Annotated in this window: 54 protein-coding genes (2 of these 54 only partly in view); 22 read left to right on the top strand and 32 right to left on the bottom strand. The window is 63.8% G+C overall.

What is annotated here, in order from left to right; all coding sequences use genetic code 11:
- The 4 genes in view from BM222_RS01950 to BM222_RS01935 are tightly spaced (at most 26 nt apart) and all read right to left on the bottom strand, a layout consistent with a single transcriptional unit that may run on beyond the window.
- Window positions 1-558, bottom strand: the 5' portion of a protein-coding gene (locus BM222_RS01950) for a cytochrome c oxidase subunit 3 (protein WP_092226580.1). 87 nt of this gene lie to the left of the window's left edge; 558 of the gene's 645 nt are visible here — the first part of the coding sequence; the start codon lies at window positions 556-558; its stop codon lies off the left edge, out of view.
- On the bottom strand, window positions 551-2,161 hold the full coding sequence (ctaD, locus tag BM222_RS01945; RefSeq protein ID WP_092226579.1) for a cytochrome c oxidase subunit I: 1,611 nt from the start codon (window positions 2,159-2,161) through the stop codon (window positions 551-553). The genes BM222_RS01950 and ctaD overlap by 8 nt, the downstream gene beginning before the upstream one ends.
- Entirely contained in the window at window positions 2,158-3,096 is a 939-nt protein-coding gene (locus BM222_RS01940; RefSeq protein WP_092226578.1) for a cytochrome c oxidase subunit II, read from the bottom strand. The genes ctaD and BM222_RS01940 overlap by 4 nt, the downstream gene beginning before the upstream one ends.
- A 26-nt stretch (window positions 3,097-3,122) precedes the next feature.
- Window positions 3,123-3,476: a hypothetical protein gene (locus tag BM222_RS01935; RefSeq protein ID WP_092226577.1), complete on the bottom strand. Its 354-nt coding sequence runs from the start codon at window positions 3,474-3,476 to the stop codon at window positions 3,123-3,125.
- 119 nt (window positions 3,477-3,595) lie between these two features.
- Here BM222_RS01935 and BM222_RS01930 point away from each other — a divergent pair, with 119 nt between their 5' ends.
- The 6 genes from BM222_RS01930 to BM222_RS01905 are packed head-to-tail and all read left to right on the top strand — an operon-like array spanning window position 3,596 to window position 10,642.
- On the top strand, window positions 3,596-4,252 hold the full coding sequence (locus BM222_RS01930; RefSeq protein WP_092226818.1) for a cytochrome c3 family protein: 657 nt from the start codon (window positions 3,596-3,598) through the stop codon (window positions 4,250-4,252).
- Window positions 4,249-7,134, top strand: a complete 2,886-nt coding sequence (locus BM222_RS01925; RefSeq protein WP_092226576.1) for a TAT-variant-translocated molybdopterin oxidoreductase — start codon at window positions 4,249-4,251, stop codon at window positions 7,132-7,134. Before BM222_RS01930 ends, BM222_RS01925 begins: the two co-directional genes overlap by 4 nt.
- Window positions 7,131-8,486, top strand: coding sequence for an NrfD/PsrC family molybdoenzyme membrane anchor subunit (gene nrfD, locus BM222_RS01920; RefSeq protein ID WP_092226575.1), 1,356 nt, complete (start codon window positions 7,131-7,133; stop codon window positions 8,484-8,486). Before BM222_RS01925 ends, nrfD begins: the two co-directional genes overlap by 4 nt.
- A complete protein-coding gene (locus tag BM222_RS01915) occupies window positions 8,479-9,009 on the top strand; it encodes a DUF3341 domain-containing protein (protein ID WP_092226574.1) in 531 nt (176 codons plus the stop codon). Before nrfD ends, BM222_RS01915 begins: the two co-directional genes overlap by 8 nt.
- Entirely contained in the window at window positions 9,006-9,536 is a 531-nt protein-coding gene (locus BM222_RS01910; RefSeq protein WP_092226573.1) for a c-type cytochrome, read from the top strand. The genes BM222_RS01915 and BM222_RS01910 overlap by 4 nt, the downstream gene beginning before the upstream one ends.
- Window positions 9,533-10,642 carry a hypothetical protein gene (locus tag BM222_RS01905; protein ID WP_143105889.1) on the top strand — a complete coding sequence of 370 codons (1,110 nt, stop codon included), beginning with the start codon at window positions 9,533-9,535 and terminating at the stop codon, window positions 10,640-10,642. The genes BM222_RS01910 and BM222_RS01905 overlap by 4 nt, the downstream gene beginning before the upstream one ends.
- Here the strand turns inward: BM222_RS01905 and BM222_RS01900 are convergent.
- Together BM222_RS01900 and BM222_RS01895 are read right to left on the bottom strand one after the other, a co-directional pair.
- Complete coding sequence (locus BM222_RS01900) at window positions 10,584-11,423, bottom strand: thioredoxin domain-containing protein (RefSeq protein WP_092226571.1); 840 nt, start codon at window positions 11,421-11,423, stop codon at window positions 10,584-10,586. The two genes, BM222_RS01905 and BM222_RS01900, sit on opposite strands and share 59 nt — an antisense overlap.
- A gap of 421 nt (window positions 11,424-11,844) precedes the next feature.
- Window positions 11,845-12,246, bottom strand: a complete 402-nt coding sequence (locus BM222_RS01895) for a response regulator (RefSeq protein ID WP_092226570.1) — start codon at window positions 12,244-12,246, stop codon at window positions 11,845-11,847.
- A gap of 90 nt (window positions 12,247-12,336) precedes the next feature.
- Between BM222_RS01895 and BM222_RS01890 the strand changes: the two genes are divergently transcribed.
- The 6 genes from BM222_RS01890 to BM222_RS40815 all read left to right on the top strand — a co-directional run bounded on the left by BM222_RS01890 (window position 12,337) and on the right by BM222_RS40815 (window position 19,025).
- Window positions 12,337-13,344, top strand: a complete 1,008-nt coding sequence (locus tag BM222_RS01890; RefSeq protein WP_092226817.1) for a chemotaxis protein CheB — start codon at window positions 12,337-12,339, stop codon at window positions 13,342-13,344.
- A gap of 9 nt (window positions 13,345-13,353) precedes the next feature.
- Window positions 13,354-13,635, top strand: a complete 282-nt coding sequence (locus BM222_RS01885) for a hypothetical protein (protein ID WP_092226569.1) — start codon at window positions 13,354-13,356, stop codon at window positions 13,633-13,635.
- A 129-nt stretch (window positions 13,636-13,764) separates the two neighbouring features.
- Window positions 13,765-16,932: a CheR family methyltransferase gene (locus BM222_RS01880; protein ID WP_092226568.1), complete on the top strand. Its 3,168-nt coding sequence runs from the start codon at window positions 13,765-13,767 to the stop codon at window positions 16,930-16,932.
- Complete coding sequence (locus tag BM222_RS01875) at window positions 16,932-17,672, top strand: Crp/Fnr family transcriptional regulator (protein WP_092226567.1); 741 nt, start codon at window positions 16,932-16,934, stop codon at window positions 17,670-17,672. The genes BM222_RS01880 and BM222_RS01875 overlap by 1 nt, the downstream gene beginning before the upstream one ends.
- A gap of 83 nt (window positions 17,673-17,755) precedes the next feature.
- A complete protein-coding gene (locus BM222_RS01870; RefSeq protein ID WP_092226566.1) occupies window positions 17,756-18,832 on the top strand; it encodes a flavodoxin family protein in 1,077 nt (358 codons plus the stop codon).
- Window positions 18,833-18,851: 19 nt separating this feature from the next.
- Window positions 18,852-19,025 (top strand): hypothetical protein, encoded by a 174-nt coding sequence (locus tag BM222_RS40815; RefSeq protein ID WP_092226565.1) that lies wholly within the window; start codon window positions 18,852-18,854, stop codon window positions 19,023-19,025.
- A gap of 2 nt (window positions 19,026-19,027) precedes the next feature.
- Here the strand turns inward: BM222_RS40815 and BM222_RS01860 are convergent, their stop codons facing one another.
- The 8 genes from BM222_RS01860 to BM222_RS01825 all read right to left on the bottom strand — a co-directional run bounded on the left by BM222_RS01860 (window position 19,028) and on the right by BM222_RS01825 (window position 27,192).
- On the bottom strand, window positions 19,028-19,750 hold the full coding sequence (locus BM222_RS01860; RefSeq protein WP_092226564.1) for a DUF72 domain-containing protein: 723 nt from the start codon (window positions 19,748-19,750) through the stop codon (window positions 19,028-19,030).
- 65 nt (window positions 19,751-19,815) lie between these two features.
- Complete coding sequence (locus BM222_RS01855; RefSeq protein WP_092226563.1) at window positions 19,816-20,112, bottom strand: hypothetical protein; 297 nt, start codon at window positions 20,110-20,112, stop codon at window positions 19,816-19,818.
- Between the two features lie 82 nt (window positions 20,113-20,194).
- On the bottom strand, window positions 20,195-22,114 hold the full coding sequence (locus tag BM222_RS01850) for a potassium transporter Kup (protein WP_092226562.1): 1,920 nt from the start codon (window positions 22,112-22,114) through the stop codon (window positions 20,195-20,197).
- 144 nt (window positions 22,115-22,258) lie between these two features.
- Entirely contained in the window at window positions 22,259-23,356 is a 1,098-nt protein-coding gene (locus BM222_RS01845; protein WP_092226561.1) for a Gfo/Idh/MocA family protein, read from the bottom strand.
- 44 nt (window positions 23,357-23,400) lie between these two features.
- Window positions 23,401-24,540: an N-acetylglucosamine-6-phosphate deacetylase gene (gene nagA, locus BM222_RS01840; RefSeq protein WP_210188484.1), complete on the bottom strand. Its 1,140-nt coding sequence runs from the start codon at window positions 24,538-24,540 to the stop codon at window positions 23,401-23,403.
- On the bottom strand, window positions 24,540-25,565 hold the full coding sequence (locus BM222_RS01835; protein ID WP_092226559.1) for an SIS domain-containing protein: 1,026 nt from the start codon (window positions 25,563-25,565) through the stop codon (window positions 24,540-24,542). The genes nagA and BM222_RS01835 overlap by 1 nt, the downstream gene beginning before the upstream one ends.
- Window positions 25,562-26,317 (bottom strand): GntR family transcriptional regulator, encoded by a 756-nt coding sequence (locus BM222_RS01830; RefSeq protein WP_244546985.1) that lies wholly within the window; start codon window positions 26,315-26,317, stop codon window positions 25,562-25,564. Before BM222_RS01830 ends, BM222_RS01835 begins: the two co-directional genes overlap by 4 nt.
- A complete protein-coding gene (locus tag BM222_RS01825) occupies window positions 26,308-27,192 on the bottom strand; it encodes a glucosamine kinase nucleotide-binding domain-containing protein (protein WP_177242945.1) in 885 nt (294 codons plus the stop codon). Before BM222_RS01825 ends, BM222_RS01830 begins: the two co-directional genes overlap by 10 nt.
- A 93-nt stretch (window positions 27,193-27,285) precedes the next feature.
- On the opposite strand from BM222_RS01825, the gene BM222_RS01820 reads away from it, so the two are divergent.
- The 6 genes from BM222_RS01820 to BM222_RS01795 all read left to right on the top strand — a co-directional run bounded on the left by BM222_RS01820 (window position 27,286) and on the right by BM222_RS01795 (window position 33,151).
- On the top strand, window positions 27,286-28,212 hold the full coding sequence (locus BM222_RS01820) for an N-acetylmuramic acid 6-phosphate etherase (protein ID WP_092226557.1): 927 nt from the start codon (window positions 27,286-27,288) through the stop codon (window positions 28,210-28,212).
- Complete coding sequence (locus BM222_RS01815) at window positions 28,209-29,471, top strand: ABC transporter substrate-binding protein (protein ID WP_092226556.1); 1,263 nt, start codon at window positions 28,209-28,211, stop codon at window positions 29,469-29,471. The genes BM222_RS01820 and BM222_RS01815 overlap by 4 nt, the downstream gene beginning before the upstream one ends.
- A 143-nt stretch (window positions 29,472-29,614) precedes the next feature.
- On the top strand, window positions 29,615-30,565 hold the full coding sequence (locus BM222_RS01810) for a carbohydrate ABC transporter permease (protein ID WP_092226555.1): 951 nt from the start codon (window positions 29,615-29,617) through the stop codon (window positions 30,563-30,565).
- A gap of 10 nt (window positions 30,566-30,575) precedes the next feature.
- The gene (locus BM222_RS01805; RefSeq protein WP_092226554.1) at window positions 30,576-31,409 is read left to right on the top strand and encodes a carbohydrate ABC transporter permease; all 834 of its coding nucleotides are present in this window, start codon (window positions 30,576-30,578) and stop codon (window positions 31,407-31,409) included.
- Between the two features lie 9 nt (window positions 31,410-31,418).
- Complete coding sequence (locus tag BM222_RS01800; RefSeq protein WP_092226553.1) at window positions 31,419-32,510, top strand: ABC transporter ATP-binding protein; 1,092 nt, start codon at window positions 31,419-31,421, stop codon at window positions 32,508-32,510.
- 62 nt (window positions 32,511-32,572) lie between these two features.
- Window positions 32,573-33,151, top strand: coding sequence for a histidine phosphatase family protein (locus BM222_RS01795; protein WP_092226552.1), 579 nt, complete (start codon window positions 32,573-32,575; stop codon window positions 33,149-33,151).
- A 73-nt stretch (window positions 33,152-33,224) separates the two neighbouring features.
- Here BM222_RS01795 and BM222_RS01790 read toward each other — a convergent pair whose 3' ends face one another.
- From BM222_RS01790 to BM222_RS01715, 16 genes are all read right to left on the bottom strand, one after another.
- Window positions 33,225-34,508 carry an NRAMP family divalent metal transporter gene (locus tag BM222_RS01790; RefSeq protein WP_092226551.1) on the bottom strand — a complete coding sequence of 428 codons (1,284 nt, stop codon included), beginning with the start codon at window positions 34,506-34,508 and terminating at the stop codon, window positions 33,225-33,227.
- Between the two features lie 24 nt (window positions 34,509-34,532).
- Window positions 34,533-35,600 carry a UDP-glucuronic acid decarboxylase family protein gene (locus BM222_RS01785; protein ID WP_092226550.1) on the bottom strand — a complete coding sequence of 356 codons (1,068 nt, stop codon included), beginning with the start codon at window positions 35,598-35,600 and terminating at the stop codon, window positions 34,533-34,535.
- A 12-nt stretch (window positions 35,601-35,612) separates the two neighbouring features.
- Window positions 35,613-36,737, bottom strand: a complete 1,125-nt coding sequence (locus BM222_RS01780) for a CgeB family protein (RefSeq protein ID WP_092226549.1) — start codon at window positions 36,735-36,737, stop codon at window positions 35,613-35,615.
- Window positions 36,734-37,822, bottom strand: a complete 1,089-nt coding sequence (locus tag BM222_RS01775; protein WP_092226548.1) for a CgeB family protein — start codon at window positions 37,820-37,822, stop codon at window positions 36,734-36,736. Before BM222_RS01775 ends, BM222_RS01780 begins: the two co-directional genes overlap by 4 nt.
- Complete coding sequence (locus BM222_RS01770; protein WP_092226547.1) at window positions 37,819-38,949, bottom strand: CgeB family protein; 1,131 nt, start codon at window positions 38,947-38,949, stop codon at window positions 37,819-37,821. Before BM222_RS01770 ends, BM222_RS01775 begins: the two co-directional genes overlap by 4 nt.
- Window positions 38,946-40,058 (bottom strand): glycosyltransferase family 4 protein, encoded by a 1,113-nt coding sequence (locus tag BM222_RS01765; protein WP_092226546.1) that lies wholly within the window; start codon window positions 40,056-40,058, stop codon window positions 38,946-38,948. Before BM222_RS01765 ends, BM222_RS01770 begins: the two co-directional genes overlap by 4 nt.
- Window positions 40,055-41,341, bottom strand: a complete 1,287-nt coding sequence (locus BM222_RS01760) for a TIGR04295 family B12-binding domain-containing radical SAM protein (RefSeq protein ID WP_092226545.1) — start codon at window positions 41,339-41,341, stop codon at window positions 40,055-40,057. The genes BM222_RS01765 and BM222_RS01760 overlap by 4 nt, the downstream gene beginning before the upstream one ends.
- Window positions 41,338-42,405 (bottom strand): NAD-dependent epimerase/dehydratase family protein, encoded by a 1,068-nt coding sequence (locus BM222_RS01755; RefSeq protein WP_177242944.1) that lies wholly within the window; start codon window positions 42,403-42,405, stop codon window positions 41,338-41,340. The genes BM222_RS01760 and BM222_RS01755 overlap by 4 nt, the downstream gene beginning before the upstream one ends.
- Entirely contained in the window at window positions 42,402-43,514 is a 1,113-nt protein-coding gene (locus tag BM222_RS01750; RefSeq protein WP_092226544.1) for an NAD-dependent epimerase/dehydratase family protein, read from the bottom strand. Before BM222_RS01750 ends, BM222_RS01755 begins: the two co-directional genes overlap by 4 nt.
- 209 nt (window positions 43,515-43,723) lie before the next feature.
- On the bottom strand, window positions 43,724-44,929 hold the full coding sequence (locus tag BM222_RS01745) for a phosphopentomutase (RefSeq protein WP_092226543.1): 1,206 nt from the start codon (window positions 44,927-44,929) through the stop codon (window positions 43,724-43,726).
- Window positions 44,917-45,870 (bottom strand): glycoside hydrolase 5 family protein, encoded by a 954-nt coding sequence (locus tag BM222_RS01740; RefSeq protein WP_092226542.1) that lies wholly within the window; start codon window positions 45,868-45,870, stop codon window positions 44,917-44,919. The genes BM222_RS01745 and BM222_RS01740 overlap by 13 nt, the downstream gene beginning before the upstream one ends.
- The gene (locus BM222_RS01735) at window positions 45,867-46,634 is read right to left on the bottom strand and encodes a TIGR04290 family methyltransferase (RefSeq protein ID WP_092226541.1); all 768 of its coding nucleotides are present in this window, start codon (window positions 46,632-46,634) and stop codon (window positions 45,867-45,869) included. Before BM222_RS01735 ends, BM222_RS01740 begins: the two co-directional genes overlap by 4 nt.
- On the bottom strand, window positions 46,631-47,440 hold the full coding sequence (locus BM222_RS01730) for a sugar phosphate nucleotidyltransferase (RefSeq protein WP_092226540.1): 810 nt from the start codon (window positions 47,438-47,440) through the stop codon (window positions 46,631-46,633). The genes BM222_RS01735 and BM222_RS01730 overlap by 4 nt, the downstream gene beginning before the upstream one ends.
- 2 nt (window positions 47,441-47,442) lie before the next feature.
- Complete coding sequence (locus tag BM222_RS01725; RefSeq protein ID WP_092226539.1) at window positions 47,443-48,546, bottom strand: CgeB family protein; 1,104 nt, start codon at window positions 48,544-48,546, stop codon at window positions 47,443-47,445.
- Window positions 48,543-49,139, bottom strand: a complete 597-nt coding sequence (locus BM222_RS01720) for a histidine phosphatase family protein (protein WP_092226538.1) — start codon at window positions 49,137-49,139, stop codon at window positions 48,543-48,545. The genes BM222_RS01725 and BM222_RS01720 overlap by 4 nt, the downstream gene beginning before the upstream one ends.
- Complete coding sequence (locus BM222_RS01715; RefSeq protein ID WP_092226537.1) at window positions 49,139-50,239, bottom strand: inositol-3-phosphate synthase; 1,101 nt, start codon at window positions 50,237-50,239, stop codon at window positions 49,139-49,141. The genes BM222_RS01720 and BM222_RS01715 overlap by 1 nt, the downstream gene beginning before the upstream one ends.
- Window positions 50,240-50,570: 331 nt before the next feature.
- On the opposite strand from BM222_RS01715, the gene BM222_RS01710 reads away from it, so the two are divergent.
- Both BM222_RS01710 and BM222_RS01705 read left to right on the top strand, forming a co-directional pair.
- Complete coding sequence (locus BM222_RS01710; RefSeq protein ID WP_092226536.1) at window positions 50,571-50,855, top strand: hypothetical protein; 285 nt, start codon at window positions 50,571-50,573, stop codon at window positions 50,853-50,855.
- Between the two features lie 12 nt (window positions 50,856-50,867).
- Window positions 50,868-51,782 (top strand): hypothetical protein, encoded by a 915-nt coding sequence (locus BM222_RS01705; protein ID WP_244546984.1) that lies wholly within the window; start codon window positions 50,868-50,870, stop codon window positions 51,780-51,782.
- 5 nt (window positions 51,783-51,787) lie between these two features.
- Here BM222_RS01705 and BM222_RS01700 read toward each other — a convergent pair whose 3' ends face one another.
- Window positions 51,788-52,570, bottom strand: a complete 783-nt coding sequence (locus BM222_RS01700) for a Crp/Fnr family transcriptional regulator (protein WP_092226535.1) — start codon at window positions 52,568-52,570, stop codon at window positions 51,788-51,790.
- 187 nt (window positions 52,571-52,757) lie between these two features.
- Entirely contained in the window at window positions 52,758-54,359 is a 1,602-nt protein-coding gene (locus BM222_RS01695) for an alpha-amylase family glycosyl hydrolase (RefSeq protein ID WP_092226534.1), read from the bottom strand.
- Window positions 54,360-54,709: 350 nt separating this feature from the next.
- Here BM222_RS01695 and BM222_RS01690 point away from each other — a divergent pair, with 350 nt between their 5' ends.
- Together BM222_RS01690 and BM222_RS01685 are read left to right on the top strand one after the other, a co-directional pair.
- Window positions 54,710-54,916, top strand: coding sequence for a hypothetical protein (locus tag BM222_RS01690; protein ID WP_092226533.1), 207 nt, complete (start codon window positions 54,710-54,712; stop codon window positions 54,914-54,916).
- 27 nt (window positions 54,917-54,943) lie between these two features.
- Window positions 54,944-55,888: the 5' portion of a cation diffusion facilitator family transporter gene (locus BM222_RS01685; protein ID WP_092226532.1), read on the top strand. 27 nt of this gene lie beyond the right edge of the window; the window shows 945 of its 972 coding nt (coding positions 1-945); it begins with the start codon at window positions 54,944-54,946; its stop codon lies off the right edge, out of view.

Here is a 55,888-nt window from a genome sequence, read left to right as displayed (position 1 = left end):
GTGCAGGGCGGCGTGATGGCGTGTCGTCGGCGCCTTCCGGCAAAGGGTTGCAAGCGTGATCAAGAGGCAGATCCCGATCAGCATATGCAGGGCGTGGATCGCGGTCGCGATGAAGTAGAAGATGAAGAACAGCTGCACGCCATTGGCCAGTGGTCCGGCGAAGAGGAAATCGATTCCGGGGACGAGATGCTCGTCATATTCCTTGCTGTACTCGATCCCCTTGAGCACGATGAAGAGCAGGCCAAGGCAGGCCGCGCCAATGAGCAGCCACGTGACGATCCTGATCGTGGCAGGCGAGAAGATCTCAATGGCCCATGCCACGAGAAAGCTCGATGTCAGCAGGACGGCCGTGTTGGCTGTTCCGATCACGATCTCGGTGTGCCGGCTGCCCTCGGCGAAACCTTGCGGAAATGCATGCCGGTAGACGAAATAGGCGAGGATCAGCCCGCCAAACAGAAGAACTTCGGTCGCGATGAACACCCACATGCCGAGTTCGGCCGTGTGATCGCGGTGAGGTATCGAAGCGTATTGCGGAGCAACGGCGGAGCTATCAGGCATTCTGCGGCTCCGCCTGGAAGGCCTCGTTGTACTGATACGGGTCGCGCGTGACCACGGGCTGCGTCGTAAAGTTGTGTTCGGGCGGCGGCGAAGAGGTTTGCCATTCCAATCCGGGCGCGTCCCAGGGGTTTGCCGGCGCGCGTTTGCCAAAGAAGGCGGAATAGCCGAGGTAGAACAGCGGCATCAGGTAGGCGACGGCCAGGATTGTGGCGCCTCCGGAGGACAGCACGTTCCAGACCTGGAACTCCGGTGGATAGACGTGGTAGCGCCGCGGCATGCCCTCCGCGCCGAGGATGAACTGCGGGAAGAACGTCAGATTGAAGCCGAAGAAGATCAGGACCGCGGCGGTGCGCGCCCAATATTCCGAATAGAGCCGGCCGGTAATCTTCGGCCACCAATAGTGCAAGCCGCCGAAATAGGCCGTCACCATGCCGCCGACCATGATGTAGTGGAAATGCGCGACCACAAAGTAGGTGTCGGTCGCGTGCACGTCGTAGGCGAGGCAAGCCAGGAACAGGCCGGTGAGACCACCGACCGTGAACAGGCCGATAAACCCCAGCGCATAGAGCATGGGCGCGTCGAAATGGATCGAACCTTTGTGCAGGGTCGCGGTCCAGTTGAAGACCTTGATGGCCGAGGGCACCGCGACGATGAAGCTCATGAAGGAGAACACGAGGCTTGCAACCAGCGACTGGCCGCTGACGAACATGTGGTGGCCCCAGACCAGGAAGCCGACCGCGGCGATGGCGAGGCTGCACCAGGCCACAAACTTGTAGCCGAACACCTGCTTGCGGGAGAAGCACGAGATCAGCTCGTTGATCACCCCCATGCCCGGCAGGATCATGATGTAGACAGCGGGATGCGAGTAGAACCAGAACAGATGCTGGAACAGCAGCGGGTCACCGCCGATCCTGGGATCGAAGATGCCGACGCCGAAAAAGCGTTCCGTCGCCATCAGCAGCAGTGTGATCGCGAGTACCGGCGTGGCCAGCACCAGGATGACCGACGTCGCATAGAGCGACCACAGGAACAGCGGCAACCGGTACCAGGTCAGTCCCGGTGCGCGCAGGCGATGGATGGTGACGATGAAATTGAGGCCGGTCAGGATCGACGAGAAGCCCGCGATGAAGACGCCCGCAGCCGCGACAATCACGTAGCTGTTGGAATAGAGCGTCGAGAACGGCGTGTAGAAGGTCCAGCCGGTATCGACGCCGCCGGCGAAGATCGCGAACAGCGTGGTGCAGCCGCCGAGCATGAAGATGTACCAGCTCATCAGATTGAGCCGGGGAAAGGCGAGATCGCGCGCGCCGATCATCAACGGGACGATGAAATTGCCGAGCGTGTTGGGAATCGACGGGATCAGGAAGAACCACACCATGATGATGCCATGCATGGTGAAGAGGCGATTGTAGACGTCGGAGCTGACGAGATCGGCCTGGGGCGTCGCGAGCTCGATCCGGATCAAGGTCGCGGCCGCGCCGCCGATGAAGAAAAAGACGATCAGGCTCGCGAAATAGAGGATCGCGATCCGTTTGTGGTCCGTCGTCAGGAACCACGACCGCAGCGTGAAATCGGTGGTGAGATAGTTTGTGTCGCTCATCATGGGTGTCCTGCGAGCGATTTGATGTAGATCACGAGCCGCAAAAGCTGATCTTCGCTGACCTTGCCCTCGAACGAGGGCATTACAGGTTGATAGCTTGCGACCACCTGGCTGCGCGGCATCAGGATCGAGTCCCGGATGTATCTATCATCCGCGATCACGGTGGTGCCGTCAGAGAGCGGCACCGGTTTGCCGTAGACGCCTTCGAGCGGGGGCGCCCGGACTGTGCCGCCGCCGCCGTGGCAGCCGCTGCAGCCAAGCTCGCGGAAGAGCTGACCGCCTTCGCTTGCGAGTGGGCTCGACGGCGCTTGCTGCGTCAGCCAGTTGGAGAAATCGGCCGGCTCCATCGCCACGACCTCGCCGATCATGCCGGAGTGGTCGGTGCCGCAATATTCGGCGCAGAACAGGTGATAGTGGCCGGGCTTGTCGATCTCGATCTCGAGGTCCTGGTAGCGGCCCGGAACGACATCATGCTTGAGACGAAGGGCGGGGATGTAGAAGCTGTGAATGACGTCCTGCGACGCCATCACCAGGCGGATAGGGCGCTTCACCGGGATATGCAGCGCGTCGATCTCCGCCTGGCCACCAGGATGCTGCGTCTTCCACATCCACTGTTTCGCCACGACGAACACGTCGTGCTCGTCGATCTGCGTACGATAAATCTGGAAAAAAACGCTGGCTCCCCAGGCGAAGAGGCCGAGGAAGCAGACGAACGAGGCGGCGGTCCAGCTCACCTCCCAATGCCAGCTCTTCTTGACGCGATGGTTTCTGTCGGTCTGGTTGCCGGCGCGATAGCGCGCGCAGAACAGCGTCAGTAGAAAGAAGAGGAGCCCGACCACCAGCGCGCTGGCAATCAGCAGCCCGGTGAACAGCAGATCGACATCGCCGCTGTGGGGCGAGAGGCCGGGATGCCAGAACGGGATCCACTGGCGCCACATTCAGGGCAACCTCGATCGGAGCGCGCTCATGGAGATGGCCACCCCGGCAGCCCCTTGCGCAGGAGAATGTCGATCGCGCGGTCGATCGGAATGCGGACTTCGCCGCGGGTTTTGTCGGTCCAGCCGTAACCGCGCTCGATCTTCGCTTGCCCGTCGCGCGTCGTCTGCAGCGTCGCCCGAGGCGCCTCGTCCAGGGGCGGCGCGTCCGAGCTCAAGGCCGGACGGCTCGCGGGCGTCATCGGTTTTGTGGATAGCGGAAACATCACCGGCAGCACGAGCGGTGTGACTGCGACGAAAGTCGCAAGACCTGCCGCAAGCCAGCCGACGAGGTGGAGTCCAACGTCCGACCGCTCGTAGTCGAAGCGCTTGCTGTCCGACATGCTGCAGCCCTCGATTGACGGGTGACAATGCTGAGCGGGGAATTGCGTTCCTACTTAGGAACCAATGTACCGGGGGTCGATTGATGAGCCGACAGCTCGCCATCGGGGTCGCAGCGAGGATGGTGCAAATATTCTCCCCTGTGGCGGACACGTGGTTACGCCTGTTTCTGATCGGCGGCCTGTCGCTCGCCGGCGGCAGCATCGTGGCCGCTGTCGGCTTCGCGCATTCGGCGTACATGACCGAGACCGATCTCCGGCCGCATCAGCCGGTGCCGTTCAGCCATCGCCATCATGCCGGGGAACTCGGCATCGACTGCCGCTATTGCCACAGCAATGTCGAGGCCGGGCCGCAAGCCGGCCTCCCACCGACCGAGACCTGCATGACATGTCACTCCCAGATCTGGACCAACGCGTCGATGCTTGAACCGGTGCGCAAGAGCCTCGCCGACAACACGCCGATCCAGTGGACACGCGTCGCGAAGCTGCCTGACTACGTGTTCTTCCGCCACGACATCCATATTGCCAAGGGCGTTGGCTGCGAAAGCTGCCATGGCCGTATCGACCAGATGGCGCTGACCTATCGCTCAAAGCCATTCACGATGCAGTTCTGCATCGATTGCCACCGTGATCCGGCGCCGCATCTCCGTCCGCCGGATCACATCACAGATATGGCGTGGACGCTGCCCGCGAATGCGCGCAAGGAGGGCGAGACCATCGCCGCTCATGAAGGCATTCGCTTCGGTGAGCTCACGCATTGTTACGTGTGCCACCGATGAAGCGCCGCATTGATCATCAACCGGCGGACGGGCCGCGTGTGTGGGCAGGCATCGAGGAGTTGTCGGATGATCCGCGGTTTCAGGCCTTGATCAAGGCGGAATACCCTGTTGTCCACGAATTCTCCAGGACCGCGCGCCGCGAATTCCTCAAGCTGATGGGCGCTTCCTTCGCGCTGGCGGGGCTGACCGGTTGCGAGAAGAGCTCGTTCATTACAGCGCTGCCTTATGTCGACCAGCCGCCGAGCGAGACGATCGGCCTGCCGCGCTATTACGCGACGGCAGTGCTGCTCGATGGCTACGCGCAGCCTGTCATCGCCACGGCCTATGCCGGTCGTCCGACCAAGCTCGACGGCAATCCGGGGCATCCGGCAACGCAGGGCCGTAGCGACATCTTCATGCAGAGCGCCGTGCTGCAACTCTATGATCCCGACCGCGCGGCCGCACCCACCCGCCATGGCGAAGTGGTGAGCTGGGCCGATGTCGAGTCCGCCATCGGCGTGATGCGCGAGAACTGGCGCGCCGGTCAGGGTGACGGCGTCAGGTTGTTGCTCGGACCCACAACCTCGCCGACTTTGCTGCGGCAGATCGATGCGTTCCGGACGCAGTTTCCGAAAGCGCGCGTCCACATACATGCCGCTACGGGGCATGAGGCGAGGCGACAGATCACCGCCGCGGTTTATGGTCAGGCTCTCGACTTGCACTATGTGCTCGGCGAGTGCGACGTCGTCGTCGGCCTCGACGATGACTTTCTGGGACCCGGGCCTGATCAGGTCCGTCATGCGTTGGGGTGGTCGCAGGCGCGCCGGCGATCCAGCGATCGGCCGGGCAATCGGCTGTTCGTGGCCGAGAGCGTGCCGACGGCGACGGGGGCGATGGCGGGTCAGCGGCTGACCGCTGACGCCAGGCGGATGCCTGTCCTCGCCGAAGCGCTCGCCAGTGCGCTCGGTGTTGCCGGCGCATCGAAGCCTGATCTCTCCGGCGCCGAAGCCGGCTGGATCGCGCGCGTCGTGGCGGCTTGCAGTGACCATTCAGCGCGCTCGCTGTTCGTCTCGGGCTTGAGCGGCGGCGCAGCCGCGGCGCTCTGGGTTGCGCGGATCAACCAGCAACTCGGCAATGCCGGCGAGCGGCTGAAATTGACCGCGCCGATCGCGGGCCCGGCCGATGCGGGAACGCTGGCCGAACTCGTCTCCGACATCAAAGCGGAGCGCGTCACCTCTCTCCTCGTGCTCGATTGCAATCCCGCCTATAGCGCGCCCGGTGAGCTCAAGGTCGGCGATGCCATCAAGAGTGTTCGCTCCTCGATACACCTCAGCCTGCACCGGGACGAGACGGCTGCGCTCTGCGAATGGCAGCTGCCTCTTGCGCATCCGCTGGAGAGCTGGAGTGATGCGCGCGCCGTGGACGGCACGGCGACGATCCTTCAGCCGGTGATCTCGCCATTCTACGACGTCCGATCCGTGCATTACGTTCTGGCGAAGCTGCTTGGCGAGGTTGACGAGACGCCGGATGCTGCAATCCGTCAAACCTGGCAGCCGAGCTTCGGCGAGGCATTCGAGACGCGATGGAAGCAGGCGCTGCATGATGGCTTCGTCGCTGGTGCGGCCCAGTTCATCACCGCGTCGCCTGCGAGCGACGCCCTCGCGCCCCCAAAGACGACCGGGGAGCTCGACATCGTGTTTCAGCCGGACCCCACGGTCTGGGACGGCCAGTTCGCCAATGTCGGCTGGCTTCAGGAGCTTCCGAAGACGTTGACGACGGTGACCTGGAGCAACGTGATCGCGGTGAGTCCGGCGCTTGCGAAACGCCTCTCGGCTGCCAATGGCGATCATGTCGAGGTCACGGTCGGCGAGCGTCACATCGAGGGGCCGCTCTGGATCATGCCGGGCCAGGCCGACAACACGGTCGCGCTCTATCTCGGCTATGGCCGGACCCGGGCGGGTCGGGTGGGCGACAATCTCGGATACGACGCCTATCAGGTGCGGCCCGCTGCTGGAGCGTGGCTGGCGCAGGGCCGCCTGCGCAAGCTTGCGACCCGCGAAGAACTCGCGGTGACCCAGCTGCATCATCGCCTCGAGGGATTTGATCTCGCGCGCGAGGTCAGCCCGCGCCAGGTCGAGCAGATGAAGCCTGCGCAAGCCAGCCTTTATCCGCCCTGGCCATCCTCGAAGAATGCCTGGGGCATGGTGATCGATCTCGACAGCTGCATCGGCTGCAATGCCTGCGTGACGGCGTGCACGGCCGAGAACAACGTGCCCGTGGTCGGCGCGGATCAGGTCCGGGCCGGCCGTGAGATGCACTGGCTGCGGATCGCCCGCTACTACACCGGCGACGTCAGCGATCCGCACAGCTTCTTCGAGCCGGTGCCGTGCATGCATTGCGAGGACGCACCTTGCGAGATGGGCTGCCCCGTCCATGCCACGACGCACAACTCGGAAGGCGTCAACCAGATGGTCTATAACCGCTGCATCGGCACGCGGACCTGCTCGAGCTATTGTCCCTACAAGGTGCGGCGCTTCAATTTCTACGACTATCGCTCGCCCGCCGATTCACCCGAGCATGCAGCCCATAATCCTGACGTGACCGTGCGCGCGCGCGGGGTCATGGAGAAATGCACCTATTGTACCCAACGCATCGAGGCGGCCCATGTCGCCGCCGACAAGGAGAACCGCCCACTACGCGACGGCGAGGTGGTCACCGCCTGCCAGCAGGCGTGTCCCACCAAGGCGATCGTGTTCGGCGACATCAACGACCCGAATTCGGAAGTGTCGCGGCTGAAGCGCGACGGTCGCCATTACGTGCTGCTCGAAGAGCTGGGAACGCGGCCGCGCACGACCTATCTGGCGCGCTGGCGCGACGATGAGACGGAATCGAGGCAGGGATGAGCGAGCAATCCGACATCCTGCCGACGCGCCAGAGCATGGGCGGCATCACCGATCAGCTCACCCGCATTCCCCTGCGTTTTCCGGCGGACCGGCGCTGGGTGATCGCGATGTCGGTGGCGAGCGCGCTGCTGCTGTTGCTGATGGTCTCGGTGGTCGAGCTGTTCACCCGCGGCGTCGGCATCTGGGGCATCAACATTCCCGTCAACTGGGCCTTCGCCATCCACAACTACGTCTGGTGGCTCGGCATCGGCCATGCCGGGACGCTGATCTCGGCGCTGCTGCTGCTGACGGGCAGCGAATGGCGCAACTCGCTCAACCGTTTCGCCGAGACCATGACGCTGTTCGCCGTGGTCTGCGCCGGCATCTATCCGATCCTGCATCTCGGCCGGCCCTGGTACGTCTACTGGATGTTTCCCTATCCGGCGACGATGGGCGTGTGGCCGCAATTCCGCAGCCCGCTGGAATGGGACATCTGGGCGGTGCTGACCTATCTGACGGTCTCGCTGGCCTTCTGGTACACCGGCCTGATCCCTGATCTTGCCGCCGCCCGCGACCGCGCAACGCGGCGCGGCTGGCAGATCTTTTTCGGCGTCACCGCGCTCGGATGGCGCGGCTCGGCGAGGCACTGGCAGCGCTGGCAGCAGACGTATCGGCTGACGGCGGGACTTGCGGTGCCGCTGGTCGTGTCGGTTCATAGCGAGGTCTCGCTGCTGTTTGCCGCGGGGCAGATCCCGGGCTGGCACTCGACGATCTTTCCGCCTTATTTCGTGCTGGGCGCGGCTTTCTCCGGCTTCGCCGTCGTTTCGATCATCGCCGTGTCGTTACGCTCGTGGTTCGGGCTCAAGAATCTCGTGACCGACGATCATCTCGATCTGCTCGGAATGGTCCTGCTCGCGACCGGCCTGATGACCGGCTACGGCTACGTCTTCGAGGTGTTCGACGCGCTCTATTCCGGCGATGCCCACGAGATTCAAACGCTGGCCGACCGGTTCGCCGGCGCCTATGCCTGGACCTATTGGGGCGCGGTCGTCTTCAACTTCATCCCGCTCCAGGCGTTGTGGCTGCGCAACGTGCGGCGAAGCGGCTGGATGCTGCTGCTGATCTCGGCGTCCGTCGTGGTCGGAATGTGGCTCGAGCGCTACATGATTCTGGTCACCAGCCTCTATCGCGATTTCCTGGTCTCGTCGTGGAGCCATTTCACGCCGAGCTTCTGGGACTGGTCGACTTATTTCGGCACGATCGGTCTCTTCCTGGTGCCGTTCCTCATCGCCATCAGGCTCGTTCCCATGATCTCGATCTTCGAGAGCAAGGAACTTCTCCACGAGGAGAAGGAGGAGCAGCAGCATGGCTAAAGGGCTCTATGGCGCATTGGCCGAGTTCAGGACTCCGGACGACCTGCTGGCGGCGACGCGGAAAGCGCGGGAAGCCGGCTACCGCAGCCTCGACGCCTTCACGCCGTTTCCGGTCGAGGGCCTGGACCGCATCCTGCGGTTTCCGCGGCCGACGATCTCCTTCGTCGGACTTGGCGGAGCGATCGCCGGCGCAAGCACTGCGCTCGCCATGCAGTTCTTCACGAATTACGACTACCCGCTCAATGTCGGGGGACGGCCGATCTATCCGATCTCGGCCTTTGCGGTCGTGACATTCGAGCTCACCATCCTGTTCTCGGCGCTCGCCATGCTGGTCGGGATGCTGTGGCAAAACGGGCTGCCGCGGCTCAGCTATCCCGTGTTCAACGGCGAAAGGCTTCACCGTGCCAGCAAGGATCGGTTCTTCCTTTGCGTCGGCGCTGACGATGCCAGGTTCGAGGCGGGCGAGACGCTGGCGTTTCTCAGCGGGACCGGCGCGCTGTCGGTGGAGCTGGTGCCGGAATGAGCAGGCTTCTGGTCATCGTTGCGCTTGCCGGTCTGCTCGCCGCCTGTGACCAGAACATGGACGAGCAGCCGCGCTACAGCGAATATTCGCGCGCGCCGCTGTTTCGCGGCAGCGTGCTGCGGCCGCCGCCGGCGAACACGGTCGCTCGCGACGATCTGGAGCGGGAGAAGGCGGCTCGTACCAGGCCTGCGCTCTCGGCCGAGCTGCTCCCGCGGGGACGCGAGCGCTTCGGCATATTTTGCCAGCCGTGCCATGGCGCCGGCGGCGACGGAAACGGCATCATCGTCCAGCGCGGCATGCCGCGGCCGACAAGCTATCATGACGACCGGCTGCGGAACGCGGAGGACCAATATTTCTTTGACGTGATCACCAACGGCCATGGCGCGATGTATTCCTATGCCGCCCGCGTGCCGCCGGCGGATCGCTGGGCGATCGTCGCCTATATCCGCGCGCTTCAGCTGAGCCGTCACGCCTCGCTCGACGACGTGCCGGCGGACGAGCGTGCCAGGCTGGAGAGCCGGCCATGAGAATGTCCAGCAGCCCAAGAAGCGTGGTGGCGGTGGTGTCGGGCCTGCTCCTGATCGCCGGCTTTGTCATCGATGCCAGGTCGACCGCTTCAGCCTATCTCGTCGCCTGGAGCGCCTGGGGTGCCATTCCGATCGGCGCGTTGATTGTCTTCATGACCAGCTATCTGGTGCGGCGCCGCTGGACCGAGACGCTGCATCCGGTCTTCGTCGCGACATCGGGCATCCTGCCTGTCGCCGCGCTGACGTTCATTCCGGTCCTGCTCTTCATGAAGGAGATCTATCCCGCCATCGCGGATGGATCCTCATTGCCGCCGTTCAAGGCGCACTGGCTCGCGCCGTGGTTCTTCGTGCTGCGGACGGTGCTCTATTTCCTGATCTGGATCGCGCTCGCTCAATGGCTCCGGCGCGCCTGGCGCAATGACGAGGCCATGGTCCGCGCCGCGTCGGTTGGAGCGATCGCATGGACTCTCACCGTGTCGTTTGCCGGGGTCGACTGGCTCGAATCGCTGCAACCGGAATTTCACTCGTCGATCTATGGCCTCATCGTTCTCAGCTTCCTGCTGGTGAACGGAACGGCCTTCGTGATCGCCGCCGGCCTGTTGTCGACGCGACAAATCGGCCCGAGCCGCGGCTACAGCGGACTTCTGCTCTCGGTGCTGCTGTTGTGGTGCTACCTCCATGCCATGCAGTACATCGTGATCTGGTCGGGAAACATTCCCAAGGAGGTCACCTGGTATCTGGCGCGATCCGAGAACGGCTGGCAGTTCGTCCTGGCGGCACTCTCATTCGGGCAATTCGTCTTCCCGTTCTGCGCGATGCTCAGCAGCCGGGTGCGGTCGGACCCGCATTGGCTGCTGGCGCTGTGCGGCTTGACGCTCGCAATGCGCTGGCTCGAAGCCGCAATTCTGGTCCTGCCGGCCATTCACGGGCTATCCCTGACGGTCACCGGCGCGATGTTGATTGCGGCAACGCTGTTCCTCGGCGCGGTGTTCTGGCTGGCGTTCGACGCTGTTCTCACGCGTTCTGCAGAACCAGAGCCTTTGGGTGCTATCTGGTGGCGTGCTCGCGCCGCAGCAGCAGGCCGATCAGCAGGGCAAGGACGATGACACTGAGCGACGACGTCGCAATCAGCAGCCGCCGCGCCGCGAGCGTATAGGTGCCGCTCGCGGGATCGAAGCCATAGCAGAGCAGATGGATCTGGTCGGTCCACCCACCGACATGCCCCTGGCCCGCCTCGACCAGGGCAAGACGCAGGCTGGTGGCATCGACCGCGAGAGCCGAGAGCGCGCGCGAAATTCGCCCGTCCGGCGTCACCACCAACGCCGCGGCGGGGTGGGCATATTGGTCATGCTCGCGATCATAGACGGGCTGCACGCCGAACGCGTCGCTGAGAGCGCCGATCTCAGGCGCTGCCGCGCGCAAGAACGCGCTGTGCTCGGCGAGGCCGCCCCTTGGGCTGAGCTGCGCATTCTTCATCGTCAACGCCTGCGCGGCCGTGTCCTTGGCATCGAAGCCGGTCACGATCAACCGAAAGTCCTTGCCGGCGCTCAAGCCCGTATCGGCCAGCGCGTTCGAGACGATCGAGATGGCCGGCCCGCACAGCGTTTCGCAGGTGTAGTCGGCCAGGATCCAGACGGTGGGCACGCCGCCAAGCCAATCCTGCAGCGGTGCGCGGCGATCGTTGACGTCGTTCATCTGGATCTGCAAAGGCAGTTGCGCATGCGTGGGACGCGCCTGGACGGCCTGCTCAAGCTGCGAGGCGGTGAGGGCTTGGGCCGCCACGGGCATCGCGATCCATGCGACGAGCGCGACGATCCATCCAGCGGCCCGCGCGCGGGCTCGTTTTCCGGGCACATCATCGGAGCGTTGGGCGGGCAAGGTGCGCATCCCCGGCGATCGCTGCGGGTGCCGCTGGTGACCAGAACGGCTCGCAGCTATCCGCGTCGGGCAATGCTCACCGGAGAGCTTGGTTCCTGGGCGACGCTCGGGCGAGCGGCAGCGACAATAAGACTGCCGGATTCACATAACCTAATGCACGGAGCATCGTGACCCGTCAAAATACAGGCGGGGCCCTGGGGCTGAATGACGATGGATCGCGTCGAAAAAGTTTTCGTCGGGACGGCGATTACGGGCTTTCTCATTATGCTCGGGGCGATCATATGGATGATGTTGAGCTAGCGGACAGGGCGGCCTCGGCGTTGCGCATCACCCTGCCATATCTTGCGGTATTCATCTGCATCGCGGTCGCCGCGTGGCTGACCTGGAGCAGGCTGCTCTAGGTCAAACCGGTTCGCATCGACGAAGCGGGTCACATCTGCCGGGAGCTAATCAGCCCGCCGAGCCCGCGGGCCATTGCTGCAACGTCAACCGGCTTTTCCCATAGCACGACATCGTGGAATTCAGGTGCAATGCTGACCTTGTCGTAGCCGGTCGTGAACACGAACGGCACATGGCGCGCCCTGAGCTCCTGCGCGACAGGAAAGATCATCTCATTGCGGAGGTTCACGTCGAGCACCGCTCCATCGATGATCGAGCCGTCATGGAGGATGCGCAGCGCGTCCTCCATTTCGCCGACCGGTCCGGCGACCTCAGCCCCGAACGACCGAAACGCACGACTGATGTCGTCAGCGAGAAAATACTCGTCCTCGACGACGAGAATACGGCGTCCGGACAATGGCGCGCTCTCACGCGACAACGTTGCCGATACCATCTGGTGTTTCCCTCCGGCGTCACCAAGACATTGGAACATACGGCGAAGGACCGCCTTGGTGCAAACGAAGCATGCGATGGCGGGTTCCCGATGAGCAACCGTGACATCATCGTTATCGGCGGTTCCGCCGGCGCCACCGCGCCGTTGAAGCAAATTCTGGCCGCGTTGCCGCTCGACTTGCCGGCCGCGATCTTCATTGTCCTGCACATTCCAGCCCAGGGCATCGGCATCCTGTCCACGGTTGCCGCTGCGGCCGGCAGGCTGCCGGTGCATCAGGCCGTCGACGGGATGATCTTCGAGCGCGGCCATGTCTATCTGGCCGCTCCCGACCACCACCTCTTGCTATCAGGAGATCACATCCAGCTCGGGCGCGGTCCGCGCGAGAACATGGTCCGTCCGGCGATCGATGCCCTGTTCCGCTCCGCGGCGGTGCATCACGGTCCCCGCGTGATCGGGATCGTCCTGAGCGGTTTGCTGTCGGACGGCGCCGCCGGGCTCCATGCCATCAAGCGCTGCGGCGGGATGGCTCTGGTCCAAGAACCCGCCGACGCGATCTCGCCCGAAATGCCGCAGCGCGCCCTGGAGGCAACGATCGCCGATCTCTGTGTCCCCGCTGCAAAGCTCGGCGACGTGCTGTCCGATCTTGCCCGCGAGGCGCCGGGTAGTGCGCTCCCGGTGGCTCCTGACATCCGCCTGGAGGTCGAGATCGCAGCCGGCGAAAGGATCGGAACCGGAAGCCTCACCAAGATCGCCGATCCCGCGGCGCTGACCTGTCCCAGTTGCGGTGGGGTGCTGTCCGCCGTGAAGGGCGGCCACCCGATGCGGTTTCGCTGCCAGGTCGGCCATGCCTATACCGCCGACGCGCTCGCCAAGGAGCAGGAGGGACAGGTCGATGAGGCCTTGCGGGTGGCACTGCGGATCATCGAGGAGCGTGCTGAGCTGGTGCAGCGCATGGCGGACGATGGGCGGCGCAGCGGCCGCGCCGCGGTCGCCGAGATGTACGACGTTCGCGCCGCCGAATATCGCGAATATGCCGACATGATCCGGCGCGTCGTGCTACACTCGTTCGATCCGGCGATCCGCCCGCGAGAGACTTAAGGCGTTCCCATGGCTGTCTCCCTTGCCGAGCGGACCGAGCAACTCAACGCCGAGCAGCGCCTTCTTGTGAAGGCGGATAGCGACATCGACGAAGGTTGGCTGCGGATTCGCAGCCAGGAGGATCTGGTGCGCGAGCTCCGGGCCGGCGGGCATGACACACGGCAGGCGGAAAGGCTCGTCGATCTGCTCAAGCAAACCCTGCTGGAATGGGAGCGGCACCGCACCCTCATCCTCCAGCGGGTCCAGTTCCTTCAGCGCGAGGTCGATTCCGTGCCGCCCACGGCGGGTTGATCCGGGACAGATCGCGTCCGTCGTAGATGGGCGAGCAATTCCCGCCATTTAGCTGTTGGGATACCCTGAAATTCTGCTATTCCAAGCGCTTGGGATCTTCGATCCCGGAGAGCGAAAGTAGCGGCTGATATGGATGAAGTCGGCAAAGCAGAGGGGGATGGGGAGCGTCAGGTCAAGGCCCCGCTGATCATTGGCGTGGGTGCCTCGGCCGGCGCGATCGACAGTATCGAGCGCTTCTTCGGGAAGCTGACGCTGGGCGAGGATCAGGCGATCGTGCTCGTGCTTCAGAATCGTGAGGCTCTCTCCGACGAGCGGCTGCACGCAATCATTCAGCGTGCGAAGGGAGCCCAGTTCTCCCACGTCACCGACGGGATGACGCTTGAAGGCGGCACGATCTATCTCAGCCCGATGGCCATGATCACCACCATCCAGGGTGGCCGCCTCGCGGCGCGGAAGGCGGAGCAGGGGCCGGGCGAACGGGCGACCATCGACAGCTTCCTGGTGTCGCTGGCGGAAGAGCGCGCCGAGCAATCGATCGGCGTGCTGCTGAGCGGGACCGACGGCGACGGCACGTTGGGCGCGGCGACCTTGAAGGATCATGGCGGCCTCGCAATTGCGGAAAAGGTCGACGCGCACGAGTCCGAGCATCTGATCGACAGCAGCAAGCCAGCGGCCATCGCCGACTATGTGCTCTCGCCTGAGGACATTCCCGAACACATCCAGGTCTACGCGCGCCATCTGCGGCGTCTCGAGGAGAAGCAGGGTTTTGACGAGGTGCTGGCGGCCGCCGCGACCTCGCTGTCGCGCATCGCCGATATCCTGCGCAACAAGACCGGAAACGATTTCCACGGCTACAAGCAGAACACCTTCCTGCGCCGCGTCCAGCGCCGCATGCAGGTGGTGCAGATCGACGAGATCACCTCCTATGTCGATTTCCTGCGCAACGACAAGGACGAGGCCCAGCATCTCTTCAACGATCTCCTGATCGGCGTCACCGAGTTCTTTCGCGACAAGCGCGAATTCGAGGTGCTCGAGACGCAGATCATTCCGAAGATCTTCGAGAACAAGAACGTCGGGCAGCAGGTCCGCGTCTGGGTGCTCGGCTGCGCTACGGGCGAGGAAGCCTACTCGATCGGCATTCTCCTGCGGGAGCGTATGGCGACGCTGGACTCCGCCCCGCAGGTTCAGATTTTCGCGACCGACATCGACGGAAGGGCGCTCGCGACCGCGCGCGTCGGTCGCTACCGCACCAACATCGAGCAGGACATGACGCCCGAGCGCCTGGCGCGCTGGTTCGTGCGCGAAGGCGACACCTATTGCGTGGTCAAGGAACTCCGGGAGATGTGCATCTTCTCCCAGCACAACGTCATCAAGGACGCGCCGTTCTCGAAGCTCGATCTGGTCTCCTGCCGCAATTTGCTGATCTATCTGAACGCGGAGCTTCAGAACCGCGTCATCCCGCTGTTTCACTTTGCGCTGCTGCCGGACCGCTATCTGTTCCTCGGCAATTCCGAGAACGTGACGCGGCATCCGAAGCTGTTCGCGCCGGTCGACCGTCGCGCCCGCATCTTCAAGAAGCTCGAAACCGGCACGCGGCTGCCGCCGGAATTTCCGATCTCGACGGCGGCGGGCCGCGCTCCTGTCGAGCTGCCGCCTGTTCGTTCGTTCGGTCCCGACGTCGGGCTGGAGCGCCGCGCACAGCGGATCGCCGAGCGTTATGCGCCGGCCTATGTGATCACCGACGACAATTTCCAGATCCTGCATTTTTCCGGCCGCACCGGGCGCTATATCGAGCCGACGGCGGGCGCCGCCTCGCTCGATCTTCTTCAACTCGTGCATCGCGATCTCCGGCTGGAATTGCGGACGACGCTGAGCCGCGCGGCAGAGACCAACGAGCCCGCCCATGCCGAACAAGTCCAGCTTGGGGTCAATGGCCATCGCGTGCTCGTCGACATCACCGTCGAACCGATCCAGGACGGCGCCGGCGGTCACCGAAACTTCGTCGTGCTGTTCAAGGACGGCCCGGCGCGCGGCCTGGAAGCAAGCGATGGCAATGCCGGCAGCCTGGTGCGAACCGAGCATGTCGAGCGGCTCGAAAGCGATTTGCGGGCAACCCGTGAACGTCTCCAGGCGACCATCGAGGAGCTCGAAAGCACCAACGAGGAACTGAAGTCCTCGAACGAGGAATACCAGTCGCTCAACGAAGAACTGCAATCGGCCAACGAGGAGCTCGAAACGTCGCGCGAGGAATTGCAGTCGGTCAACGAGGAGCTGACCACGGTCAACGGCGAACTGGCACACCGGGTCCAGGAGCTGACCCGCGCCACCAGCGACTTGAAAAATTTTCTCGAGAGCACGCAGATCGCGACCGTCTTCCTGGACAACGATCTGCGCGTGATGAACTTCACGCCCGCGATCACGCAGATCCTGCATCTGGTCGAGACCGATGTCGGCCGCCCGATCGCGCACATCAAGGCGCGCATTCCGATCGAGGAGCTCTACGACGATGTGCGTCGCGTGCTGCGCACCCTGGCCAGCGCCGAGCGCGAGCTGACCGCGCCCGACAGCGGCACGCGCTATATCGTGCGCATCCTGCCCTATCGTAGCATCGACAATTTCATTGCCGGCGTGGTCATCACCTTCATCGACGTCACGGCGATCACGCGCGCCGAAGAGCGGCAGCGGCTTCTGCTGGCCGAGCTTCAACACCGCGTGCGCAACACACTCGGTGTCGTCAGGTCGATCGCCCGCCGTTCCGCAGAGACGAGCTCGACGGTCGAGGAGTATTCGGCGCATCTCGATGGCCGGCTCAACGCCTTTGCGCGGACGCAGGCCTTGGTGACGCGCGATCCCGAAGGCGGCGTCGATCTCGAATATCTCGTGATCGAGGAGCTTCTCGCCTATAACGCCCGGGAGGGTGAGCAGTTGCGCGTCTCCGGCCCCGCAGTGCGTTTCCAGCCGAAGTCGGCCGAGACCTTTGCGCTGGCCATCCACGAACTGGCCACCAACGCGCTCAAATATGGTTCGCTGGGGCAGCCGTCGGGACGGCTCGAGATCTCCTGGCGCATCGACGAAGCGTCGACCCCGCCGCAACTGTTGTTCGACTGGCGCGAGCGGGGTGGGCCGGCCGTGACGCAACCTGCACGCAAGGGTTTTGGATCGGAGCTTCTGGAGCGCACTTTGGCGTTCGACCTGAAGGGGCACACGAGCATGTCCTTCAACGGCTCCGGGCTTCACTGCCAGATCGCGATTCCGCTGACCAAAAGAACCTTTCACACGCCTTCGATGGACGGCTGATGCGCTCCCGCGGCACCGATGGAGGTCTGGCACACGCGGCCGTCCGCCGCCTCAATGCGTTGCGGCCCCTGTCCGAGGAAGCGGTCGCGGCGCTCGAACAGACTATTCTCGAAGGTCTGTTCCGGGCGGGGCCGGGCGAAGATCTGGTTGCCGAAGGCGATCGGGTCGACAGCGTCCGGGTGGTGCTCTCGGGCTGGCTGTTCCGGCACAAGACGCTCGAGGACGGCCGGCGGCAGATCGTCAACTTCATCCTGCCCGGCGAGACCTGCGACGCGCATGCTTATCTGCTGCCCATGATCGACCATTCGATCACCACGGCCACGGCTGTTGCTTACGCCGAGATCAAGCGGGCCCGTTTCGAGAAGCTCACGTCGAGCGAGCCAACGCTTGCCGAAGCGTTCTTGTGCGAGACGGCGCTGAACAACGCGATCCAGCGCGAATGGGCCATCAACCTTGGACGACGTGTCGCACTGGAGAAAGTGGCCCATCTGTTCTGCGAAATCTACGAGCGGCTTCGCCCGGTCGGTCAGGTCGACGGCACCTCGTGCAGCTTTCCTGTGACCCAGATGGATCTGGCTGACGCGACCGGGCTTTCCGTGGTCCACCTCAACCGCACCATCCAGGAACTGAGGGCGTCCGGGCTGATCACGCTGCGGGAGCGGACGCTGACGATTCCGGATCTGGATGCACTCAAGAGCGCGGCGCTGTTTTCACCGGGCTATTTGCAGCTTTATCGGTGAGGCGGCAGGCACCGTGGGATGCTTAGGAACTGCGCGCGGCAATTCGGGTTGGTTCGATCGGACCAATCGATCGAGGAGCCAGCATGGCGGATCCAGACGTTCGCAAGGGGATGCCGCCCGTCAAGCTGTCGCGTGAGGAATTCGAAAGCCGCTACAAGAGCCAGTTCGTCGATCCTGCCTTCGCTCCGCTCGCTCACGAACTCGACGCGATCGTCGGCGCCGCCTGGGATGCTTATAGTCATTCGCGCAAAGCGCCGGTGACGCGCAAGGCGGGCGCGGGCTTTGCTGATCCCGACTACGATCTCGCCGTCGACTGGCTGGCCGCGCGCGATGCCATCCTTGGGGCACAGCGGCAGCACGACGATGCCGGCGCGGCGCCGCGCATCCTCGTCATCAACGGCTCGGCGCGCAGTGAGCACACCTGTCCCGGCGAGATGTCCAAGACGTGGCGGATGGTCAAGCTCGCCGAGCCTGTTTTCACCGAGATGGGCTTTGCCGTCGACATCCTCGATCTCTCCCGCCTGACGTCCGAGTTCGGCAAGAACATTCATCCCTGCAAATCCTGCGTCTCCACCGCCATGCCGCTCTGCCACTGGCCGTGCAGTTGCTATCCCAACTATTCGCTGGGCCAGACCAGCGACTGGATGAACGAGATCTATCCGCTCTGGGTTGCCGCGCATGGCATCCTGATCGTGGCCCCGGTGAACTGGTACCACGTGCCGGGCGGTCTCAAGGCGATGATGGATCGGCTGGTCTGCGCCGACGGCGGCAACCCGGACCCGACATCGACGCACGGCAAGAAGGCCGCTGAAGCCAAGGCGCTGGAGCTCAAGGGCTGGCCCTATCCGCGTCATCTCGCCGGCCGCCATTTCGGCCTCATCGTTCACGGCGACAGCGTCGGTGCCGAGGGCGTTCGCCGAACGCTGTCCGATTGGCTGACCGACATGCATCTGATCTCCGCGGGCCGCTTCGGTGAGACGGACGGCTACGTCGGCTACATGGAGCAATATGCGACCTCTCACTTGGCGCTGGACGAAGATCGTGCGTTTCAGCAGGACGTGCTGAATGCAGCCAAGACGCTTGGCCGCGCCGTGAAGCTCGCCCGGAGCGGGCAACTGTTGGAGCCGGGTGTCGGTCTCGAAGAGCCAGCCCCGAAATGATCGCCTGAAAGGACGACGAATGCTGGAAGAGAAGCTCAAGGAAGCCATCATCGGCGAGCTCAAGCGTCAGGCGGCCAACCGGCCGCAGGCGCTGAAGGTCGAGGGCTCTGCGGAAGAGCTGATCGTCAACGGAAAGATCGACCTGGCCGACCTCGTCATGGTGATCGCCGGCTCGGTCGCCGGCGGCCCATAGCGCTAAAGCATCGCCTTGAGCTTCAGCGCATCGGCAGGGGCCGCGCTCTTCTGGTCGTTGTCGAAATAGACATAGACGTCGCAGCCTTGCCGCTTCCAGGATGTGATGCGCCGCGCCCATTGCGTCAGTGTCGAGCGGCCATAGTGGCCGTAATAGCGTCCGCCCGGCCCGTGGCCGCGCACATAGACGAAATCTGCCGTGCGCTTCCAGGGCGCCGGTGCATCGTGATGGTCCGACAGGCAGAGCGAGATGTTCTGGTCAGCGAGCATCCTGAGAATGCGGGGTTGGTACCAGCTTGGATGTCGAAACTCGAAGCTATAGCGGCGCTTCTTCGTGAGCAGCTTGAAGAACGATGCGAGCCTGTCGGGATTTGCCTCGAACCGGGGCGGCAACTGAAACAGGATCGGTCCGGCCTTGCCGCCCAAAGCGGAGATGCGGTCCTCCAGCAATGCGAGGCTGTTTTCGCTGGCGTCGGACAGGCGCTTCCAATGCGTGATGAACTTGGATGCCTTCCAGGTGAAGACGAAATCCTCAGCCGTCTGATCCCGCCATGCCTTCACGGCTTGCGGTGTCGGTGTCCGGTAGAACACGCCGTTGAGCTCGGTCGTCTCGAACCGGCTGGCATAGTAGCGAAGCTGCTCTTTCAGCGGCAGGCCATCCGGAAAGAAGGGACCGCGCCATGAATCGTAGTGCCAGCCGGAAGTACCGATCAGAACGCGTGACATCTCTGACAGCCGCTGTTGGTCGCGGTCGATCGAGCCGAGGCTCCAGCGAACAACGCCCTCGACCGTCAGCGCCGCTTCGTCGCGCGAGCCTTGGTCGCGCGGCGGTTATAGGGCGAGCGATTGACCGGCTTGAGCGAGATGCCTTCGCGCTGCGCCTTGCTGCGGATTGCGGCGATCGGGCGCTGAAGTTTGATGCTCATGACGCCGGTGGGCGTATTTCCCTTCGCGAGCTGCCGCAGCATCTTGACGTCGGCCGTCGACCACGGCTGACGCGAGCGACGCTTGTACGAAGGGTTTGCTTTGCGCGGTCCCTTCTTGCCGATCGGCGAGCCGGGCCGCTTCCAGGTTGCTGTGCGTGCCATGTTGATCCTCCTGGAATCCTAAAGCACGAATCAGGGTGTTGGTTCCGACATCGGCTGCGCGCGCCAACGAAGCCAGACGTGATCACAACTCTATCCTGCGGCCGAGCTCGACCAGCGCATTGCTGGGCATCTGGAACCGATCCACGGCATGTGCGGAATTGCGAACCATGAAGCCAAACAGGCTCGTTCGCCAGCGCGACAGCAGTGAGCTGCCGGGGCGATTGACCGGATCGTATCGCTCGACATAGTAGGTGGGCCGCTCCCAGGCGGGCAGTCCCTCGCGTTTTGCCTGTGCGATGACGGACGGAAGATCGGGAATCTCGACGAAGCCGAAACGGACCATCATGTGCCACACGCCTTCGCCGAGCTGTTCGCACTTGACGCGATCGGGCGCGCTGATGCGCGGCATGGCTTCGAAACTGACGGTGAGGGCGATCACGGTCTGATGCAGCGACCGGGTCTGTCTCACGTAATTGACGATCATCGGCGGCATGCCCGTGCCAAGGCGCGTCAGGAACACGCCGGTCCCCGAGATCCGCGCGATGTTTTCTTCGGCGAGCCGGGTGATGAATTCTTCGATTGACTCCGAGCGCGCGGCATTCCGGCGATGCAGCCTGGCGACGCCGTCGTGCCAAATGAGCATGACGGTAAACACCAGCGCGCCGAAGGCGAGGGGTATCCATCCTCCGTCCAGGATCTTGAGCAGGTTGGCGCCAAAGAATGCCAAATCGACGATGCCGAGGGCGCCGGCCAGGGCGATCGACCGCCAGATGCTCCAATGCCAGCGCGCGTGCATGACCGCGAACAAGAGCACCGTGGTGAGCACCATGGTGGTAGAGACGGCGGTCCCGTACGCACCCGCAAGACGGTCCGAGCTGCCAAACCCGATCGTGAGCGCGATGGTCAGGATCATCATGGTCCAGTTCACGAACGGGGCGTAGATCTGACCGTATTGGTCGGCGGAGGTCTGGAAGATCCGGACGCCCGGAAACCAGCCGAGCTGCATGGCTTGCCTGGTCATCGAGAACGAGCCGGTGATGATGGCCTGGCTCGCAATGATCGTCGCCAGCGTTGCAAGAAGGACCAGCGGGTAGACCGCCCAGGCTGGCGCCATCAGGAAAAAGGGATTGCCCTCATGATTTGGCGCATCGACGAAATTGCCGACTTGCCCGGCATAGTTCAGGACCAGGGCTGGAAGCACGATGCTGAACCAAGCCAGCCTGATGGGGGTCCGGCCGACATGTCCCATGTCAGCATAAAGCGCCTCGCCGCCGGTCAGGGCGAGAAACACGCCGCCAAGCAGCGCGAAGCCGACGAGGCCATGATCGACGAGCAGCTTGATGCCATAGCTCGGGTTGAGCGCGGCCAGTACGCCGACGTGACGGGCGATGCCCAACACTCCGAGCACTCCCATCGTGATAAACCAGAGCAGCATGATGGGGCCGAATGCCCGTCCGACGATTGCCGTGCCGCGGCTCTGGATCGCGAACAGCGCGGTGAGGATCGCGACGGCGATCGGCATCGTGTAGGGCTTGAAGACCGACGTCGCCACGTTCAAGCCTTCGACGGCGCTCAAGACCGAGATGGCAGGGGTGATGATGCCATCGCCGTAGATCAAGGCGGCGCCGAACAGCCCGGCCATGATCAACAAGCGCCCGCGACGCGACCCGCGTGCCCCCGTGAGCGCCATCAGCGCCAGGATGCCACCTTCGCCGTGATTGTCGGCCCGCATGACGAAGAGGCCGTATTTGATCGTGATGGTGATGATCAGGGCCCAGATGATCAGCGACAGCGAGCCCAGCGCTGCCTCCGCGGAGAAGTCCCGGCCCATCATCTGCCTGATCGTTTGCAACGTATACAGGGGGCTCGTGCCCAGATCGCCATAGACGATCCCGAGTGCAAGCAGGATCGTGGAGAGACTTGGCGGGTGTCCGACGCGAGCTTGGGGGGAACCGGTCCCGCCGGTTTTGGCGCAAACTGCTGATGTCGCGGTGCTAGACATCAGGCCGAACGGGATGGTTCGGATGTCGTGTCGCGATCCACCGGATTGAATCGGTCGCTGGGCATGACCCGTTAACGCGCGCCGTCGGGATTGTTCCGATTCACTCGCGGAGTTCCCACGTGCACGGTGCCACGCGCGGCGGACCTACAGGCGGACGGCTTCACCGCTGCGAACGCTCTCGTCGGCGGCAAAGACGATGCGTAGTGAGTTGATCGCGTCCTCGTGATGTTCGGACAGGTCGATCTCGCCACGGATCGCCCCGAGAAACAGCCGCTGCTCGCGCTCGCAGAGCTCCTGGTGGCGGGGTTCGTCGGCGGTCGAGAGGAGTTCGTCGGGTCTTGCGAAACGACCCTCGGGGGTACGAGCCGCGTGATGGATACGAAGCGCGTTGGTCTGGGTGTGGGTGTCGTGGTCCGCCGAACTCGCAGCCGGCCCGGTGCTCTCCTTCGCAACGATCGACACGCTGCCGTTCGGCCCGATGATGTCCTTCACGAAATGAGCGGTCTCGCTCATCATCGGTCCCCAGCCGACCTCGTACCAGCCGACCGATCCGTCGTCGAACACGATGTGAAGATGGCCGTAATTGTGCATGTCAGGCGCGATCTCGTCCGTGAGCCGCGCCCCGACGGCATGGACCATGACAGGACGCGCGCGTGTCACCTGGCACATGATGTCGACATAGTGGACGCCGCAATCGACGATCGGCGAAGTCGACAGCATGAGCTTCTTGTGGACCTCCCAGAAGGAGCCGTCCGATTGCTGGTTGAGATTCATGCGCATCACGAGCGGCTTTCCGAGCGTACGGCCGATCTCGACGAAGCGCGACCATGATGGGTGAACGCGCAGGATGTAGCCGATCAGAAGCGCCTTTCCGCTCGTCCGCGCGGCGTCGACCACACGACTGGCTGATGCCAGCGTGTCGGCCAAGGGCTTTTCGCAGAACACATGCGCACCGGCCGCGAAAGCCCGAAGAGCCATGTCGGCATGATGTTCGGTGTACGTACAAATGGCGACGGCATCCGGACGCAGCGTCGCGAGAGCCTCGTCGTATCGTTCGAAACGCGGCACACCGGGAAACTCGCCCTCGAGATCCTGGCGCTCAGCCGCACGGGAGGTGCAGAGGCCTGCGAGCTCGAAGCCTTCGATCGCTCTGTAGGCGCGGGCGTGGCTGGTTCCCATGGTGCCGAGGCCGACGACGAGAACGCGTATTCGCTGTTCGGTCGAAGCGGATGGCGAGGGCATGGCTCAAATCCTTCAGTGGAAACAATCCTCGGCGGATCCGTGAATCAGGCAATGCCAGCGGCTGGGCTACCCTCGATCCAGGTTTCGAGGACGCGCAAATCGTCGTCGAGGTGCACGAGGCTCGCCAGATATCCGGGCGCGATGCGGCCGAGCTCGGTTTCACGCCGCAGAAATGCCGCTGGAACGCGCGACGCCATTGCGAGGGCATCGGCGAGATCGAGCCCCACGACATTGACCGCATAGCGCACGGCCCCGTCCATTGTCAGAACCGAACCGGCGAGCGTTCCGTCGTCGAGGCGCAGGCAGCCGTCTGCGCACGTCACGCGGCGGCCCTGGAGATCGAAATTGTCGGGTCCACCGGCCGCCGGCGGCATCGCGTCGGTGATCAACATGAAACGATCGTGCCGCTTGGCGGCAAGGGCGACGCGCAGGTTCGCCGGGTGGACATGATGGCCATCGGCGATGATGCCCACGAACGCTTCATCGAGATCGAGCGCGGCACCGACCATACCCGGCTCGCGTCCGACCGGCGCGCTCATCGCATTGAACAGATGGGTGAACGCGCGCGCGCCCGCGCCGACGGCGGCGCGCGCCTCCTCGTAGCTCGCTCCCGAATGGCCGAGCGAGACGAGCACGCCGTGCCGGGCGAGTTCGGCGATGCTCTCCGCGCTGACCCGATTGGGCGCGAGCGTCAGCATGACCGCGCCGCAATTCGCGTTGGCGATCGTCGTGAGGTCGCTGGCCTGGAGGCTGCGGATGTATTTCAGCTCGTGCGCACCCTTGCGGCGCGGGTCGAGGAACGGCCCTTCCAGATGGATGCCGAGGGTTGCCCGGGTCAGACGCCGCGCCTCGCGCGTTGCGGCAATCGCCGACGCCATCACTTGCGGCGCATCGGTGACCAGCGTCGGCAACAGCCCGACGGTCCCGTACTTGCGATGTGCGGCGGCGATGCGCGCGATGCCTTCCGGCGTCGGATCCTCGTTGAACAGGACCCCGCCGCCACCATTGACCTGGACGTCGATATAGCCAGGCGCAAGCAGGCCGCCGCCGAGATCGCGCACGGCACCGTCAGGCCTCTCGGAGTAAGGGATGATTGCGGCGATACGCTCGCCTTCGATGACAACCGCATGGTCATCGAGAAAGCGTTCGCCGTCGAAAATTCGCGCGCCGGACAGAACGATCATCAAACGGTCTCCGTCACCTTGCGCAGGTTGCGCGGGCGGTCAGGATCGCGACCGAGCCGAAGCGCAAGCGCCTCGGCAAGGTGGTAGAAGCGGTGGATCATGACGATCGGCTCCAGCAGGGTCGCCTCGACCTTCGCGGTGGCGAGGCGATGCGCCTCGTCACCGCCGCCCGCCTCGATTGCGATCACCGTCGCGCCCGCATCGGCCAGAGCCGTGAGCGTCGGCAGCATGCCTTCGCGCGCCGCGTCGGACGGCACGAAGGCGATGACGGGAAAGCCTGGGGCCACGAGTTCAGCCGGGCCATGCAGCACCTCGGCGGCGGAGTAGGCCTCGGCGTGAATCGCGCAGGTTTCCTTGAGCTTCAGCGCCGCCTCCGCGGCGATCGCGAGCGTGGCGCCGCGGCCCAGCACGAAAGCGCTGCGAGCATTCGCGAGTTGTTCCAGCATCGCCGCGGGCGGCGGCGCCGCTTGTCCGCGCAGCACATCCGGCAGGCCGGTGAGGGCGTCTGTGAGCTGCCGATCCTCGCGCCAGGCCGCGACCAGGCTCGCGCCCGCGGCGAGGCCCGCCACCATCGATTTGGTCGCGGCGACCGAACGTTCCGTGCCGGCGCACAATGGCAGCAGCACTTCGGCCCCTTGCGCCAGCGGTGAGGCCGCGTCGTTGACCAGTGCGACCGCCAGCGCACCGCCGCCTCGCGCGGCGCGCTGCATTTCGATGATGTCCGGGCTGCGTCCCGATTGCGAGATCGCGACGGAAACGCCGCCTTCGAGCCGCATGGGCGTGCGATAAAGCGTCGCGATGGAGGGGCCTATGGAGGCACAGGGCACCCCCGAAACAATCTCGACGAGGTATTTCAGGTAGAGCGCGCAGCAGTCCGACGAGCCGCGGCCGATGGTCGCGACCACGGGCGGATCGAGGGCGCGCAGACGCGTTCCGAGCTCAGCGAGCCGCTCGGCATTCTGGCCCAGCTGGCGCGCGACGGCATCGCCTGCCTCGCCGATCTCCTGAAGCATGTGCGTCGTCATCGGTGCGCCTTTCGGGCCGGCGGCGACAGCGTGAGCTCGGAGACGAAGTCGTAGGCGTCGGCGCGGTACCAGGATTTCGTGAATTCGACGCAGGATCCGTCGGCGAGATAGGCGATGCGCTGGATATAGAGCGCCGGGCTGTCCGGTGCGACTCCGAGCAATTCCGCATCCGCTTGATCAACGAGGGTCGCCCGCAATCGCTGCAGGCCCCGTGCGGGCCTGAAGCCACGCGCGGAGAGCGCCTCGTAAAGCGAGCCGCCGACGGAGTTCTGTTCGGGAAGAAAGCGTATCGGCACGGCGGCGCGTTCGATCGCCATCGGCGAACCGTCGGCCAGGCGCAGGCGCCCGAGCCGGAACACGCGTTCGTTCGGCCGCACGCCAAGCATCATGGCCTCTTCCGGCGTCGGCAGGAACACCCCGCGCTCGAGCTCGCGCGAACTCGCCTCCAATCCGCGCAGCCGCATGTCTTCCGTGAAGCTCGTCAGGCGCGACGAGGGCTGCTCGACGCGCGGGGTCGCGCGATGGATGAAAGTGCCGGCGCCATGGCGGTGAAACAGCACGCCCTCGGCAATCAGATCGGCAATCGCCTTGCGCAGCGTGGTTCGCGACACGTCGAGCAGATCGCACAAGATGCGTTCGGCCGGAAGCAATTGCGTCTCCGCGAAGCGCCCGGTCTCGATCTCGCGCCGAAGCGCGTCGACCACGGCACGATAGAGTTTCTGGCCCGGCGCGGTTTCGACCGTCAGGGACATGCCGCGTCCTCCACGAGCGTTCCGCCGGCGAGCAGGATCGCGCCGTCGACCGCGTCGCGCCGCGGCGGAGCGAGGCGCTTGGCCACATCAGGCGGCAAAAAGGGGCGCAAGGGCTCGCCGAAGCCGCCGGCGAGCGCGATGCGCTCGGCGCCGAGTGCGCTCAGCGCGTTGGCGAGCGCTGCAATCGCGCTGGCTGCTTCGTCGACGATTTCACGCGCGCGCATATCCCCTGACCTGGCGACGTCCAGGATCTGGGGCGCGAAGGCGCCGTAGTCTCTGGGCCTCGCGTCCGCTGCCCAGCGGCTCATCCGCAATGGATCGTCATCGAAATGGCGCCCGAGCGCCTGCGCAAGCCCGCTCATCGGCTCGAGGCCATCGATCGCCCGCAGCGTCGCGCGTAGCGCCGACTCGCCGAGCCGCGCGGCAGATCCGTCGTCGCCGAGCCAGAAACCGCGGCCGCCGATGATGGCCGTTCGAGCTCCGACGCGCGCGATGCCCGCCGAGCCGGTGCCCGCGATGATCAGGCCGCCGTCGCCGAGGCCATTGGCGCCGACGCAGGCGGCGACCGCATCATTGACCGCGACGATGCGCGCAAAGCCGGGCAGGGCGGCGGAGACGCGCTCTGCTTCCTTGTCATCCGAAAGCCCGGCAAGGCTGAGCCCGACTGCGATCTCGTGCCTTGGCGCGCCGGCAGCAATTGCACAGTCCATCGTTTCGCGGACGACCCGCATGGCCTCGTCGAAATCGAGATAGATGTTCGAAGCCGGCCCGAGGCCGTGCCCGAGCTCGCGGCCCGACGAATCCCGCAGTCTCGCGCGGCAGCGCGTCCCGCCGCCGTCCACACCGAGAAAGAACTGGGCTGTCGCCGTCGCCAAGGAGCCTCCTAAAATATTTCTTAACGCCTCTAGACAAGTGGTATGTCACGTGGCTAAAACAAATACAAGAGGTATCTACCATTGGTATTCACGATGTCGGTACTGCGGAGCTCGGAGGCGGACGGGGAGAGGCGTGGCGGCACGACCGGTGCCGAGGCGCTGTTCGCTGAGGCGATGCTCGCATCCTACCGTCGGGCGATCGCTTCGGTGGCGGCTGCCAGCGGCGACATCCGCGCCGCCGCGCTTCGCCTTGCTGCGATCTGGCGAGCAGGCGGGCGTCTGGTCTATGCGGGCGCCGGCTCCTCCGGTCTTGCGGCGGCCGAAGATGCCGCCGAGCTTCCCGGTACCTTCGGACTCGAGCAGAGCCGTATCGCAATTGTCCTGCCGGGCGGGATCGCCGAGCCGTTCCGCATTGATGGCGGCGCGGAGGATGATGCCGCAGCCGGCGAGCGGGCTATCACCGCGCTCGGTGATCTCTCTCGGGATGCCTTGATTGTCGTATCGGCGAGCGGCTCGACGCCGTTCACCGTCGCAGCCGCCGCCGCGGCGCGTCGCCGTGGCGCTTTCGTGGTCGCGATCGCGCATCGCCCAGGTTCACCCTTGCTCGTCGGTGCCGACGCATCGATTCTGCTCGAAAGCGGGGAGGAGGCGCTGCGAGGGTCGACCCGGCTTGCGGCCGGCGCGGCGCAAAAGGCCGCGCTCGGCATGCTCTCATCATTGATGGGATTCGAGTTGGGGCACATTCACCAGGGCCTCATGGTCAACCTGAAGGCCGACAACGCAAAATTGCGCGAGCGGGCGCGTGGGATCGTCGCAACAATCGCCGGCGTCAGCGATGCCAAGGCGGAAGCGGCGCTGCGGCAGGCCGGCGGCGAGGTCAAGCCGGCGATCCTGATTGCCTGCGGTATCGTCAGCATGAGCGAAGCCGTCACGTGGCTCGCTGTTGCGGAAGGTCGGATCGACGAAGCGTTGCGTCAATGGAATCACGGGCGAAAACCCGAACAAGGGAGCGTAGCATGAGACGGACATTCAAGGCTGCAATGGGAGCTGAGGTTGCCGCGTTGGCGTTGCTTGCGGGGCTTGCGTCGGCTCAGGCAGGCTCGCTGAAGATCGAGAGCTGGCGCAACGACGACGCCGACATCTGGAACTCGAAGATCATTCCCGCCTTCAATAAGCACTATCCCGACATCAAGATCGAATTCGCGCCATCGGCGCCCAAGGAATACAACGCCGCCCTCAATGCGCGGCTCGATGGCGGCACCGCCGGCGACCTCATCACATGCCGTCCCTTCGACGCATCGCTCGCGCTCTATCAGAAGCATCAGCTCGACCCGGTCGACGGCCTCCAGGGCATGGACAATTTCTCCGATGTCGCGAAGGCCGCATGGCAAACCGATGACGGCAAAACCACCTTCTGCGTGCCGATCGCGTCCGTCATCGCCGGCTTCATCTACAACAAGGAAGCCTTCGCCAAGGTCGGCCTGTCCGAGCCGAAGACGCTCGAGGAATTCCACGCCGCGCTCGACAAGCTGAAGAAGGACGGGACCTATGTCCCGCTGGTGATGGGCACGGCTGACCAGTGGGAGGCCGCGACCATGGGATTCCAGAACATCGGTCCCGACTATTGGAAGGGCGAGACCGGTCGCGCCAACCTGATTTCCGGCAAGGAGAAGCTCACGGATCCGCAATACATCGCGGCCTTCAAGGAGATCGCAAGCTGGGCGCCCTATCTCGGGTCGGGCTTTCAGGCGCAGACCTATGCTGACAGTCAGAACCTGTTCTCGCTCGGCAAGGGCGCGATCTACGCGGCTGGCTCGTGGGACATCTCGACGTTCCGCGGGCAGGCGAAGTTCGCCATGGGGGCATTCCCGCCGCCGCAGCCGGCCGGCACGACGGATTGCTACATTTCCGATCACACCGACATCGCGATGGGCGTCAACGCAGCGTCGAAGAACAAGGACGACGCCAAGAAGTTCCTGGAATGGCTGACGACGCCGGAATTCGCGACGATCTACGCCAACGCGCTTCCGGGCTTCTTCCCCCTCGCCAAGACCCCCGTGAAGGTCGACGACGACGTCGCGGCGACGATGGTCGGATGGCGCCAGACCTGCAAGTCGACGATCCGCAACTCGTATCAGATCCTGTCGCGCGGTACGCCTAATCTGGAAAATGAGCTTTGGAACGTTTCGGCGCAGGTCGTCAACGGCAAGCTGACGCCCGAGGCCGCCGGCAAGCAGCTGCAGGATGGCCTCGACAAGTGGTACAAGCCCGCCAAGTGACACCAGTCCCTCTCTCCGCTTTCGCGGGGAGAGGGATTTTTCTTGTTTGGTTCGATAGTTGCTGCACCCCCCGCGAGCCCATGGCGCAAGCCTCAAGCGCGGAAAGGGACGATAGCGCACGGTAGGTTCAATCTTTTTCCGTCATGCCCGAATCGGTCTCGAACATCACCGCCCAGATGCCTCGCGCCAAGCTCGCGGGCCTTCTGCTGTTCTTCCTCGGACCGGCGGTCGCGATCTACACCTTGTTCTCGATCTATCCGCTCGTCGCGACCATGGCGCTCTCCACCTACACAAGCGATCCGTCCGGCGCCCGGTCTTTCGTCGGGCTTGCCAACTTCAAAACGCTGCTCGGTGACGCGCTGTGGTCGAAGCCGTTCTGGAATGCCCTCGGCAACAATTTGATATTCTTCGCCGTGCACATGTGCGTGCAGAATCCCGTTGGCATCGCACTCGCGGGATTGCTCAGCCTGCCGGGCCTGCGGCTCAGGGGCTTTTATCGCACCGTGATGTTTCTCCCGACGATGCTTTCGGTCGTCATCGTCGGCTTCTCCTGGAATTTGATCCTTTCCCCGCTCTGGGGCGTCGCCGCCGGCGCCTTGAAGGCCGTGGGGCTGGGCTCACTGTTCGCTCCCTGGCTTGGGCTCGAATCGAGCGCACTCGTCACCCTGTCCCTCATCTCTGTCTGGCAATTCGTCGGCATTCCGATGATGTTGATCTACGCCGCGCTGCTCAACATCCCCGACGAGTTGATCGATGCGGCACGCGTCGACGGGCTCGGACAGTTTCGCATCTTCTTCCACATCAAGCTTCCGCTCGTCCTGCCGACGATCAGTCTGGTCTCGGTCTTGACCTTTGTCGCCAACTTCAACGCTTTCGATTTGATCTACTCGGTCAAGGGGGCGCTTGCGGGGCCGAATTTCGCCACCGACATCCTCGGCACGTTTTTCTACCGCACCTTCTTCGGCAATCAGCTCCAGCTCGGTAATCCGACCATGGGCTCAGCGGTCGCGACCGTGATGTTTTTCATCATTCTCCTCGGCCTCTGCCTCTATCTCTTCTTCGTGCAGCGGCGCATTCGCCGTTACGCTTTCTGAGGTGGCTGGCATGACGACGGAGCAGCGTGCAAGAAGCCTCGGCGTCCACGTCGTCCTGATTGCCTACAGCCTCCTTGCGGTCGGTCCAATCCTGCTCGTGGTGATGAATTCGTTCAAGATGCGCAACGCCATCTTCGGCAGCCCGCTCGCGCCGCCGGACGCCGCGACCTTCAGCCTCATCGGCTATGAGAAGGTTTTCCGCTCTTCCCATATCCTGACCTACTATTCGAATTCGCTGATCGTGACCCTCGTCAGCATGGCGCTCGTGCTGCTGTTCGGCGCGATGGCAGCCTGGGCGCTGACCGAATACCGCTTTCGCGGTTCGACGGCGCTGGCACTGTTCCTGTCGATCGGCATCATGGTGCCGATCCGGCTCGGCTCCGTCGCGATCCTCAACATGATGCGCTCTGCCGGCCTCAACGACACGCTGACGGCCTTGATCCTCGTCTATGTCGCGCAAGGCCTGCCGATGTCGATCTTCATATTGAGCGAGTTCATTCAGCAAATTCCGAAGGATTTGCGCGACGCCGCGCGCTGCGACGGCGTGCCGGAAACCCGCATCTTCTTCGAGGTGGTCGCGCCTCTGCTGCGCCCGGCGATCGCGACCGTCGCGGTCTTCACCATCGTGCCGATCTGGAACGACCTCTGGTTTCCGTTGATCCTGACCTCGAGCGACTCCACGCATACGGTCACCCTCGGCGTGCAGCAGTTTCTGGGCCAGTACATCACCGACTGGAATTCGGTGCTCGCCGCACTGTCGATGGCGATCCTGCCGGTCGTCATCATCTACGTGATCCTCTCGCGCCAACTCATCGCAGGCCTCACCTCCGGCGCGGTCAAATAGGTTGTCAGAATGGCCAATCTGCGCATCGAGCACCTCCACAAGCGTTATGGCGCGACCGCGGTGCTCAACGACGTCAATTTGAAGATCGAGGACGGCGAGTTCGTCGTTCTCGTGGGGCCCTCAGGCTGCGGCAAGTCGACGCTTCTGCGGATGATTGCCGGGCTCGACGGTGCATCGGGCGGCGACATTCATATCGCCGACAAGCTCGTCAACACGCTCGCACCTGCCGATCGCGGCATCGCGATGGTGTTTCAGTCCTATGCGCTCTATCCGCACATGAACGTGCGCAAGAACATGACGTTCGGGCTGAAGTTCACCGGGGTGCCGCCCGCCGAACGCGAGCGGCGCGTCACGGAAGCGGCCCGCATGCTGCGGCTCGACGAGTTGCTCGGGCGCTATCCGCGTGATCTCTCCGGCGGCCAGCGGCAGCGCGTTGCCATTGGCCGCGCGATCGTGCGCGAGCCTGCCGTTTTCCTGTTTGATGAGCCGCTCTCCAATCTCGATGCGGCCCTGCGCGTCTCGACGCGCGTCGAGATCGCGAATCTCCATCGAATGCTGAAGTCGACGATCGTCTATGTCACGCACGACCAGGTCGAGGCGATGACGCTCGCCGATCGCATCGTTGTGATGAACAAGGGTTGCATCGAGCAGGTCGGCAGGCCGCTGGATCTCTATTATGCACCCGCGAACCTGTTCGTCGCGGGCTTCATCGGCTCGCCTGCGATGAATTTCTTCGAGGCGAAGGTTGCCGGCGTCGAGGGCGCATGCGCGCGTGTGGACGGACCCGGCTTTCGCAGCTTCGACCTGCCGGCGACCTCATTGAAGATGGGGGATACGCTGACGGTCGGCGTTCGTCCGGAGCATCTTGCCAGGCGAGAGGACGGTTCCTTCACCGTGGAAGGCGTCGTCGAACTGGTCGAACGTCTCGGCGAATCCTCCTTCGCCTATGTGCGTCGGGCCGACGACAGGCTGTTCGTTGCCGAAGTCCGTGGTCGTCAGACGCCGACGCCCGGGGAGCGAGTCGCACTCGCTGCGGCCAACCGGGACGTGCACGTCTTCGATTCCTCGGGCCTGCGGGTATCAAGTCCGACCAATACTTAAATGGCCGACCGGCTCTGGCGCTGGCCGATCGGAAACGGGCTCCGCAGCGAGAGGAATCAATCGTGACGGATATCGTACGCTATCTGACCCATCCTCAAGTGACTATTGATCCGGCAATCCCCGTCCCATCCTGGGGCTTAAGCGAGATCGGCAGAGATCGCACCGAGGCGGTCACAGCGACGCGCCAGCTCTCGCGCACGACGCGGATCATCGCCAGCGGGGAGCGGAAGGCCATCGAGACCGCGGAGATCATTGCGGCAAAGCTGAAGGTCGACGTCGAGGTCCGGGAGGCGATGCACGAGAATGACCGGTCGGCGACGGGCTTCCTGATGCAGGACGAGTTTCAAGCGGTCGCCAATCAGTTTTTTGCTCAGCCCCAGATCAGCGTTCGGGGCTGGGAGCGGGCTGTCGATGCCCAGCTGCGCATCGTGCGCGAGGTCGAACAGGTCCTGGCTCGGAATGATCGGGGCGACGTGCTCTTTGTCGGGCACGGCGGGGTGGGCACTCTGCTCTATTGCCATTACCTGGGTGTTGCGATTGATCGGACGTGCGACCAGCCCGCTGACGGCGGTTATTTCTTTGCGTTCACGAGAGAGGGCCGTCGCGTGCAACACTCCTGGCGTCGTCTTGAAGACCTGTGATCGGCGCCTGATGCATGTCGGCCGGCCGACGCGCGCCACGGTGACCAATCCGTCGCCACAGACCGGGTTTCGATCAGGCCACCCAGCTGGCGACCAGGCCGATGGTCGCCGCGAATATTGCGGTGACGGTGATCCAGCCGAGCGCCTTCATGCCCGGGCTGTTGACCTCGTCCCCCATCAGTCTGCGGTCGCTGGTCATCAGGAGAATCAGGAGCATGAGCGGCGGCGTCGAGAAGCCCTGCACGATGCCTGAATAGACCAGGGCCTTCATCGGATTGAAGCCGAGAAAATTGAGAAGCACCGCCGCTGCCGTAAAGCCGGCGATGGAGAGATAGAACCGGCCGGCGTCGGCCGGGCGCGCGTTGAGCGAGCTCTTCCAACCGAGCGTCTGGCAGAAATCATAGGCTGCGCCCGTGGTCATCACGGGAACGGCGAGGAAACCGACGGCGATGATCCCGATGCTGAACAGCGTGGCGGCGGCGTTGCCGGCCAGGGGCCGTAGCGCTTCGGCGGCTTCAGCCGCGGTGCTGATGTCGGTGTGGCCGGCCTGATGCAGCGTCGCCCCGGTCGAAAGAATGATGAAGTACATGATGACATTGGAGAATGCCATGCCCATCAGAATGTCGCGGCGCGACTGCGCGAGCTCGGAACCCATGCCGGCGCGACGCGCCCGTGGGTCGATGCGGCCGGCGGCAATCAGCTCCTCGACCTCGACGTTGGATTGCCAGGTATAGAGATAGGCCGACAGTGTGGTGCCGATCACCGCGACGAGGATCGACAGAAACTCCCTGGAGAATTGGATGTGCGGAACGAGCGTGCCCCGCAGCACGGCCCACGGATCGGGCGATGCGAGGAACGCCGATCCGACATATGCGAACAGCGACAGCGCCAACCAGCGGAAAATGTTGCGGATGAAGGTGTAAGATCCCCAAATCTGCAGCGCCAGGATCGCGCCCGCAATCACGGGAACCAGGGCGCCATGCGGGATCGTCACGAACAGGTTGATCGTTGCAGCCATCGCACCGATATTCGCTCCGGCCTCGATCACGTTTCCGATCAGCACGCCGATCAGCGCGGGCCACATCAGCCATGGCGTGAAGTGCTCGCGGAGAACGGCAAACAATCCCCTTCCGGTGACGCGTCCAAGCTTGGCAGAGAGGAATACGACGGCGAACATCATCGGGAATGTCACCGGCGCCATCCACAGGAAGGCGTAGCCGAACCGCGCGCCTGCGCTCGCATAGGTTCCGATCGCCGAGCAATCATCATCCGCCGCGCCGGTCACGAGGCCGAGGCCGAACGCGCGAGTGAGACCTTTGGTTCTGCCACCGGAAGCTGAGGCGTTAGTCGCGTCCATCACGGTCCTACGATCGCCAGACGTTCATCGCGCCGGATCGGCAATCCTCAGCTGGCTGCGTGCCGCGCGTCCTGTCCGCCGTGGTGCAATGTCCGGTACCAAAGTGGGCGCATCGCCGGCTATCCGCAGTGCGAAATAGGCGATCGTTGCCTGAAGCCCGTCTTTCAGTTCGACGCGCGGGCGCCAGCCCAACGTTTGCGCCGCGGTTTCGATCATGGGCTTGCGCCGCTTGGGATCGTCCTTCGGCAACGCCTCAAAACGGAGCGAAGAGGCCGATTCCGTGTAGGTGAGCACCTCACGTGCGATCGCCTCGATGGTGACTTCGTGCGGATTGCCGAGATTGCAGGGGCCGGTCACCGAGGCGGGACTTTCCATCAGAAGCTGGAGCCCTCGCACGAGATCGTCGACGAAGCAGAAGCTCCTCGTCTGGGTACCTGCACCGTAGATGGTGATGGGCTCGCCGCGCAGAGCCTGCACGATAAAATTGGAGACGACGCGGCCGTCATTCTCCAGCATGCGCGGACCATAGGTGTTGAAGATGCGCGCGACCTTGATCTCGGTCCGATACATGCGATGGTAATCGAACATCAGCGTCTCGGCGGCGCGCTTGCCCTCGTCATAGCAGGCGCGGGGCCCGATCGGGTTGACGTTGCCGAGATAGGATTCCGGCTGTGGATGAATCTCCGGATCGCCGTAGACTTCACTCGTCGAGGCCTGAAGCACCCGCGCACCCTTCCGACGCGCGAGCTCGAGCATGTTGATCGTGCCGAGCACGCATGTCTTCATCGTCCCGACCGGGTCGGTCTGGTAATGCCGTGGCGAGGCAGGGCAGGCCAGACTGTAGATACTGTCGATATCATCGTCGATCTCGACGGGGTCGCGCACGTCGTGCTCGACGAAGCGGAAGTTCGGGTGGTTCAGGAGTGGCCGGACATTATCGATCGTGCCTGTGGACAGATTGTCGAGGCAGATCACCATGTTTCCGCGTTGCAGAAGTGCGTCGCAGAGGTGAGATCCGATGAAGCCGGCGCCGCCTGCGATCAGAACGACCGGAGGGCGTCGGGCTGCATGGATGCGGGTCTGGAGTGTCATGACGCTGCTCCTTCAGAGTTCGGCGACCTGCGCGGGCTGGCTCGCGGGAAGCCGTGCCGACTTGCGGCGACGCCGCGCGCTCGCTTCACCGTAGTAAGCTTCCAATTGGCGGGCGCGGTGGTTGGAGGTGTGGTCGGCGAGGACCCGGCGCCGCGCATTCTCCGCGATGTCGCGGCGACGCTCCTCAGGCATGTCGCGCAGGATCTCGATGACGTCGCGCGGGCTCGACGCCAGCAGGATCTCCCGCGATGGCTCGAAGATTGTCTCGAGGCCCGGCCAGCGGTCGGAAATCACGGGCGTGCCGCAGGCGGCTGCTTCGAACAGGCGAACGCTCGGCGAGAAGCCCAGTACGCGCATATCAGCGCGGGTCGCGTTGAGGGCGAACCGCTGCTCTGCGTAGAATGCTGGGTGCCGGTTTGGCGGGAGGTGCTCGATCCGCGTGACGTTGTCCGGCCAGGCGATATGGGCGGGATACTGCGCGCCTGCGACGGCGAACTGCTCCGAGGACAGTGTGCGTGCCGGGAGCAGCATCAATTGTTCGAGCACCGGTTGCCGGTCCTCGCTATAGGTCCCGAGATAGCCCAGGGCCCATTTCGTCTGCGCATGCTGCGGTTTGTAGGTGTCGGTGTCGGCGCTGCAATAAAGAACCCGCGCCAGCGGGCTGCCGTAGCGCTCCTCGATCATGTCAGGCACCGGGCCGCCGGCAAAGGACAAATAGAGGTCGAAACGCGGGATCATGGCCGCGGACAGATAGTCGAGACCCTGGTCGATCCTCGCCAGCGTCACCGGCGTGTCGATGTCGTAGAATGCGGTGATCCCCCGCGCCTGGCGCGTGATCCATTCGGAGATCGCGATCCCATCGGGCACATAGGACCCGATGATGACGAGGTCGGCGCTTCGAATGAGCTGGCCGAAGCGGCGAGGGATATCCTTCAGCGACTGGTAGATCTCGACAGTCCACGAGTCCGGCTTGGTGAGGTCGCGGTGCTCGCGATACCAGGCGACGTCGCGCTCGAGGAACGTCACGTGGTGGCCTCGCCGCGCGAGGGCTTCGATCAGGGCACGATAGGTCGTGGCATGACCATTGCCCCATGACGATGTGACCGAAAGACCGACGACGACGATGCTGAGATTCATTCTGCTGCCTCGATACGCGAGCTGCTTCCGTTAAAGAGGTGGTTGAACTGGCGGGCGCGGTGCCGGTAGGTGTGCTGGGTCAGGATGCGTGCGCGGGCGCGGCTCGCGATCGCGGCCGCACGGTCGATGCTGAGGGCGCCGAGATGGCCGGCGACTTCGGCCCCGCTGGCAGCGACCAGCACTTCACGATCCGGCTCGAGGAAATGGTCGATGCCGTCCCATTGGTCGGTGATCAGGCAGGCGCCCGCGCCGATCGCCTCGAACACCCGCGTCGGCGGCGAGAAGCCGTAGCGGGCCATGCTATCGCGATTGACGTTGAGCGTGGCAAGCCCGGAGCCGAAGAATGCATTGTGCGCGCCGGTGCCGACATGACCGACCTTGCGGACGTTGCCCGCCGTATTCTTGCTCTCCCAACCGGAGCCGCCAAGAACGAAGGACTTGTCCGGCAGCTCGTGTGCGACGTCCAGAAAAAAGTGCTCCACGCGCTGTTCCCGATCTGGCAGGCGGTTGGCCAGCAGACTGAGATCGCAGTTGAAGTCGGCTCTGGGCGGCGACGGAAAATGCGTTTGGGGGTCCAGGGCGTTGTAGATCGGAACGCAATCCCGCGCGCCCATGGCGCGGTAAGTCGAGACGACCCCATCGCCGCCGCCGTAGGTCAGGACCATATCGTAGGAGGCAATTGCGGCCCGCAGGTGGTGCTCGGGGTCGCTTGCCATCGCTTCGAGCGTGGCGGGCGCATCGACATCCCAATAGATCCGCATGGTTCGGGAGGGCAGGGTCGCAACCGCCGCCTCGAGCTCCCGATCGAAGACTCCGACGCCACTCGCCTTGATCAGCATGTCCGCGGAACGCGCCGCGGCATCGAGTGAGCTCCGCCAACCGTCGGCTGTCGCGGGGTAGACCACGACCCTGGCCCAATCGGGATCGGCGATGTCGCGATGGGCCTGCCGCTCGAAAGCGTCGGGCTCGAAGAAGGTGATGTCGTGGCCGAGCGCGGCAATCTGCTTGAGCATGCCGCGATAATAGGTGGCGGCACCGTTCCAGTAGGACGAGACGAGGCTTGATCCGAAGAAGCAGATCTTCATGCGGAGGCTCCGATGTATCGCTGATGCTGTGACGAGCCGTTTGAGCTGCGAATGGCCTCCACGATGCCCACCAGTTGTTGCGCACGATGACGACAGGTATGGCGCTCCCGGATCGTTCGCAGCCCGGTCTCCACCATCGCCGCTGACAGATCCCGATCGCCGAGCACGGCGCGCAACGCGCAACTCATCTCCGCGCGATTGGCGGCCTTGAGATAAGCGCCGTCCGGAAACAGGCCTTCCGCGTCGGACCAGGGCGCCGAGACCAGGGGAATGCCGCAGGCGAGCGCTTCGAACACGCGGATGGTGGGAATGCCGGGAAGCGACCGCACATAAGGCCCGCGCGGGACGTGCACGGTTGCGCGGGCGCCGGCGAACGCGACCGGCGCCCAGTGCGCCGGCAGCCAGCCGCCATAGCGGATGCCCGCGGCCTGGATGGTCCGGAGCGCATCCTGCGAGTAGCGAACGCCGTAGACGCTCGCGCGCACATTCAGTTCGGCGACGGGCTCGACCAGAAATTCGTTGAGTTCGGCGCTGCGTTCGCCGTCGCCCCAATTGCCGATCCAGACCAGATCCTCGCTGCGTTCGATTCTCGGCAGCGGACGATATAGCGCGACGTCGGCGGCCTCGTGCCAAGTATAGGCCCGGTCAGCCCAGCCAAGCTTGGCATAGATCAGGCGAAGCACCTCTCCGAACGCCAGCACGCCGTCAAAGTCGTCAAGGTCGAACAGTGCAAGCTCGTCCGGCGCGGTGACTGCGCGGTGATGAGTATCGTGGAACAGCAGCGTGAAGGGCGCGCCGTGCGCGCGCTTGTCCCCGATCTGCTTGATCACATCAGGCGAGTTCCATTCATGCACGACGACGAGATCGGCGCCATCCAGCGCTTCATCGAAATCGAGCGAGGCGTCATAGCGGCGAATGGAGATGCCGGGGAAGAGCTGAGCCGTGTCTTGCAGGGCCTGACTGCCGCTCTCGCGGATGGCATTCAACCGGCTCCAGCCATCGACCGGCTCGAACACGATGACCTCGTGGCCAAGCGCATGCAGTTCGCGGGCGTAGCCGCGCAGGAAATGGGCGTTGCCGTTGTTCCAGCAAGAGGTGAATGCGTGGTAGAACAGGACGCATTTCATGCCCGCACCTCGATCTCGCCGGCTTGGGATGACGTGCGGTCGGAGGCGAGCAGCCCTTCGTACAGCTTCAGATAGGCGCTGGTCGTGCGCGCCAGCGAATAGGTCAGGGAATGTTCATAGGCGGCGCGTTGCAGGCGCGTCCTTTCGAGATCGTGGGCGCAGAGATCGGCGAGAGTTCGGTGCAGCGCCCGGCTATCCTCGGGATCGAAGAGCATCGCCGCTCCGCTCCACAGCTCCCGGAACGTCGGGATGTTCGACAGCACCAGCGCGCAGCCCGCGGCGGCCGCCTCCAGCACCGAAAGGCCGAATGGCTCGTAGAGCGCGGGGCTTACAAAGATCGCGGCGTGCTGGAGATGTCCGCGCAAGGCGTTATGCGGCAATTGTCCAAGCCAGGTGACGCCCGTTGCCTGATCCGCACCGGCGGGGCCCGCGACCTGAACCGGCCAATCCAGTCCCGGTGAGGCCGCCGCCAAGACTGCGATATTCTTGGCACGATCCCAGAGCCGGCCGGCCGCGAAGATCATCTCCCGTTTCCGACTTGGAAAGTTCCCGGCAGCAATTCCGTTCCAGATCACCGCGCCGGGCGAGCGGGGACGATAGATCTCCACGATGTCGTCGTGGAAGGACTGGCTCGGGCAAATCCAGGCCTGTGTGCTGTTGAGCGCAGCAGTGACGCGTTCCGTATAGCGCGTCCAGCGCGGCTCGCCGAGCCAGCCCGTATCGCGACAGGCGCGTGCCCATGAGGTGACGCAGGAATGCGCCACGAGAACCGTCGGAGCGCGCCACGCGAGGGTCGCCTCCCGGAAGCTGTTGAGATGGACGATGTCAGGCTGGAATCGCGCTTCCATCCTGGCGAGGACGCGCTCGGCGTTGGCGAAGTCGTGGCCTTCGGGGTCCTGCCATTCCAGGTTCAGGTCCGTATCCACGAGGCGCACGCCCGCTCCGCGCAGCATCTCACGTTGATCCGCGCGTGCCGCAGGCCCGATTGTCACCAGCGTGACGTCGGCACCCGACGCGACGAGGCGTGAGGCAAGACCGCACGAATAAGTCCACACGCCTCCGACCGTATCGGCCGTCATCAGGATTCGCATGTGTGACGCGCGGCTCATGACTCTACCGGGTGCTCGAGGGCATCGAGCGGCATCGGCCGATCGTTCTGCACGTCGCTGAACTGATCGAACATCCCGAGATAATGTCGGTGCGCGCGCTCCCACGCGAAATCGTCGGCCTCGCCCCAGAGCTTTCTGTAATCCGGTGAGCCGGGGTAGGGATAGAGCGGAACAGGATCGTTCGCCCAGATGCCGGCATCCTGCATCTTGCTCCGCCAGCGCTGCACGACGGGATCGTCGTCCTCGGGCACCTCGATCAGATTGGCCTGGACGAAGGGGACGTGACGGCGGGCTTCCACCAGCCGGTCTGCGAGCTGGTCGGTGGTCATCTTGCAGTTCTTGGCGAGCGCGGCACGGCCCTCGACGGTGAGGCTCTCGATCCCGGCCTCGATCGAGACGCAGCCGGCACGTCCGAGCAGCGCGAGCATTTCGGGCTTCCAGAGATCGATGCGGGTCTGCACCCCGAACTTGAGGCGACGCGTGCTCAGCCCTTCCAGGAGTTCGGGGTTCGGGAGGAAGATCTCATCGATGAAGTAGACATATTCGACGCCTTGTCCGCGCAGACGATCGATCTCGTCGAGAATGATGGAAGGCGGCCGTTTGCGGTATGCGTTGCGGAAATTCTCCTTGGCGCAGAACGTGCAGTTGTAGGGGCATCCCCGCGACGCCTCGATTTCCGCGCCGGGCGCCGCCGGCTCGGCCTCGAAACGGTGATGGTGGTGATGATGGCGCCGGATCATCTCGCTGGGCCAGTCCAGAGCCGGCTGATCCGTGAAGTCGACGGCCTGCGGGCCTCCGTTGACCCGGACCGAGCCGCGATCCGCGAAACACAGGCCCGGAAAGTCCCGCTCGCCTTCTGCGAGCCGGAGCAGGGATGTTTCGCATTCTCCCATCACGATGATATCGACGCCGAGCTTCTTGAGTGCTGCCCGCGGCGTCGTCGAGCCGTGCGGACCGACTGCGACGAGCGTTGGCGCAAGATCCCGCACCGCCGCGGCAAGCTCCTGCGGCACGCGCAGCTCCGGCGGTGCGCAGCGCCAGAACAGATAGGTTGGGGCCGTCGTGATCACGATCAGTTCGGGGCCGAACGTGCGCAATTGGGCCTCGATGTCCCGGAAGGACAGGTCGAACATGTGCGCATCGAGCAGCAGCGTGCGGTGCCCGGCCGCCTTCAGATAATGCTCGGAGATTCCGAGCTCGAGCGGAAGGTGAGGGGACCGGCAGCCGAAATAGATGCTGCCGCTGAAATCCCAGTTCGGATTGATCAGGGCGACGCGCGTCATGCGAGGGCCTCGCGGGTGCCGTGAGTTGCTCCAAAGCGGCTATCGAGCCAGGCGTGGAGCGAGCGAAGGCCCTCGGCGATGTTTACCTGCGGTGCCCATCCGAGCGCGGTCGACAGCGCTCGTGTATCGGTGACGTACCAGGGTTGATCGCCGGGACGCCAATCGGAGAAGCGGTAGGTGACCTCGCGGCCCGTGAATTGGGTGATGTGGTCGATCAATTCCCGGAGGCTCACTGCATTGGCTGGACCGCCGCCGAGATTGAACACGCGTCCACGCGCGAGCGCGATCCCGTCGAGAACGGCAAGCCAGGCGGAGGCTGCGTCGGACACATGCAGGGCGTCGCGAACTTGATAACCGTCGCCATAGATCGTCAAGGGCTGGCCTCGGATGGCGCTCAGCAGGAAATGAGCGATCCAGCCCTGGTCCTCGGTGCCGAATTGCCGCGGCCCGTAGATGCAGCTCATGCGCATCACCACGGTCTGGAGCCCGTAGACCCGCGCATAGTCATGGACGTACTGATCGGCGGTCCCCTTGGAGCAGCCATAGGGGCTGTAGAAATCGAGCGGCGCGTGCTCCGAAATACCGCCCGCCAGCAGGTCGCTGGTGGGACTATAACGGCGACCCGCGAGCGTGATCTGGCTGTCCTCGACCAGGCGGCCATAGACCTTGTTGGTGGACGCGAACACGACCGGCGCGGTGCAATTGTGCAGCCGGACTGCTTCGAGCACATTCAGGGTGCCGCGCGCGTTGGTCTCGAAATCGGCTGCCGGGTCGCTCACGCTGTCAGTGACGGCGACCTGGGCAGCCAGGTGCAGGACCGCGCGCGCCTCACGTACGGCGTCGATCACCGGGATGGGCTCCCGAATGTCGGCCACCGTAATGGTGATGAGGTCGCCGTGCCTGGACTTCAACCATTGTGCGTTCTCGCGCACGCCGGCGCGGGCGAGATTGTCCAGGACCAGCACGCGCTCACCGCGCTCCGCCAGCCGGTCGGCCAGATTGCAGCCGATGAAGCCGCAGCCGCCGGTGATCAGAACGGGTCTGTTGTCTCGCTGATTCATCATGCAACCAATCCTCGTTGCAGCAATTCCCGGGTGGCTCGCTCGGCCTGGTCATCCGCAATCTGGCCCGCGAGATATTCCGCGAGCTCCTCGAGGCCATCCTTGAAGGCCACACGAGCCTCGAAGCCGAGCAGGTCCCGCGATTTGCCGATATCTGCGAAGCAGTGCCTGATGTCGCCGGCGCGGTATTTCCGCGTGATTTCGGGCGCGATATCGCTGTGTCCCATGACCTCGGCGAGATCCTCGGCGACCGACAGAATGCTCCGGCTGTGGCCTGAGCCGATATTGAAGACGTCTTGCGCATGCTCTGCTTCCAGCGCAATCCGGCAGGCGCGGGCGACGTCATGCACGTGAACGAAATCGCGCCGTTGCTCGCCGTCCTCGAACACCAGCGGCGGACGTCCGTTGAGGAGCCGCGCCGCGAAAATCGCGAGCACGCCGGTGTAGGGATTTGACAGTGCCTGACGTGGCCCGAACACGTTGAAGAAGCGCAACGCCAAGGTCGGGATGCCGTAAGCCTTGCCTGTGATCAGGCACATGCGCTCCTGTGCAAACTTGTTCAGCGCGTAGACCGAGCTGAGCGACGGCAGCTTGTTCTCGGGGGTGGCCACGGGGGCGAGCGGGCGACCGGTGGTGTCTCGCAACTCCCATTCCCCACGGCGCAGCTGTTCGATCGACCGTTCGTCGCAGGTGACGAGACTTTGATCGGGCCCGCGGTAGAGGCCTTCACCGTAGATGCTCATGGAGGAGGCGACGACCAGCCGTTCGACGGGGCGCTTCGACAGCGCCTGGAGTAGCACGGCGGTGCCGAGCTCGTTCGTACGCACGTAGGGCTCGATGTCGTACATGCTCTGCCCGACGCCGACGGCGGAAGCGAGATGCAGGACCATGTCGGCCCCGCGCAGGGCATGCGCTATCGCAGCGCCGTCGGTGACGTCACCAACGATGAGCTCGGCTTCGTCGGCGAGATAGGATGGACGCTGCCGGTTGCCGCCGTGCACCTGCGGCGACAGATTGTCGAGAAGCCGGACCTCGTAGCCGGCGGCGAGCAGCACATCCGCCGCATGAGAGCCGATGAACCCCGCGCCCCCCGTGATCAATACTCGCGTCATTCACCGCTCCGTACAACCGTAAGACCGATCCGTTCGGGATCGATCGATGATGTGAGGTGATGCGCACTTGCTGGGTGGGTCGGACGACCCGCGCGCCGGTCACGTTGGAGTCAGAAGCGATGCAAGGAATGTTCGTTCCTCGAAAATGTACAAACGAATATTTCTCTAACTTGGATCAATAACCCAGGTGAATCGGCCGCTCGCGCGGGTTAGAAAGGCGCGCCGTGCAACGGTTCGGGCAGCCCCAAGTGCTTTGCTGCGGTCGCGCCGATGTCGGCAAAGCCGGCGCGACGTCCGATAGGAGAAGATGATTGCGTCGTCCAGGTCAGGATCGGAACCTGCTCGCGGGTGTGATCGGTACCGCTCCAGGTCGGGTCGCAGCCATGATCGGCGCTGATGATCAGCAGATCATCGCTTCGCAGGCGGAGCAGTAATTCGGGAAGGCGTCCGTCGAACGCTTCAAGTGCCGCGGCATAGCCGGCCACGTCGCGGCGATGGCCGTGGAGCGTGTCGAAGTCGATGAAATTGGCGAACAGAAACCCGCCATCCGTAAGGCTCGCGAGCCCTTCGAGCGTACGATCGAACAGCGCCATGTTGCCATTGCCGCGCATGTTACGCCCGGTCGCGCGATGGGCGAAGATGTCGTCGATCTTGCCGATGGTCACGATGTCGCGGCCGGCACTTGCGGCGAGATCAAGAATTGTAGTTCCGGGCGGCGGCACGGAAAAATCGCGCCGATGCGCGGTCCGCGTGAAATCGCGCGCCCTCGTACCGACGAATGGCCGCGCGATGACGCGGCCGATATTGAGGGGATCGATAAGACGTCTTGCGATCGCGCAGACATCGTAGAGCCGCTCGAGCCCGAACGTATGCTCATGCGCGGCGATCTGAAACACACTGTCGGCAGACGTGTAGCAGATCGGCATTCCCGTTCGCATGTGGTGTTCGCCGAATCTGGCGATGATCTCGGTGCCGGAGGCGTGACAGTCTCCGAGGATGCCCGGCAATCCGGCTTGTTCGCAGAGAGCCCTTGTCAGATCTGCGGGGAAGCACGGGGTCGTTCGGGGGAAATAACCCCAGTCGAACGGGACAGGTACCCCGGCAATTTCCCAATGTCCCGAAGGCGTATCCTTGCCCTTTGATATTTCGCTGGCGCATCCGAATTGCCCTTGCTCGACTTGGCCACCCAATCCGGGCGGCACGCGTCCGCTGGCGAAGCGGCAGGCCTGGCCGAGGCCCAACGCGACGAGATTGGGAAGCCGGAGAGGACCCTCCCGTGCGGCGCCGTCGGCGCGTCCGGCCGCGCAGGCGTCCGCGATGTGACCCACCGTATCGGCGCCTTCGTCGCCGTAGCCGGCGGCATCCGGTGCGCCGCCGATACCGACGGAGTCCATCACCAGGATCAGGGCACGCATGTTGGCTCTCTGTTGAGAGGATCCGCAGTTGCTGCGTCGGGCGCAAGACCGGTTCTCGTGCAGTAGCGATCGACCATCGAGGCGCAGAAATCGGCGAATTCATTGGCATCCAGCGGCGGGCTGGTGTGATGCGGCTCGAGGCCCCGATGCTCCGGCGTGAAGCAGAAGGTCACAGTGACCTGAAACTCCGCCAAAGCCTCCATTTGGCGGTCGAACCAGTCGAGGGCATTGGGACGGAAGCTGTCGGCCCATGACAGGCCCGTCCTGAGATGGGTCACACCGAGTCGGCGCATCCAGCGTACGGCGTCGTCGAGGCGATGATCCTCAAAATGAAACCACTGGCACAGACCCATGGCAGGCGCATACGCGCCGAACCGTTCAGCGGCTGCCTTTGGTTTGCCGTCCTCGCGCAACAGGCCCATGTGGAAATGCCGGTAATAGGACGAGCCTTCAGCTTCCTTGTGCCGCGTCGTTGCCTCCCAGGCGGAGGGAAGATCATAGAGGCTGTACCAGTGGACGCGGGGCGCGCGGCCGATCAGAAGTTCGGCGGTGCGCGACAGGCCCCAGGCCTGCACCTCCTCTGCGCCGAACGAGGAGACGCCGACCTCGGTCACCCAGACGGGGAGGGTCGTGACTGCCTTGATTTCCTCGATCTTGTCCGGCCATTCGCCGATCTGCCACAGGTTCCAGTCGAGCGGAAAGCCGTGCACGGCGACCGCATCGAAATGGCCGAGGACGCCGCGGGTCTGCATGTTGCGCATAAAGGACGGATCGATCGGCGAGATGCCGCCGAGGACGATCGGCAATGCTGGGTGTGTGCTGCGGATCGCCTTTCCCGCGGCAATCGCCAGATTTGCGAACATGGCCCAGTCCGGATCGATCAGGAGGTCCCAATGCGACTTGTTGTTCGGTTCGTTCCAGATCTTGGCCGCTTCGATCATCGGCTTGTGCTCCGGGATGGATGGACAGGACCGTCGACTTGCGGGCGCTCCGCTCGCTTGCAGAGGTAAACTTCGTCTTCGGGATGGGCGGTGATTGCAAAGCCGGCGCTGCGCAACATGGCCTCGACGCAGGCCCGGTTCGGCACCCACCAATTGGTGGGGTCATCGGCGTATTTGTGCTCGATGAAGTGCAGCCTGGGATACCCGGTGGAATCGAACTGGTCGGTGGTCCAGAAATCGTAATTCCTGGCGATCGCGTCGACGCGACTGTCGCCGCGCTGCATCGACTGGAACAGCAGGAGGTCGTCGGCGACATGCTCGTGGATGAGATCCAGCGCCAGAAGTGGGTGGCGCAGGTGATAGAGCACGCCCATGAAGATCACGAGATCGAACTTTTCGCGGAGTTGTCCAACATCATAGGCCGACATCTTGCGAAATTCGATCCTGAGACCGTTCACTTCGGCGGCGAAGCGGGCCTGTGCCAGGTACTCCTCGTTGGTGTCGAGGCCAAGCACGCGCTCGGCCCCGCGCCGCTTCATCTCCATGGCGTAGAAGCCGGCGTTACAGCCGATATCGAGCACGGTCTTGCCTTCGAGGCGATTCGGAATGATTCCCGCGAAGCGTCGCCATTTCACATTGGGATAGTCGCCAAGGAAGTGGGTGGGGGCAGTCGGCACACCATTGAGGTCGAGGTTATGAAACCACGGTCCGAGCGCGTCGATGCGCCTGCGGATCTCCTCACGCGTGAGCAGCGCTTCGGTCATGCGGTCGCTCCATTGTCCATTGCAAGGACCGGTCGAGCTCCATCGGACGAGGTGCCGGGCTGCAATCTCGACCGGCCGTCGGCGCCGGTACTCTCGGCAAGAAGAGCCATCGCTGTGCGATAGCCGTCGATGGTCCCGACATCGACATAGGACTCGCCGGCCTTGACCCCGACGCCGAGGCCTCCCGCTTCGAGATAGGCATTGACCAGAGTGCCGAAATATTCGTCTCGACGGTCTCGCTCGTTCCATAGCGTGTGCAGTTCGCGGAAACCGTAGGCCGACATCCTGAAGGCCCCCCAGATCCAGCGCGATGCCGGGTTCGGCTGCTTGACCTGGATCTCCTGAACGCTGTCGCCTTCGAGTATCACGGCGTCGAAGAATTCCGGGCGCTCGACGGGAAACAGCAGGAATGACAGGTTGGCATCGGGCAGGGCCTGCAACGCGGCCTTGGGAAACCATACGGTGTCGGGCAGACCGACGACGACGTCCTCGTCGTGGCCGACAACGGTGCCGGCCCTGAAGACGGCATCGCACAGGCCCGACGCGTCGGGCTGGACGACGTAGGCGAGTTGGGCGCTGCCATAATGATCGCCGAAATACTCCAGGATGTCGGATTTTCCCGGCGAGATCACAATGCAGATCTTGTCCGCGCCGCCGAGAATGAGGCGCTCCAGCAGGTATTCGGAGACAGCACAGGGGCGCTCGGTACCGTCGTCGCGCCGGCTGCCGACGGGCAGAAGCTCCTTGGAGAAGGCCAGCGGCTGGATCCGGCTGCCGCGTCCCGCGGCCGGTACGATGCCCCACATGCTCAGGCCTCCTCGGCTTGCTGGCGATGTGCGCCGCTGGAAGCCGCCTGCTCAAGCAGGGACACCAACTCGCGCGCACGTTTGTCGGATGTGTGCTGATCCATTGTCCGCTCATAGGCGCATCTGGCGATGGACTGGAGGTCGGCGCTGGACATCGCCAATGCTGTCAATGCGTCTTGGGTGTCGCGGGCGATCAGGATCTCTCTGCCGGGGGTGAAGAAGTCCTGTATGCCCGGCCAATCGTCGCTCATGAGCGGAACGCCGCAGGCGGCCGCCTCAAACAGACGGCCGGAAGGGCACCAGCCCATCGCCGCCATGGCTTTGCGCGTGACGTTGAGAGTCAATCGCGACGATGCAAAGAACGGCGCATGCTCCGGCGGCGGCAGGTGCCGCACGAAGTAGATGTTGGGCGACCACGGAAAGTCGTCAGGGTATTGCGCGCCGCCGATCAGGAAGCGCAGATCCTGCCGCGCCCGTGCCGGTTTGACGAACAGCGCTTCGAGTCCGTGCTGGCGGTCCTCGGAATAGGTGCCGAGATAGGACAGATCCGCGCGATAATGCGGCTGGGGCGGCACGGGGCGATGAATATCGCTGTCGACGTGGCCGTACAGGGGGCGGATGTCGCGGGCACCGAGCCTATTGCGGAATTCATGGGCGAGGCAGGGGCCGCCGGTGAAGCTGAGGACGAGCGCGAAATCCTGCAAGCCGCGGTGGCCGATATAGGGAACAGATTCTCCCGCCTTCATCCGCGCCAGAGTGATCGGCGTATCCAGATCATAGAAGACGGGAACGGCTCGTCCTTCGGACATGATCAGATCGGTCGCCGCGATCGCGTCAGGGCAGTATGACGTCACGATCGCGACATCGGCATCCCTCACGTCGCTTCGGGCAAGGAGTCGGGTCTCCTCCCAGCTCGAAAACAGCTGCAGCTGTCCGTCCGGCAGCTCAATGAAGTCCCGGGCGCCGGCGTAATAGGGTACATCGCGCTCATAGAAGACGACGGTGTGGCCAAGACGCGTCAGATGCTTGCACAGGCCACGCCAGAGCGTTGCGTGCCCGTTGCCCCAGGAGGAGGAAATGGTCAGACCGAAAATGACGATCTTCACGCCGGCACCCGCTGATTGATCCCGGTGATCCTGAACCCACGTCCGTCCGCCCTCAATGTACTGATGCTGGATGGATCGATCTCGATCGAGAGAAAGTCATTGAGACCCCGGCGTGCGTAATGCAGCACAGCCGCACGGATCGGTTCGGCATGACTGACGGCGACGACGGTGCCCGCGGAATGATCCTTGCGAAGCTGTTCCAGATGACTGACCATCCGAGACTGGAGCGACCGCATGGTTTCACCGCCCGGTGGGCGCGTGCTGGCGCGCCGGCTGTTCCAGCGAAACCATCGCGGATCTTGACTGAGTTCCTCGAAAGATCGGCCGGACCATTCGCCATAGTCGAGTTCGTCGAGCGCGGGGACGATCTCGATCGGCGATCGGAAATGTGCGGCCAGAATGCAGGCCGATTGCATGCAGCGTCGCCGCGGGCTCGACTGGATCAGGGCCGGCCGAGGGCTGATCGTGACTGCACAGCGTGCCATCTCAGCGCAGCCGATGTCATCGAGCGCAACGTCGTTCATCCGCCCGCATAGTGTGCGGCCGAGCAGGCCGTGGTGCCCGTGGCGGACAAGGTGGATGATCCCGGTCATCAGGTGTACGCCTTGTCGTCGATGAAGGCGCGGGTTCGCCGTCCGGCCTCCTCGTCGGTGAACTGCTGCGGCGGCGATTTCATGAAATAGCTCGATGGACCGGTCAGGGCGCCGCCCTGGCCGCGGTCCATGGCGAGTTTTGCGCAACGCACCGCGTCGATGACGACGCCTGCCGAATTCGGGGAGTCCCACACCTCGAGCTTGACCTCCGCGCTCAAGGGAACGCCGCCGAAGGTCGTGCCCTCCAGCCGGATGAAGGCGAGCTTGCGGTCGGTCAGCCAAGGCACGTGGTCGCTCGGTCCGACATGGATGTTGTCGGGGTCGATCGGGACGTCGAATTGGCTGGTGACTGCCTGGGTCTTCGAGATTTTCTTCGACGACAGCCGCTCGCGTTCGAGCATGTTCTTGAAATCGGTGTTGCCGCCGACATTGAGCTGATAGGTCCGGTCGAGCCGCACGCCGCGATCGCGGAACAGATTGGCGAGCACGCGGTGCAGGATGGTGGCGCCGACCTGGCTCTTGATATCGTCGCCAACGATCGGAAGGCCTGCATCTTCGAACCGTTTTCGCCAGTCCGGATTGGATGCGATGAAAACGGGAATACAATTGACGTAGCCGCAGCCGGCTTCGATGGCGCGGGCGGCGTACCACTCGCTAGCGCGTTGTGAGCCGACGGGTAGGTAGGACACCAGCACGTCGGTTCGCGACATCGCCAAAACCTCCGAAACGTCGGCCTCCGGGAGGTCGGCGACGGGAATGTCATCTTTGAGGTAATGTCCGATGCCGTCCATGATCGGGCCGCGTTGGACGATCACGCCGGTCTGCTCGACATCGCTGAAGCGATGCGTATTGTTTGGCCTGGCAAAGATGGCGTCGGCGACATCGCGCCCGACCTTGGCGGCATTGACGTCGAAGGCTGATGCGATCTGGATATCGCTGATGTGATATCCGCCGAGATCGACATTCATCAGGCCGGGCACGGGCTCGTTCGATTTGGCGTTCCGGTAATATGTGAGCCCCTGAACGAAGGAGCTTGCGCAATTGCCGACGCCGACGATGCCGACGCGCACGCGGCGCCTGTCCTGAAGACGGGAATGCATGGACTAAACCTCCGGGAAGACGCACGGCGTCAGCGTAAGTAGGTCGGCGAACGTGCCGGAAGGTATGTTCGTTCCTGTGCTGAAGCCGCCGCGCCCGGGCGCGGATCGATTCCGGGCAAAAAAAATGCGGCTGCCTTAACCTGGGATAGAATCTGCGGTCGCATGGAGGGAACAAGATCATCCTTGATGAAGATGAAGAAGATGATGCAGCTACCCTGGTGCGACAGTTCGTGCCGCGAAGAACAAATCAACCCGGCCAGCGTTTCACCGCGAATGATCCTCTGCGATGACCGCAGCATTGCAGGGCGTGTAACAAGCGAGGTACCGCACGATGTCGAAAACCGAAACCAGCGATGCACGGCAGACCACGGATCACGCCGCGATCCGCAAGTGGGTGGACGAGCGCGGCGGAAAGCCGGCGACGGTCAAAGCGACAGAGGAGGATGGACATGCCGGAATCCTGAGGATCGACTTCGATCCACCGGATGAAGGGCTCGACCGCATCGGCTGGAATGAGTTCTTCGAGAAGTTCGACGAGGCAGGCATTGCCTTCCTGCACCAGGACCGGACCAAGGACGGCAAGTTGAGCCGTTTCCACAAGTTCGTCCGGCGCTAGTTGGAGCCCGAGGTGGCGAACGGGTGGCTGGAGGCGATGCGGGCGGGCGACTTTGCGCGCGCCTGGGCCATCAGCGACCGCGATCTCGCGGTGTCGCCGCATCCGCCGAAGCATGCTGGTCCGCGTCATCTTCAGCGAATCTGGCGTGGAGAGGCGATTGCCGGCAAGCATGTCCTCGTGCGCTGCTATCACGGGCTTGGCGACACGATCCAGTTCCTGCGCTTCATGCCGCTTCTTCGGAGTGTGGCGCGCAGCGTCACGGTCTGGTGCCAGGCCGAATTGTTGCGGCTGGTGGAGCGCACGGCCGGGGTGGATCGCGCGCTTGTAATCCATGACGGGACACCAAACGTCGAGTTTGACGTCGATATCGAGATCATGGAGGTTCCGCATGCGCTCAAAGTCGGACGCGAGCAGATCGAGATGCGGGCGCCATATTTGAGCCTGCCGCCGAGGACCATGTCTGTTTCAATCGGTCGCGAAGGTCTGGCCGTCGGCCTGGTTTGGGAGGTCGGTCAATGGGACAAGCGGCGGGCCATTCCCGCTGCATTGTTGCGACGTCTCGCTGTCCCCGGCGTGGCGCTTCACGCGTTGCAGAAGGACGCTGGGACTGAAGATCTCACGCACATCGGCGCACGTGACATCAGTACGTCCGAGATCGCGACGCTTGGTCATCTGCTCACTCAGCTCGATCTCGTCATTTGCGTCGACACCATGGTTGCGCATCTTGCGGGTGCGCTCGGACGCGAGGCCTGGGTGCTGCTGCACGCAGATTGCGACTGGCGATGGCCTTCATCCGTATGCCGCTCGCTCTGGTATCCGAGCCTGCGGCTGTTTCATCAGAGGACGGCCGGAGACTGGGGTGCCGTCATCGCGGAGGCGAGCAATGCACTGCGGCGGCGCGTGAAGTCTCGGCAGAGCGCCCAATGACGTGATCAGGCCGGTACAACGTCGGCTCTAGCCGCTCCCGATTGTGCTTGCTGCGGGGTTTGGTCGCGTCGCCGGAGACCGAGATAGGCGGGATCGAAGCGGGCCAGCCGGACCAGTCCGGGCCAGTCCGGGATCGTCAAGGTCTTGCCGTGCCAGTGCAACAGGTTGCAGCGACGCAATTCCTGGATGGTGCGGTTGGCGTGGACCGGGGAGATGCTGCAGGCGGCGGCGAGGTCGGATTGGGTAAACGGCGAGGACAACCTGAAGTCCCGCGCGAGCCCGACGTTTTGCAGGCGGGCCGTGATCTCGCAGAGCAGGTGCGCCGCCCGCGTCAAGGCGTCACGACTGCCGAGGTTTATCGTCCAGTTGCGCTGTATGGCATGGTCGCCGATCAGCATCAGCAGCAAGGCGCGGGAAATTGCAGGCGAGCGTATCGACAGCTCGCGAAGACAGCGATGCGGAACGAAAGCGACAACGGCCGGGCCGAGCGCAATGAGGTTGCCGTCGATACAGGGCCTGTAAAGCGTCCGGAGGTCAGCGATGTCGCCGGGAACGGAGATCGAGGTGATCTGCCCTTCCGATCCATAGGCATCCTGCCACGACAGGTAGCCTTGGAGCAGCAGGCAGCATTGATTGCTGGCGTCGCCGTGACGCAGGATCGCCTGATGCGAACCGAAATGCGCAATCGTGCTCGGCATCTTGGTCAGCAGATCGAGGTCGTCCGCCGTCAGTTCAGCGAGATTCGCCAAATGGTCGGCGAGCTTGGAGAAAGCAAATCCAGTCTGCATTTGTCGTCCGATCGTGCGCTGCCCAGCGTCACTCTGACCGGGTGAAAAAAGGCGGGCAATAACCTTTGATAATCCACGGACGACGTGTGGGCACCATCGTCGATCTCCGAAGTTGCCGCTGCCGCGGTTCCTGAAGGGAATGCCGGGACGCCGTTTCGTGCCTCCGGCACGGGGCACACACGTCCGGTCATCGGGGCTCGAGTGCGATGATCACCCCTTCATTGCCGCGAAGAAGGATGGAGGCATCCGGCGCTGGCTTCGACGTTCGGTCAAGATGGGTCGATAGCAGCAGATGACCGCGACCCTGCCAATGCCACTTGCGTGGCTCGGCAGCGATGTTGAGAGCGATCAACATCTCCTCGCCGTTTTGTTCGCGCTTGAACGCAAGCACGCTGTTCTGGGATCGCAGCGGCTCGTAGTGGCCTTGACGAAGGCATGCATGTTCGTGCCTTAGGCTCATCAACGCGCGAAACAGTGCCAGGATCGATCGCTGGTCGCTCTGCTGCGCGCTGACATTGGCTGAGCCCTCCGGATCGAGCGGCAGCCATGGGCGGCCCTTCGTGAACCCGCCATTGACGCTGCCATCCCATCGCATCGGCGCTCGCTCGGGATCGCGGCAGAGGCCGTAGCCCGGCACGAGCTTTTCGAAGGGATCATGGACGAGATCGGGCGGGATCGAGACGCGCTTGCGGCCGATCTCGTCGCCCATGTAGAGGAATGGCGTTCCCTTCAAAGTCATCAGAAGCATCGCCAGGAGACGCATCTGGGCTTCGCCGATCTTGCTCGCGATCCGCTGCTTGTCGTGGCCGCCGATGACCCACACCGGCCAAGCGCCCTCGGGCAGGGCATTGAAATACGCATCGATCGCCGCCTGTAGCGAGAATGCATTCCAAGGTGTATCCAGCAACACGAAGTTGAGGGGCAGGTGCAGCCGCGGTCGCTCCGTGCCGTAGAAGTGACCGATGCGGTCGGTTTTGCCCTGAACTTCACCGCACAGCAGCCGCCCGGGATATTCGTCGATCACGCCGCGGATGAACTCGATGCACTGCATCGTCTCGGGCCGATCGTCGGTAAACACCGGGGTCTGGCGCTGCGGTGGCGGCTTGCCCTCGGCCTCCGGATTGGGTGGGTTGTCGCGCAGGTGCGCGTCCTTGATCAAGACCGCGCTGGCATCGACGCGAAAACCGTCGACGCCCCGATCGAGCCAAAAGCGCATGACGTCCGCCACGGCCGCGCGCACGTCCGGATTGCGCCAGTTCAGGTCGGGTTGCTCGACCAGAAATGAATGGTAGTAGTATTGCCGCCGCGCCTCGCACCATTCCCATGCGCTGCCGCCGAAGCGGCTTAGCCAATTGTTGGGCGGCCCGCCGTTCTCGGCAGCGTCGGCCCAGATGTACCAGTCGGCCTTTGCGCTGTTGCGCGAACTGCGGCTCTCGACGAACCACTCATGGTCGTCGGCGGTGTGGTTTGGGACGAGATCGAGAATGAGCCGGATGCCGGCCTGATGCAGGGCGGCGAGGAGCTCGTCGAACTTGTCGATGCTGCCGAAGGCTGGATCCACCGAGCAATAATCGGAGATGTCATAGCCGAAATCGCGGAAAGGGCTCTTGTAGATCGGCGTGAGCCAGACGGCATCGACGCCGAGCCATTTCAGGTAATCAATGCGCGACATGAGGCCACCGAGATCGCCCTTGCCGTCACCGTCGGAATCCTGAAACGAGATCGGCGCGATTTCGTAAATGGATGCTGATCGCCACCACAGGCTCTCGTCAGGCAACATCGCAGTCATCGTCTCGTTTGACCTTGCATTGCCTTGAATGATTTCGCTCTCGAGACTTCATGAATGCGGTATGCGCTGCAATCCGCTGTGGCTTGTTTCGTACTACGATACATCTAAGTTCGGGACCGCGCGATGGTTGCTATTGCTGACGCCGATCTCTGAAGCCCGCGACGCAACACGTCGCATCAGTTCGGGCCGCAAAATCGGATTTATTAACCTATTGAAGTGCCGGAACCTGATTTCGGTCGCAATCTACAAACGATGCCGGCTTGGGCCGCCCCAACCGACACGAGATTGGCCCCGGTGCCATCCTCCCGCCGGGGCCATTTTCCCTACGAACCACCAACCCCGAACTGAAAATGACCGCCAAACGTAACCGCAGGAAACAGACGCAACCGCTTCAGCAACGCTTGATGTCATTTGCCGAAAACGCCCGCGACCGCGCCTACCGCATGCCTCCCGGCAAGGAGCGCGAGATGCTACTGCGGCGCGCCAAGCAGAACGAGGTGACCTCGGACTTGACCGACTGGTTGAGCGCTCCCGGCTACCGAAGACGTGGAGAATGACGATGTCGCACCAGATGGCGGCCGGCCATTAGGGCGACCGGGAACAAGGCCTGGTCTTCCACGAGGATAGCCGTCTACGCGGCACTGGTCGGAAACATCCTGGTTGCCGTCACCAAGATCGGCGCAGCGCTATGGACGGGGAGCTCGTCGATGACGAGCGAGGCCGTCCATTCGGTCGTGGATACCTCCAACGAGGCGCTGCTGCTGTATGGCTATCACCGGGCAACCCGGCCCCCGAACGAGGCGCATCCGCTCGGTCATGGCCGCGAATTGTACTTTTGGAGCTTCATCGTTGCCCTGCTGATCTTCGCGCTCGGTGCCGGCGTTTCATTCTTTCAGGGCGTCATTCATGTACTGCGGCCGCAGCCGATTGAAGATCCTGTCGTCAGCTACGTTGTGCTGGGATTATCCTTCCTGTTCGAAGGAGCCTCCTGGTTGATCGCTTTGCGGCGTCTGGAAGCGGACGGTCGACGATACGGATATTATCAGGCGTTCGTTCGCAGCAAGGACCCGCCTGCCTTCGTGGTGCTGCTTGAAGACAGCGCAGCACTCACTGGGATCGTCATCGCGGCGGCCGCAACGGCGGCTGCTGTCTTGCTGAAGCAGCCTGTCTGGGACGGTATCGGGTCCATTCTGATCGGAGTTCTGCTCGGGATCACCTCCATTGCGCTCGCGCGCGAGAGCAAGAGCCTCCTCATTGGCGAGCCGGCTGATCCCGAGCTCGCACGGTCTATTCTTGCTTTGGCGCGGCGGTTCCCTGGCGTGCTTCGCGCCAACGGTGTGCTGACCGTGCAGCTGTCTCCGACCGAGGTGGTTGCGGCCCTCAGTATCGAGTTTTCGGATGAGGAGCGCGCGAACGAAATCGAGCAGCTGGTCGTTGCGATCGAATGCGATATCCGGAAACACCATCCCGAGGTGGCGGCCATATTCATCAAGCCGCAGACGCAGGCCCGATATCGACGCGTGCGAGCG

Origin of the sequence: Bradyrhizobium sp. Gha (assembly GCF_900113735.1) — a bacterium.
In the GTDB taxonomy this organism is placed as follows: domain Bacteria; phylum Pseudomonadota; class Alphaproteobacteria; order Rhizobiales; family Xanthobacteraceae; genus Bradyrhizobium.
This window is presented reverse-complemented; position numbering and strand designations above follow the sequence as displayed.

What these genes read in the sequence shown, in the direction of transcription:
- BM222_RS01890 (WP_092226817.1), top strand. Translation starts at nt 12,337, where the DNA reads ATGAGCAACCGTGACATCATCGTTATCGGCGGTTCCGCCGGCGCCACC.
- BM222_RS01780 (WP_092226549.1), bottom strand. Translation starts at nt 36,737, where the DNA reads ATGAATCTCAGCATCGTCGTCGTCGGTCTTTCGGTCACATCGTCATGG.
- BM222_RS01835 (WP_092226559.1), bottom strand. Translation starts at nt 25,565, where the DNA reads ATGACGACGCACATGCTTCAGGAGATCGGCGAGGCAGGCGATGCCGTC.
- BM222_RS01760 (WP_092226545.1), bottom strand. Translation starts at nt 41,341, where the DNA reads ATGACGCGCGTCGCCCTGATCAATCCGAACTGGGATTTCAGCGGCAGC.
- BM222_RS01875 (WP_092226567.1), top strand. Translation starts at nt 16,932, where the DNA reads ATGCGCTCCCGCGGCACCGATGGAGGTCTGGCACACGCGGCCGTCCGC.
- BM222_RS01915 (WP_092226574.1), top strand. Translation starts at nt 8,479, where the DNA reads ATGGCTAAAGGGCTCTATGGCGCATTGGCCGAGTTCAGGACTCCGGAC.
- BM222_RS01905 (WP_143105889.1), top strand. Translation starts at nt 9,533, where the DNA reads ATGAGAATGTCCAGCAGCCCAAGAAGCGTGGTGGCGGTGGTGTCGGGC.
- nagA (WP_210188484.1), bottom strand. Translation starts at nt 24,540, where the DNA reads ATGATCGTTCTGTCCGGCGCGCGAATTTTCGACGGCGAACGCTTTCTC.
- BM222_RS01850 (WP_092226562.1), bottom strand. Translation starts at nt 22,114, where the DNA reads ATGTCTAGCACCGCGACATCAGCAGTTTGCGCCAAAACCGGCGGGACC.
- BM222_RS01770 (WP_092226547.1), bottom strand. Translation starts at nt 38,949, where the DNA reads ATGAAATGCGTCCTGTTCTACCACGCATTCACCTCTTGCTGGAACAAC.
- ctaD (WP_092226579.1), bottom strand. Translation starts at nt 2,161, where the DNA reads ATGATGAGCGACACAAACTATCTCACCACCGATTTCACGCTGCGGTCG.
- BM222_RS01715 (WP_092226537.1), bottom strand. Translation starts at nt 50,239, where the DNA reads ATGCATTCCCGTCTTCAGGACAGGCGCCGCGTGCGCGTCGGCATCGTC.
- BM222_RS01800 (WP_092226553.1), top strand. Translation starts at nt 31,419, where the DNA reads ATGGCCAATCTGCGCATCGAGCACCTCCACAAGCGTTATGGCGCGACC.
- BM222_RS01765 (WP_092226546.1), bottom strand. Translation starts at nt 40,058, where the DNA reads ATGAGCCGCGCGTCACACATGCGAATCCTGATGACGGCCGATACGGTC.
- BM222_RS01720 (WP_092226538.1), bottom strand. Translation starts at nt 49,139, where the DNA reads ATGACCGGGATCATCCACCTTGTCCGCCACGGGCACCACGGCCTGCTC.
- BM222_RS01940 (WP_092226578.1), bottom strand. Translation starts at nt 3,096, where the DNA reads ATGTGGCGCCAGTGGATCCCGTTCTGGCATCCCGGCCTCTCGCCCCAC.
- BM222_RS01885 (WP_092226569.1), top strand. Translation starts at nt 13,354, where the DNA reads ATGGCTGTCTCCCTTGCCGAGCGGACCGAGCAACTCAACGCCGAGCAG.
- BM222_RS01810 (WP_092226555.1), top strand. Translation starts at nt 29,615, where the DNA reads ATGCCCGAATCGGTCTCGAACATCACCGCCCAGATGCCTCGCGCCAAG.
- BM222_RS01695 (WP_092226534.1), bottom strand. Translation starts at nt 54,359, where the DNA reads ATGACTGCGATGTTGCCTGACGAGAGCCTGTGGTGGCGATCAGCATCC.
- BM222_RS01910 (WP_092226573.1), top strand. Translation starts at nt 9,006, where the DNA reads ATGAGCAGGCTTCTGGTCATCGTTGCGCTTGCCGGTCTGCTCGCCGCC.
- BM222_RS01710 (WP_092226536.1), top strand. Translation starts at nt 50,571, where the DNA reads ATGTCGAAAACCGAAACCAGCGATGCACGGCAGACCACGGATCACGCC.
- BM222_RS01745 (WP_092226543.1), bottom strand. Translation starts at nt 44,929, where the DNA reads ATGCGTGCCCTGATCCTGGTGATGGACTCCGTCGGTATCGGCGGCGCA.
- BM222_RS01935 (WP_092226577.1), bottom strand. Translation starts at nt 3,476, where the DNA reads ATGTCGGACAGCAAGCGCTTCGACTACGAGCGGTCGGACGTTGGACTC.
- BM222_RS01870 (WP_092226566.1), top strand. Translation starts at nt 17,756, where the DNA reads ATGGCGGATCCAGACGTTCGCAAGGGGATGCCGCCCGTCAAGCTGTCG.
- BM222_RS01860 (WP_092226564.1), bottom strand. Translation starts at nt 19,750, where the DNA reads ATGTCACGCGTTCTGATCGGTACTTCCGGCTGGCACTACGATTCATGG.
- BM222_RS01820 (WP_092226557.1), top strand. Translation starts at nt 27,286, where the DNA reads ATGTCGGTACTGCGGAGCTCGGAGGCGGACGGGGAGAGGCGTGGCGGC.
- nrfD (WP_092226575.1), top strand. Translation starts at nt 7,131, where the DNA reads ATGAGCGAGCAATCCGACATCCTGCCGACGCGCCAGAGCATGGGCGGC.
- BM222_RS01895 (WP_092226570.1), bottom strand. Translation starts at nt 12,246, where the DNA reads ATGGTATCGGCAACGTTGTCGCGTGAGAGCGCGCCATTGTCCGGACGC.
- BM222_RS01880 (WP_092226568.1), top strand. Translation starts at nt 13,765, where the DNA reads ATGGATGAAGTCGGCAAAGCAGAGGGGGATGGGGAGCGTCAGGTCAAG.
- BM222_RS01790 (WP_092226551.1), bottom strand. Translation starts at nt 34,508, where the DNA reads ATGGACGCGACTAACGCCTCAGCTTCCGGTGGCAGAACCAAAGGTCTC.
- BM222_RS01845 (WP_092226561.1), bottom strand. Translation starts at nt 23,356, where the DNA reads ATGCCCTCGCCATCCGCTTCGACCGAACAGCGAATACGCGTTCTCGTC.
- BM222_RS01775 (WP_092226548.1), bottom strand. Translation starts at nt 37,822, where the DNA reads ATGAAGATCTGCTTCTTCGGATCAAGCCTCGTCTCGTCCTACTGGAAC.
- BM222_RS01930 (WP_092226818.1), top strand. Translation starts at nt 3,596, where the DNA reads ATGGTGCAAATATTCTCCCCTGTGGCGGACACGTGGTTACGCCTGTTT.
- BM222_RS40815 (WP_092226565.1), top strand. Translation starts at nt 18,852, where the DNA reads ATGCTGGAAGAGAAGCTCAAGGAAGCCATCATCGGCGAGCTCAAGCGT.
- BM222_RS01815 (WP_092226556.1), top strand. Translation starts at nt 28,209, where the DNA reads ATGAGACGGACATTCAAGGCTGCAATGGGAGCTGAGGTTGCCGCGTTG.
- BM222_RS01805 (WP_092226554.1), top strand. Translation starts at nt 30,576, where the DNA reads ATGACGACGGAGCAGCGTGCAAGAAGCCTCGGCGTCCACGTCGTCCTG.
- BM222_RS01755 (WP_177242944.1), bottom strand. Translation starts at nt 42,405, where the DNA reads ATGATGAATCAGCGAGACAACAGACCCGTTCTGATCACCGGCGGCTGC.
- BM222_RS01830 (WP_244546985.1), bottom strand. Translation starts at nt 26,317, where the DNA reads ATGTCCCTGACGGTCGAAACCGCGCCGGGCCAGAAACTCTATCGTGCC.
- BM222_RS01855 (WP_092226563.1), bottom strand. Translation starts at nt 20,112, where the DNA reads ATGGCACGCACAGCAACCTGGAAGCGGCCCGGCTCGCCGATCGGCAAG.
- BM222_RS01730 (WP_092226540.1), bottom strand. Translation starts at nt 47,440, where the DNA reads ATGTGGGGCATCGTACCGGCCGCGGGACGCGGCAGCCGGATCCAGCCG.
- BM222_RS01740 (WP_092226542.1), bottom strand. Translation starts at nt 45,870, where the DNA reads ATGATCGAAGCGGCCAAGATCTGGAACGAACCGAACAACAAGTCGCAT.
- BM222_RS01925 (WP_092226576.1), top strand. Translation starts at nt 4,249, where the DNA reads ATGAAGCGCCGCATTGATCATCAACCGGCGGACGGGCCGCGTGTGTGG.
- BM222_RS01735 (WP_092226541.1), bottom strand. Translation starts at nt 46,634, where the DNA reads ATGACCGAAGCGCTGCTCACGCGTGAGGAGATCCGCAGGCGCATCGAC.
- BM222_RS01900 (WP_092226571.1), bottom strand. Translation starts at nt 11,423, where the DNA reads ATGCGCACCTTGCCCGCCCAACGCTCCGATGATGTGCCCGGAAAACGA.
- BM222_RS01785 (WP_092226550.1), bottom strand. Translation starts at nt 35,600, where the DNA reads ATGACACTCCAGACCCGCATCCATGCAGCCCGACGCCCTCCGGTCGTT.
- BM222_RS01750 (WP_092226544.1), bottom strand. Translation starts at nt 43,514, where the DNA reads ATGACGCGAGTATTGATCACGGGGGGCGCGGGGTTCATCGGCTCTCAT.
- BM222_RS01700 (WP_092226535.1), bottom strand. Translation starts at nt 52,570, where the DNA reads ATGCAGACTGGATTTGCTTTCTCCAAGCTCGCCGACCATTTGGCGAAT.
- BM222_RS01690 (WP_092226533.1), top strand. Translation starts at nt 54,710, where the DNA reads ATGACCGCCAAACGTAACCGCAGGAAACAGACGCAACCGCTTCAGCAA.